We start from the raw sequence: 57,671 nt of genomic DNA on the forward strand, positions 1-57,671 counted from the left end.
TAATTAAACCATTGATCACCAATGCAGGAATATCGAGAATCATTTTTAAACCTCCAATTTCCGGAGCATTTATCCATGCGTTTAAGAGTTCTTTATTCGTCGACTGTGGCGTGCTGAAAAATGCTTTTTTTGCTTCGGTATAACTGCAGCTGAGATATTCGGGGATGTGAACGTCTAATCTTCCCAAAAAACTGGTGAAATAATCTGACCACGAGAATGCAACATAAATATTTCCGAAAGAATATTCCATAATTAATGCCCAACCGATAATCCAGGCTATCAGTTCACCGAAACTTGCGTAAGCGTAAGTATATGCAGATCCGGCAGTAGGAATTCGGCTTGCAAATTCAGCGTAACAGAGTGCTGTAAAACCGCAGGCAAAGCCACAGATGAGATACAGTAAAATTACTCCAGGTCCTCCGCGGAAAATAGCTTCACCCAAACTGCTGAAGCTTCCGGCGCCGATGATGGCTGCAATTCCAAAAAAAACAATGTCCCAAACTCCTAAAACACGGAGCAACGAAGTTGAAGTATCGGTTTCTGAATAGATCTTTCTCCTGAAAAGTTGACTCATTAATAGTTTATTTGAATTGAAAAAAACAAATGTAATTAAATCTTTCAAAATATTACGTTTTTCTTAACATTTCTTAAGAGAAAGTTAATTAATTTTAAAAAATAATCCACAAACTAACAATATGTTAAAACCCTTGGCGGAACAATATCTTTTTGATATTTTCGTTGGTAATTTGTGGATAAAAATTATCCCTGATTTTGAAAACCTAAACGCTTAATATTCAATACGGATCATTCAAAAATTTTGCAATTAATGAGATCAAAAAAAATACTTTTAGCCGCTGCTGTCATCTATTTCGGGGTTACCGACGCACAGCAGTCCCAATATTTCAGCCAAAAAGAAAACTATAGATTCGGTCTGGCCGAAAATCTGTATCAAACCAAAATATACAACGCTTCACAATACGAATACGCAAGACAGTACTTCTACAACCAAAATCTTTCAAGATCAAAAAAGGAAGCTGCACAGTTTTTCGACAATGTGATTGGTGTAATTCTTCAAAAGAATCATGCTGAAGAAGGCCTGACCGCTTTCATTAAGGAATATCCAAAATCTGCCTATTTTGCACAGGCAAATCTTCCTTTGGCGGATTATTATTTAGCCAAAAAAGATTTCAAAAAAGCTTTACAGACTTTAAAAAAGGTAAATCAATATCAGCTGACGAAAGAGGAGAATACGCAGTACATTATGAAACTGGGTTATGCCAAATTCATGCTTGGTGACGCCAAAGGTGCCATCGATGCACTTGAAGAAGCGTACAAAACTTCTGACGGAACACAAAAAGGCGATATCGCTTACATGCTCGGACATTTAAATTATGCCGGCAGAAATAATGATAAAGCTTTTCAGTATTTTGATTCCATTAAAAATGAAGAAAAATATTCCAAACTCGTGAGACCTTATTATGTGCAGATGTACTTTAATGAAAAGGACTACGACAAGGCAATCACGGAAGGAAATGCACTTCTGAACGAAGATATTTCTGAATCTTACAAAGCTGAAGTTCACAAAATCATCGGGGAAAGTTATTTTATGAAAAATGACTATAATTCTGCATATCCTCACCTGAAAGATTATCTTGCCGTACAGCTGAATCCTTCAGAAAATGATTTGTATGAAATGGGATTTGTTGCCGCCAAGCTGAAGAAGCATGACGAAGCGGTTTCTTATTATAATCAATTGGTCAATTCAAATTCGGCATTGGCTCAGAATGCATACTATCAGTTAGGAAACGCTTATCTGGAAGTTGGGAAAAAGCAGGAAGCTCTTTCAGCATTCAGATCTTCTTATCAGATGAATTATGATAAAGGAGTGAAAAAACTGGCGCAGGAGCAATATGCAAAATTAAGCTACGACATCGGAAATCCTTTTGAGAACGCTTCTCAGGTGATTCAGAATTACATGACTGAAAACAAAGCGGAAGCAGACAACACCGAAATGAAATCACTTTTGGTGAAATCATACCTTTATTCGGGGAATTACCGTGAAACTTTGAATGCAATCGACAGACTTCAGAATTCCACACCGGAAATCGATAAAATTGATCAGGAGGTTTCTTATCTTTTGGGAACGGAAGAATTTAACAAAGGTAATTTTGATGAAGCTGAACGTTTTCTTTTAAGAAGTCTGGAATTTAATATCAATAAAGAATTCAACAGCCGCGCGCTTTACTGGCTCGGACAAACGTACTATCAGAAAGGAAATTATCCTTCAGCAATTGTACGTTACGAAAAACTTTTAACCGAAACTTTCCCTGAAAAACAGCAGTTGCCTTACGATTTGGGATATGCTTATTTTAAATCTAAAAAGTTTGATCAGGCTCAGAAATATTTTAAACAGTATTTAGCTAATCCTAAAACGGAATATAAAAGCGATGCACAGCTTCGTTTAGCAGATATCGATTATGCAAATAACGATTTGGATGCAGCAATTGCCGTGTACGACCAGAATCAGGATGCGACAGACTACACTTTGTTCCAGAAGGCGATGGCTTTAGGTTTTAAAGGAGATAATAATTCTAAAATTACCAACTTAAAATCTTTGATTTCAAAATATCCGGATTCAGAATATACAGATGATGCTCAGTATGAAATCGGTGTTGCTTACGCAAGTCAGGATGATTTTGCCAACTCTTCAGATTTCTTTTCGAAAGTAATTAAATCTTCGTCTGACCGTGATCTGGTGGCGAATGCTTCTATTTACAAAGCTCAGAATTTGATTGACCAAAATCAGAATGAAAAAGCATTGGCTGAATTTACATCATTGGGTCAGCAGTATAAAAATACGCAGTATGCAGATAAAATAGTGCAGGCTGCAAAACCAATCTTTACGAAAAACGGCGATGTTTCAGGATATGTGACTTTTGCCAGAAATCTTGGAGTAAATGTTGATGCTTCCGAAATCGATGAGATCAATCTTTCAACAGGAAAGCAATTCTTTGCTAAAAAAGATTACAAAAATGCAATCTCTTATTACGAGAAATATTTAACTCAAAATCCAACCGGAGAAGGTCTTTATCAGGCAAAATATGAGTTGGGTGAAAGTTATTATCAAACCAAAAATTCTACTAAAGCTTTGTTGGTTCTTCAGGAAGTTGGAAATGTAGCCAACGACTATCAGGATGATGCTCAGACAAGATTAGCACAAATTTATATAGCACAAGGAAACTCTTCGGAAGCGAAAAAATATCTTGAAAGTCTTGTGAATTCTTCAGACATCAACATCAGAAACTACGCAAATGTAGAAATGATGAAGATCTATGCTGAAGAAAAGAATTTCTCACAGGCTGAAAAGTTGGCTGACGCTGTAATTTCAAACAATAAAAACTCAGCTGCTGTAATTGAAACTGCAAAAGTGATCAAGGCGAGAAGTCTGATGAACGCTGGTAAAGACAAAGATGCACAATCTGCATTTGCCGCTCTGGAAAAATCTTCGAATACAGAAGTTGCCGCAGAATCGCTTTATGCAAAAGCATTTTATCAGAATAAAGCCAAGTCTTTCAAAACTTCAAACGAAACCATTTTTAAACTGGCCAACAATTATGCATCAGAAGAATACTGGGGTGCAAAAGCATTGGTTCTAATGGCGAAAAATTATGTGGGACTGAAAGACAACTATCAGGCGAGTTATACTTGTGATCAGATCATATCAAACTACGCAGATTTCCCTGAAATTGTAGCGGAAGCGAAAGAGGTTAAAAAAACGATTAAAAGGTAAGATGTACGATGTACAAAGTAAAATGTACAAAGCAGAAAACATGATACATCACATTATACATTAATACAATTTTTAAAAAAATGAACAAGCAAATTCAAATACTATCTATATTATTTCTGGGAATTTCGTCAGTTGCCTTCTCGCAAATCAAGGAAGAAAAACTGATTCTTAATAAAAAAAGAGAACCGGAAGTAAAAAAAATCGAGAAAAAGAAAACTTCAGTGGAAACCGTAAAAAATTATCCTCCTGAAGAAAAATCTGCCAATCCGGTGAAATATACAATTACCGACGTTCCTGTTGTAAGTGATTTTAAAACTTCAACTATTCAAGGGGAAGATGTAGCTCCGAAATTCGATGAAACAGCTCAGGACAATTACATTCAGTTCGGAATGGGGAACTATGGGAAAATCTTAGGTGATGCCCATGTTTCAAAAGTTCTTGAGAATAAACTTGAAGTCGGGGCAGATGCACATTGGCTTTCCACACAGGGGCTGAAAAAGGATTACGCGTGGGATTCGAAGCAGAGTGCTGCAACCATCGGAGCTTTCATGAATTCCTATGGCGAAAAAGGGAAATTTAATCTGAATGCAGAATATGGTTTGGATCATTTTAATTATTATGGAATCTACGCGCTACAGCCTGAAGCGGGTGTTAATTTAGATCAGAAAGTCAATCAGTTTAAGGTAAACGGTTACTACGATTTTTATTCCAACGAAATTCTGAATGATGTAAGAGTAAAATCTTCATTTTTAACTGATCATTTTGATGCAAAAGAAAATCAGGTTTCTGCTTTGGCAAATCTTTCCAAGCACGCTGTAGAACTGGGAGATTCCGGTTTTACGCTGAATGCTGATTTAGGTTTAGGTTTGGATGCCGTGAAAACAGAATTCACGATAAGGGATGCCAATACATCCAATTTTGTGAATGCTCATCTAACTCCGACAGTAAGCTTCAGAAAAGGAGATTCTTATTTAAGCATCGGTTCATCTTTCGCATTCTTAAATTCTAAAAACAATAATCTGATTTTAGCGGAACAGTTAAAATCAAACAAAACCTATTGGTTTCCACAGGCTGAATTCCAATACGCAGCTGCCAATGAATTCAAATTTTATGGTGGAGTAGACGGTGGTTTAAAACTCAATACCTACGGCGAACTTTTGCAGGACAATCCGTTTTTGGTTTCTGACCAGTATTTGAGACCAACCGAAACAAAATACCATTTCTACGCAGGTTTGCGAGGAGACATTGACGAAACTTTCAAATACGACGTTTCTGCAGGTTTCGGAAAAATGAACAACATTATGTTTTTCAGAGCCAACTCATTATTTGACAATGCATTTACATTAAATCGTTCCGCCTACAATTTTGCGAATACATTCTCAACCGTTTATGACGATGGAAATGTAAGCGACATCAAAGGAAGTTTACAGTATTTCCCCCTTGAAAATTTAGTGATTGACGGTGAACTAAGATTCCAGAAGTATGATTTGAACAATTATAAAAATATTTATAACGTTCCGTTACTGGCTGCATCTTTCGGAGCAAAATACACAATGTTGGAGAAAAAACTTCTTTTAGGCTTCAAAGGAATCTTCGCAAGTGACAGAACCACAAATTCTTACACTTTAACCGGAGTTCCGGATCCTTTGGTGGCAGGTTCTACCGTTTACCAGTCTGCAGAAAATACCGATGACAAAGTTGGTGGTTATGCAGATTTAAACTTATCCGCAGAGTACAAATTTCACAAAAATTTTAGTATTTTCGCAGTCGGAAACAATCTTCTCGGTGCCAAATACCAGACGTTTCAAGGCTACAAAGTCTTAGGAGCACAGGTTTTGGGAGGCGTGAAGATTTCGTTCTAAATAATTATTGATAAATGATAATTGATGAATGATTTTTACATCAATTATAACTCATCAATTATGATTTATAAAAAATGGCTTCGTAGTTCAACTGGATAGAATATCGGATTTCGGCTCCGAGGGTTGGGGGTTCGAACCCCTCCGAAGTCACAGTAAGCAAACTCTTTATTAATGGGAGTTTGCTTATTTTTTTAAAAATCATTACTAATGGAAACTGCCTAAAGACTTTCGGTTAAAGGATTCCAAAAATGTTTAACAGAATAAAAAAATATTTGCTTGTAACTCTGGTTTTGATAATTTGAATTATAACAATTGATATTTTTTTATTTAATAATAATTTAACCTGCGTAACATTCACTTTCAGTTTTATTAATATTCATCGCTTTTAATTAAAGATAGCGTAACGCAAAGCCATCGGGAAACAGATAGTTTTGCAGTTGAAAAATGATAATTTAATAAAACAGTGAAAAGAAAATTACTTACGATCGCAGCCTTGGCTTTGATGACTACATCGATGGTACAAGCACAGACGACAATCTTCGGATTGCAGAGTTCATGGAAGTTTAATGATGCTGATGTTGCCCTTCCTGCAACATGGAAAAGCACAACGTATGACGTTTCTGCATGGGCTTCAGGAAACGGACCATTAGGTTACGGAGATCCGGTTACAACATCGTTTGTTTCGGGAGTTGATACTGCATATCTTATTAAAGATTTTACTGTAAATCGTGCTGATCTTACAAACAATATGGAATTTGGCGTTAGAAGAGACGACGGAATCGTGGTTTATCTAAACGGCGAAGAAGTAATAAGAGACAATATGCCTGCGGGAGTAATCGGTCACGGAACTTTTTCAAGTACAACTATTGACGGTGCTGCAGAAACGGCAATCAATGTATTTACCATTCCTAAAAATAAGTTTGTACAGGGAAACAACAGAATTTCTATAGAATTGCACAACAGAAGTGCGGGAAGTTCAGATTTGACAATAGATGCTTATCTAAAAACAATTGTTCCACCTCAACCATTGGGTTCTGTATTAATTCAGGGTTCATCCTGGAGTTATAAAGACGACAATCAGCCTCAGGCAGGGCAGTGGAAAGATGCCAACTATAATATTTCAGCCTGGGCAACAGGAAACGGACCGTTAGGTTACGGAGATCCAGTGACTACAACAATCAATTCAGGTTTGGCAACTGCTTATTTTGCTAAAGATTTCACAGCCAATTTAGCTGACCTTTCTTCTAATATGGAATTGGGTGTGATGAGAGACGACGGAATCGTGGTTTATCTTAACGGTGAAGAAGTTGTAAGAGATAATATGCCTGCAGGTGTGATTACTCACGATACTTTCTCAAGTACGATCATCGATGGAGCTGCAGAAAGCACTTACAACACATTTGTAATTCCGAAAAACAAATTTGTACAGGGAACCAATAGAATCGCTATCGAAGTTCACAACAGAGATATGAACAGTTCAGATTTGAGAATGGATGCCTATATCAAAAATTCAAACATAGTTTCGCCTCCTGCAACCTGTAGCAATGGAGCACATATCAGCTGTTTTACCTCAATTGTTCCGACAACTCAGACTCCAAAATTGATTATTCCTGCTGAGCACAAATATCAGTTGATTCTAAAAGAAGGCGATTCTTATACAGAAGGTGGAGGTTTGGTGGGAGGTCAAAACGACTTTACCGCCTATGTCGCTAAAAATAACAGCAGTGTAGACGGATATTTATCTGTAAACCATGAAACCAATCCTGGAGGAGTGACGATGGCAGAAGTCAACTACAATGCTTCAACAAAACTTTGGCAACTGTCAAAATCAAGGGCGGTAAGTTTTTCAGATACAAGTCTGGTGCAGACCATCAGAAACTGTTCGGGAGGCATTACGCCATGGGGAACTGTCGTTACAGCAGAAGAATCTGTAACTTCAGCTGATACCAATGCTGATGGTTACAAAGATTACGGTTGGTTGGTAGAGATCAATCCTGCAACAGCTCAGGTAATGTCTCACAATACCAACGGCACAAAAGATAAACTGTGGCAGATGGGAATCATGAACCACGAAAATGTAGTGGTAAATGACGCCGGAACCATAGCTTATTACGGTGAAGATGGCGGGACTAATATGGTGTACAAATATGTGATGGATACCCCAAATAATCTTGCTTCAGGAAATCTTTATGTATTGAAACTAACCAGCGGACTAAGCGGAGGAAACCCTGTTGCAACCACGGGAGAATGGATTCAGATTCCAAATAAAACACAAGCTAACCAAAACAATACGACTGCTCTGGCTCAGTCTCTTGGCGGAACTGCTTTCAATGGAGTAGAAGATGTAGAAATCAGTCCGCTTGACGGTAAAATTTACTTTACTGCGAAAGGTTTGGATAAAGTGTACAGAATGACAGACAACGGAATGACGCTTTCAAACGTTGAAACTTTCGTGGGAGGTTCATCTACAGTTTATTCTTTCAACACGGCTCAGGGAATCAAAACTGAAGCGTGGGGTGACGGAAATGACAACCTTACTTTTGACGAACTGGGAAATCTTTGGGTTCTTCAGGATGGTGGTAAAAACTACATTTGGGTAATCGGTCCGGATCACACTCAGGCAAACCCGAACGTGAGATTGTTTGCTTCTATGCCGGCAGGATCAGAGCCTACAGGTCTTACATTTACACCAGATAAGAAATTCGGTTTCTTCAGTATTCAGCATCCCAACTCAACGATCAGTACAGATATTGATGCAACAGGAAATACCATTGATTACAAAGGAAAATCTGCTACTGTGGTCGTTGCGCTTTCACAATTCTTAGGAACTACTGGAACTTTGGCAACTACAGAGGTTGTAAAAGAAACTGAAGTGACAGTGGCTCCAAACCCTACATCAGGAATTGTAAAAATCAATTCTCCGAGAGCATTGAAGAATCTTGAAATCACTGCGTACAGCATCGACGGAAAGGTTGTGTTTAAGAAGAATTACAAAGGTTCTACAAGCCAGTTGGATTTAGATTTAACTAATGAACTTAATGTTTCAAGAGTTTTAATATTAAATATTGAAGCGGAAGGATTCCAGAAGACTGCGAAGATTCTTAAAAAATAATTTTAATATTTTACATCAGGCTGCCGGAAGTTTTTCCGGTGGCCTTTTTTATTATGAAGAAATTTTTAGTTGTAATTTCCCTTGTTTTTTTATCTGAATTAAAAGCACAGATTGATCCTGTAAAATATCCGACCTACACAGATATTGAAGCCGCGCTGCAAACCAAAGAAACCGTGTATAGCATCAGTTTCAGGGAAAAAGGACTTTTCAATCTTCCGCCTCAGATTTCCAGATTGAACTCAATATTTTTTCTGAATTTAATGGCGAATAATTTCGAAAAAATTGATAAGGTTCTTTTTACTTTAAAGGAAATGGAAATTTTATATTTAAATGAAAATAACATCAAATATATTCCGGATGAAATTGCAGAATTAAAGAAACTGAAGACATTCTCAATGAATCTGAATCAGCTGACATCTATAAATCCTGAATTTTCTAAACTTCAGAATCTAAAGGCCGTACATCTTGAAGCCAATAATTTAAATATTTTCCCACCGGCACTGACCAAAATTTCGGGTTTGGAAGAGATTAATCTTCACAGCAACCAGATCAGCAATGTTTCTGATGTTGATAAGATAAAAAGTTTACAGTTTTTAAATCTTTCATCCAATCAAATCAACGATTTGAACGATTCTGAATTTCCCAAGAAATTAAAATACCTCGAACTTCAGAAAAATACCATTACGGCAATTCCTGAATCTGTTTTAAATTTAAAAAACTTAGAATTTTTAAACATCGGAGAAAATAAGATCACTAAAATTTCCCCGAAAATAAAGAACATGAAAAAACTGTCGGGTTTAAATCTCGCCAATAACCATCTGGAATCACTTCCACAGGAAATTACCCAGTTGAAAAACTTAAAAACTTTGATTCTCAACGGAAATCCATTGAAAAAAGATGAGGTAGAACACCTCAGAAAAAAAATGCCGGAAACCCAGATCTATTTCTAGATTATCCGCCAACCCTCTTGGTCTTGAAGCCCATTTCTTTAAGGATATCCATTATTTTATCACGGTTATCGCCCTGTATGATAATCGTTCCATCCTTTTCAGAACCACCGATTCCTAAGGTGGTTTTTATTTTTTTGGAGATTTTTTTCAAATCTTCCTCACTTCCTTCCCAGCCTTCAACTACAGTTACGGGTTTTCCGTTTCTGCCTTTTTTTTCAAATTTACAAACCAGAGGTTCTTTTTGTTTAAAAGCTTCCTGCGGCATTTCAAAATCCTGCTCTTCGTGCTCAGGGAAAAGGTTTTTTAGTTGGTCTCTTAAATCCATGGGGCAAAATTAAAAAATTCTCTTCAAAAAAGAATGTAGAATGTTTATTCTAATTCGAAAGCTTATTTTCTATATAGAATTTTGTCTTCTAATATAACAATATTCCCACTTGTATTAAAGAGGAAATCATTATAAACTCTTAATTCTTTTTGATCTTTAACAAGTTTATCAGAAGTTTTGCTGTCGAACCAATTGTTCAAAAAAACATCAATGTTCGTGATTTGTGAATCAGATTCTGAGTTACTCATAGTGTTTTTTAATGAATCAATTTTCTCTTTATCATAAAGCATTTCAGCTTGAATAAAACTATCAGAAGGTCCTGCAAGGATACCTTTAGAATTATCAATGTAAATGTGTTGAAATTTAACGTTTTGTGGTTTGAATTTAGAAACATCTAATATGTTTTGTAAATCAGATGGATTTTCTGATACAATCTTAATTTTATTCGATTTTTCATGATAATTACATGATAAAAGAAATGATGCTGAACTCAGAACAATGTATTTTTTAATTTTTATCATATCTTAAAATTAGTAATTACTAAATATAATAATATTACAATTAAAAATGTTTTTAATCTTGAGTTTTAACAGCTTTTAATCAAAATTTAAGCACCACAAATTCGGATTTTCATTTATAAATGGATAAATTTGTTTTGTTAAAATTTTCAAAGAATGTCAAAAAAAGCAATATTAGCAATCCTTGACGGATGGGGAATCGGTCTGAAACCTGAAGTTTCGGCTATCGAACAGGCCAACACACCGTTTATGGACAGCTGTTTCCAGAAATTTCCACATACAACCCTTGAAGCAAGCGGTCTTGCCGTAGGTCTTCCTGTAGGACAGATGGGAAATTCTGAAGTAGGTCACATGAATCTGGGTGCCGGAAGAGTAGTTTATCAGAATCTTGTAAAACTCAACATGGCAGTTGAAGAGGGAACCCTTGGTCACGAAAAAGTAATTGTTGACGCTTTTGATTATGCTAAAAGAGAAAATAAAGCAGTTCATTTCATCGGTTTGGTTTCAAACGGTGGTGTGCATTCGCATATTAATCACTTAAAAGGACTTTTGACGGCAGCCAAAAATTTTGGTTTGAATGAAAACGTTTATGTTCACGCATTTACAGACGGCCGCGACTGTGATCCACATTCAGGATTAGGTTTTATTCAGGAACTTCAGCAGCACATGTCTGAAACTACAGGAGAATTGGCAACGGTCACCGGAAGATACTTTGCGATGGACAGAGACAGAAGATGGGAGCGTGTGAGGCTGGCTTACGATGCGATGTGTTCAGGTATTGGATTTAGAACGACTGATGCTCTGTCTGCGATTCAGGATTCATATAACGATAATATTACAGATGAATTTATCAAACCCATCATTCTTACCAAAGAAACGCAGGTTGGAAATATTGTTCCGATGGCGAAGATGGTGGATGGCGATGTGGTGATCTGCTTCAACTTCCGTACAGACAGAGGTCGTGAAATCACAGAAGTGCTTTGTCAGCAGGATATGCCGGATTATCAGATGAGAAAACTGGATTTGTATTATGTGACATTGACCAATTACGACAAAACATATCAGAATGTAAAAGTTGTTTTTGACGAAAATGTTCTGACAGAAACAATGGGCGAAATTTTGGAAAGAAACGGCAAAACGCAAATCAGAATCGCTGAAACTGAAAAATATCCGCACGTTACTTTTTTCTTTTCCGGCGGCAGAGAAGAAGAATTCCATGGAGAAAGAAGATTGCTTTGTCCGAGCCCGAAAGACGTTCCGACTTACGATTTAAAACCTGAAATGTCAGCTTACGATATTACCAATGTTATTTTGCCTGAATTGAAGAGACAGTCCGCAGATTTTATCTGTTTAAATTTCGCCAATACTGATATGGTGGGGCACACGGGAGATTTTGATGCTGCTGTTAAAGCAGCTGAAACGGTGGATAAATGTATCGAACAGGTGGCTACAACTGCTTACGAAAATGATTATGCAGTTTTCATTTTGGCAGACCACGGAAATTCTGACGTAATGAGAAACCCTGACGGATCGCCAAATACACAACATTCAACCAACTTAGTTCCATTAATTGTGATGGATAAAGACCATGAATGGAATCTTACAGCGGGGAAACTTGGAGACATTGCACCAACTATTTTAAAAGTCATGGGTGTGGAAATTCCAGCAATAATGACAGGAAATATTCTTGCAAATTAAAAATAAACTCAGCAATATAAAGGTAAAAAGACCGTTATCAGAATAGCGGTCTTGCATGATAATCATCATAACGTTGTCGTTATTATGTTACAAATAATAAATTATGTTATATCTTTGCAACTCATATAAATCAATTTAGAATGTATCAAAGCTTGGTAAGGAAAGAAGTAATGGGAATTTTGGAAAAAGAAGTTGGTTCTTTCCTTGATAAATTTTTAACCCCAATTGAAAAAATTTGGCAGCCGTCAGACTACCTTCCGGATCCGTCAAGCGCTGATTTTAAATATGATTTAGAAGAAATTCAGACCTTCGCACAGGAGATGCCTTACGATTTATTTGTAACGCTTATCGGCGACTGTATCACGGAAGAAGCATTGCCTTCTTACGAATCTTGGTTAATGAGTGTTGACGGAATTGATCAGGAAAAAAGCGGGCCGAGCTGGGCAAGCTGGATCAGATCATGGACGGCTGAAGAAAACAGACACGGCGATTTACTTGGAAAATATCTGTACTTATGCGGAAGAGTAAACATGAGACAGATGGAAATCACAACCCAATACTTAATCAGTGATGGTTTTGATATCGGAACAAGCATGGATCCTTACAGAAACTTTGTGTACACAAGTTTTCAGGAAACTGCGACCAACGTTTCGCACAGAAGGGTAGGAACTTTGGCAAAACAGACCGGAAACGGAAAGTTAGCTAAAATGTGTGGTGTAATTGCTGCAGATGAAGCAAGACACGCAAAAGCTTACAAGCATTTTGTTGCAAAAATATTAGAATTGGATCCTTCGGAAATGATTTTGGCATTTGAAGACATGATGCGTAAGAAAATCGTGATGCCGGCTCACATGATGAGACAGTCTGGTCAGGCAGCGGGTGAACTTTGGGGACATTTCTCAGATGCGGCACAAAGATGTATGGTGTATACAGGTCAGGATTATATCAATATTATGAAAGATCTTTTGGATGAATGGAAAATTGAACACATCACAGGTCTTACAGAAAAGGCAGAAAAAGCTCAGGAGTATTTAATGAAACTTCCGTCAAGACTTCAGAAGATTACGGATAGAATTTCAACTCCGGATCTACAGTTTGAATTTAACTGGGTGAAAAAATAGACAATAGTTTAACAATTTTTATAAACAGAGAGTGCCGCAGCGATGTAGCACTCTTTTATTTTATTTAGTATCTTTGCCGAGCTAAATCATACATAAAAGATGAATAATAAAAAAATAGCAGTAGATTTTGACGGAACAGTAGTGGAAGATGCCTATCCATCGGTAGGTAAAGCAAAAATTTTTGCTTTTGAAACCTTAAAAAAACTTCAATCTGAAGGTTACAGACTGATTCTCTGGACATACCGACATGGTCAGGCTTTGGAAGACGCCATCGAATTCTGCAGAAAAAACGGCGTTGAATTTTACGCCGTGAACTCAAGTTTTGAAGGTGAAGTTTTTGATTCTGCCACACAATCCAGAAAAATTGATGCCGACTGGTTTATAGACGACCGAAACATCGGTGGTTTCCCAGGTTGGGGAGAAATCTACAACATCATCACAGAAAGAATAGAATTCCGCGTGGAAGGAGGCGAAGTTTTAGCATATTCGAAACTGAAAAGAGAAAAAAAGAAAGGCTTGTTTTGGTAAAGAAACAAGATAAAAGTAAAAAGACACAAAACTGAAATCCTTATCAGTTAGCAGATGAGAGATAACGATTTACTTGACAGAACTTTTAATTTCGGAGTTAATTGTATAAAATTTTTAAGGAATTTGCCTAATTATCCGGAGTACAAAGTTATCAGATCTCAGATATGTAAATCTGCGACTTCACTTGGAGCAAATTATGAAGAGTCTCAGGCTGGTTCGTCTTTGAAGGATTTTCGAAACAAAATCAGAATATCATTGAGAGAAACAAGAGAAACAAACTACTGGTTGAGAATTATAAAATCTTTAAATGATTTTGAGTCTTCTGAACTTGATGCTCTTTTAAAAGAAAGTTTTGAATTAAAGAATATTTTTGGAAGTATTCTCAATAAAACAAAAGATAAAAAAGATAATAATAATTAAAATTGAACATAGAGCTGGATAGTTTGTTTCTTTTTCCTTGTCTCTTGGTTCTTAATAAAGAATGATTCATTTAAAAAATATAGACGAGCTTCGTCTGATGAAAGAAAGCGCAAGACTGGTTTCCAGAACTTTGGGAATGATTGCTAAAGAAATCAAACCGGGAATTACTACGCTTCATTTAGATAAATTGGCTCACGATTTCATCAAAGATCACGGTGCTGAGCCTGCGTTTTTAGGATACGGAGGTTTCCCTTATTCACTTTGTATCTCGCCTAATGATCAGGTGGTACACGGTTTTCCAAGCAAGGAAGAAATCAAAGAGGGCGATGTACTTTCTGTAGATTGTGGTGCTATTCTTAATGGTTTTGTAGGTGATCATGCTTACACTTTCGAAATTGGAGAAGTTTCTTCTGAAACTAAAAAACTACTGAAAGTTGCCAAAGAATCTTTGTATAAAGGAATTGAGCAATGTGTAAGAGGAAAAAGAATCGGTGATATTTCCTTTGCCATTCAGAAACACTGTGAAAATCAAGGTTACGGAGTGGTAAAAGAATTGGTGGGTCACGGAGTCGGAAGGAAGATGCACGAAGATCCACAGGTTCCCAATTACGGAAGACAGGGAAGTGGTAAAGTCATTAAAGATGGTTTAACAATCGCTATTGAGCCGATGATTAACCTGGGAACTGAAAAAGTGAAATTCCACAGCGATGGATGGACGGTGACGACCCTTGACAACAAACCTTCTGCGCATTTTGAGCACGATGTAGCTGTGATTAATGGCAAACCTGTACTTTTATCGACTTTCGATTATATTTATGAAGCGTTGGGAATTGTAAGTGATGAGGAGAAAGCTTTTCAATTGGATTTTTAATTTTCTTTTAAACTTTCTACCAATATTCTGCTGCTCAGCAGCTTTCTACAAACATAAACAGTGAAAAAACTAACCAAGCTTTTACTCAATAAAATCCCTCGTCCAATGCTTATTCAGATGAGCGTTTGGGCTCGCCCGCTGATTTATCAGTTCTTTAAAGGCGACAAATTTTTTGATCCTATCGATGGGAAATCTTACCGGAAATTTCTTCCTTACGGATATGGAACGCAGCGTGAAAATGCTTTGTCTCCGGGAACTTTAAGTTTGGAAAGACACCGCCAAATGTTTCTCTATCTTCAGAATGAAACCGAATTTTTCACAAGACACTATAAAGTTCTTCACATCGCTCCCGAACAGGAATTCTTGAGAAAATTTAAAAAGATGAAAAATCTGGATTATATTTCTGCTGACCTTTTTTCGCCAATCGTGGATGTGAAAGCTGATATTCTTGATCTTCCTTTTGCGGATGAAAGTTTTGATATTATTTTCTGCAATCACGTTTTGGAACACATTCAGGATGATGCCAAGGCGATGAGCGAATTGTACCGTGTGATGAGACCAGGAGGTTGGGGAATTTTGCAGGTTCCTATGAAGAATTCTCTTGAGAAAACTTACGAAGATTTTACGATAACAGATCCAAAGGAAAGACAGAAACATTTCGGGCAATACGATCACGTCCGATGGTACGGAATGGATTATTTTGACCGCTTAAAAAAGGCAGGTTTCGAAGTGGAAGCTAATTTTTATTCTCAGGAATTTTCCGATGATGAAATAAAAAAATACGGATTGCGGAAAAATGAAATTTTACCGATTGTATTAAAAAAATAAACAAAAACGGCTTTAGATTCTGAGGCCGTTTTTATCTTAAGTACAAATCTGGTAATTGTTGTTATTGTTTCATTAAGACTTACACAGTTATTTACACTTCGTATAATTCGGCTAAATTCGGGTCATTAGTGACTGACAGCCTTCAATCCAATCACAGAGCCAATTAATGTACAGATAAAAAATATTCTCCAGAAAGTTGCGGGATCTTTGAAAACCAAAATTCCAACCAAAGCAGTTCCCACAGCCCCGATTCCGGTCCACACGGCATAAGCTGTTCCAATGGGAAGAGTTTCTGTAGCTTTGATCAAAAGAAGCATCGAGATCGTAAGGCAAGCTAAAAATCCTCCAAACCACCAGTACATTTCGTTGCCTGAAGTTTCCTTTACTTTCCCGAGACATGAAGCAAACGCAACCTCAAATAATCCAGCAATGATTAAAATAATCCAGTTCATTTTTAAACAAATTTATCCCGCAAAATTGAGGTTTTAAAATCATTAAAAATTTTACAATTGTTAAAAAATGTGATCATTAGTAATAAATTTCATTTTGATAATTACAAAAGAACTCACGCAGATTTTGCTGATTAAATGGATTTTTTTTATCTGCATAATTTGCAAAATCTGCGTGATAATAATTTAAGATGCTATTTTATCTCCGCCCGAATCCTGCTCAGACTCACCTGCGACATTCCCAAATAAGAAGCAATATGACCAAGCTGAACTCTTTGTAGCAAATATGGTTTTCCTTTCAACAAATCTTTATACCGCTCCAAAGCTGTTTTGTATTGCCTTGAAATAATCAGTTCTTCGGTTTTTATAAGTTCGCGTTCTGCAAATTTTCTTCCCCAGTTGGCAATGTGAATGTCTTCATTAAATAAAGCTTTTAATTTTGAAGTTTCAAGCTGATACAGTTCGCAATCTTCAAGCAATTCAATGCTTTCGTAACCAGGCTTTCCCTCCACATAACTTTTCATGGAAACCACAGGTTCGCCTTCAGTTCCAAACCAAAATGTAATATCATTATTTTCTGATGAAGCGTAAGCACGGGCAATTCCCTTTTTTAAAAAATAAATGTAGGGAACAACTTTACCGGCTTTCATTAAACAGAAACCTTTAGTATAACTTACTTCCGTAATATTCTGTATCAAATTTTCTTTTGAATTTTCAGGAAGCGGGTAGATTTTATCAATTATATTTTCTATGGTCATTGGGTTCGGGTTACGCGTTACGTGGTTCGGGATGCGAGATTCGGGTTTGGAGTTTTATTATGCGTTTCCCATCGGGGTTTCGATATGTATTCTAATTCAGTATTTTTTTTCATCTTAAAATGTAAATCTGAAAATCATCCCGCACTTGACAACGCGCATTTTTATCTCGTACCTCGAATTCCGCACCCCGCAACTCTCCCCAAAATTAATCATTTTTAAACATCTAAAATGAATATTCACCCAAAGACCAATTTTGTTTTTACTAACTTTGCAAATCGTAATAAAATGCGAATTAAATTTTTTATATGCACAAAGCAGGATTTGTAAATATTGTTGGAAAGCCAAATGCCGGAAAATCTACCCTTTTGAATCAACTGATGGGAGAGAAGCTGGCAATTGTAACGCAAAAGGCTCAGACAACCAGACACAGAATTTTTGGAATTTATAATGAAGAAGACCTACAGATTGTATTTTCTGATACTCCCGGAGTCTTGGATCCAAAATACGGTTTGCAGGAAAAAATGATGGATTTTGTGAAAGATTCTCTGCAGGATGCAGACGTTTTTCTTTTCATAGTTGACGTTACCGATAAATCTGAACAGTCAGAATTTTTAATTGATAAACTAAATAAAATCCCTGTTCCGGTTCTGTTATTATTGAATAAAATCGACCAGACCAATCAGGAAGGTTTGGAAAAGATAGCGACCGAATGGCACGAGAGAATTCCTAAAGCTGAAATTCTTCCTATTTCTGCACTGAATGCTTTCAATATTGACGTTATTTTACCAAAATTAAAATCAATGTTGCCCGAAAGTCCGGCGTACTACGACAAAGATATGTACACCGACAAGCCTGAGCGTTTCTTCGTCAATGAAGCCATCAGAGAGAAAATTCTTTTGAATTATGATAAAGAAATTCCATATTCTGTGGAAGTTGTTACAGAAATGTTCAAGGAAAAAGAGGGAATTATCTTCATCGATTCTATCATTTACGTTGAAAGAGACACTCAGAAGGGAATTATTATCGGTCACAAAGGCGAGGCGATAAAAAAAGTTGGAACTGAAGCCAGAATTGATTTGGAAAAGTTCTTCTCAAAAAAAATTCACTTAAATCTTTTTGTAAAAGTGAAAAAAGACTGGCGGAAAAACGACAGAGATTTGAAGAATTTTGGTTACAGATAGACTAAAAAGTCTACAACGGTCGTTGTAATAGAACAATATTTGCTATCTTTAAACTAAATATTCAGTTGATGAGCTATCAGAATTTAAAAACTAATCCACTTATTTTGGATATTGTGCTTGTCGTCGTGAGATTATTCATAGGATTTGCAATGATCTCGCACGGTTTTCCGAAACTTCAGACATTGATTGACGGAGGTGATATCAAGTTCTACGATTTTTTAGGATTAGGTCCGAAAATCTCACTTGGATTAACTGTTTTTGCTGAATTTGTCTGTTCAATATTTATCATCCTCGGATTGTTCACAAGAATTGCTGCTGGTTTTCTGATTTTCACAATGGCAGTTGCAGCTTTTGCAGTACATGGCTCAGATCCTTTCGATAAAAGGGAAATGAGTTTACTTTATCTCTCAATCTACGCAATAAGTATCACGCTTGGTGCCGGAAGATTTTCAGTCGACGGCATGATTGAAAAACGCAGACGGGCTTCAGACTGGTAAAAGATTTTCAAATACATAAAAAATCCCGAAACTATACAATTTCGGGATTTCTTATTTTATATAATCTGATTTTCCAACATTTAAAATTCAAAAAGAATTTCAAATCTCAAACCTCAAATCTCAAATCATTAAGCCAGTTTCTGAGAATCTGCAACAAACTGAGCTAAACCGCTGTCTGTTAATGGATGCTTCAATAAACTCAAGATTGGAGGAAGAGGAGAAGTGATCACATCTGCACCAATTTTAGCACAGTCAATGATGTGCATTGAGTGACGGATAGAAGCTGCCAAGATTTCAGTTTTGTACCCGTAATTATCAAAAATCAATCTGATTTCCTGTATCAAATGCAAACCGTCTGTTGTAATATCATCCAGTCTTCCCAAAAACGGAGAAACGTAAGTTGCACCAGCTTTTGCAGCCAAAAGAGCCTGTCCTGGAGAGAAAATTAATGTACAGTTGGTTTTGATCCCTTTATCTGAAAAATATTTCAAAGCTTTAATACCATCTTTAATCATAGGGATTTTTACCACGATATTCGGGTGGATTGCTGCCAGTTCGTCTCCTTCTTTAATCATTTCTTCGTAAGTTGTAGAAAGAACTTCCGCAGAAATATCTCCGTCAACGATTTCGCAGATAGCCTTATAGTGATTTTTGATGTCTTCAGCACCACGGATTCCCTCTTTTGCCATCAAAGACGGATTGGTTGTTACACCATCCAGAATTCCAAGGTCTTTTGCTTCTTTAATTTGCTCTAAATTGGCAGTGTCAATAAAAAATTTCATTTCGTTTAAATTGATTTATATTCCACAAAGATAAACATTCCATGGAAATGAATTTTCTAATGCTTTATGAATTCTTTGTTTTAATTATCTTTGTTAATTATCAAAAATATTTTACATCACTTTTGCGGTAATCTATATTTTATTTAAATTAAAAAAATGAACATTATACTTGCGTCAACTTCCACACTTTTCGGCGGAGAATATTTAGAATATTTAAAAGAAGAATTAATTGAATTGTATAAAGGAATAGACGAGATTATCTTTATTCCTTTCGCCAGACCCGGCGGTATTTCACATAATGATTACACTGAAAAAGCAAGATCCTTCTTTGAAACCATCAACATAAAAGTGAAAGGCTTACATGAATTTGAAGATAAAAAAGGAGCTTTAAACAACGCAAAAGGCTATTTCACAGGAGGTGGAAACACTTTTCTTTTGGTTAAAACCTTATATGAAGAAAATCTGATGTCCGTTATAAAGCAAAACATCGAAAGCGGAAAAGCCTACTTAGGTTGCAGCGCGGGAAGCAATATTGGCGGACAGAATATGAAAACCACCAACGATATGCCGATTGTTTATCCAGCGAGTTTTGATTGCATGGGATTGGTTCCGTTTAATATTAATCCACATTATTTAGATCCAAATCCTGAATTAAAACATAACGGAGAAACCAGAGAAACAAGAATTAAAGAATTTTTAACGCAAAATGACATTAAAGTTGTCGGACTTCGGGAAGGAAACTGGATTAGAAGAATTGGCGATAAAATTACAGTTGAAGGAAGTGAACTTACCAGGATTTTTGAAAAGGGAAAAGAGCCGTATGAAATAGAAGCAGGGACCAGTTTGTAATACAGTTTTAAAAAAACACAATATCAAAACTGTCACGCTGATTGAAACCGAAGCATTATCCAGTATAATTAAATATCATTAAATGAAATCTACCATTGCTGTTTTTACCATTGCCACACAAATGTTTTTTGCTCAAAACATAACGCAAAAGCTCGATGACGCCACAAAAAATCTGATGAATTCCTCAACAGCAGTCTCATCAAACCTCTCATTTTATGTGGCTGATGAAAACGGAAATATGGTTTATGAATATCAGGGAAGCAAAGGTCTCTCTACCGCTTCAACGCAGAAAATCTTTACGGCTGCGGCAGCTTTGGAAACTTTAGGGAAAAACTATACCTACAAAACAACATCTTCCTATTCAGGAACAGTTTCAGGAGGAAATTTAAATGGAAGTCTTTTCATCACTTCCAACGGAGATCCCACCTTAGGCAGCTGGAGATATGAAGGGTATAAACCTGAGAATTTTAAACAAAAACTTTTGGATGCCATTAAAAAATCAGGTATTACAAAAATTTCAGGCGATGTAATTATTGATGATTCTTATTTTGACCACCAGACAATTCCCGGAGGCTGGCCATGGGACGATTTGGGGAATTATTACGGAGCCGGAGTCTGGGGAGTGAACTGGCGTGAAAATCAGTTCGACATCAATATTAATGGAACGGATTTTAAGAACTTTTCTTATCCTTTAGCGAATGTAAAATGGCTGAATGAACTCAAGGCGACTGGAAGTTCAGATCAAAGTTTAATTTTTACTGCTCCACATTCTGATGTTGCTTTAATCAACGGAAGTTTGCCAGCTGGAAAGGTAACAATGGTCTCAGGTTCTGTTCCCAATCCGCCTTTGCAGTTGGGCGTGGAAATTGAAAAGTGGCTGAAAGATTCAGGAATTACAATTTTAGGCAAAGTACTTACGAATACTCAGTTGGAAATTGACGGGAAGAAAACTATGGAAGCTCCTAAAACTAATATAATTCTCACTTACGAATCGCCGACTTTAGATAAGATCATTTACTGGTTTTTAAGAAAATCCGTGAATTTATATGGGGAAAATTTAATTAAAACCTTAGGCAAAGAGAAAAAAGGCAACTCAAGTTTTAAAAGCGGAATTTCTTATCTGAAAGAATTCTGGAAATCCAAAGGAATTAATCCCAATATGATTAATTTTGCTGATGGAAGCGGGCTTTCACCTCAAAATTATGTATCTGCAAAAGCCGAAGTTCAGGCTTTAATTTACGCCAAAAAACAACCTTGGTTTGAAACCTATTACGATGGATTTCCCACTCAGGATAACGGCATGAAAATGAAAAGCGGAACCATGCGCGACACAAAATCCTACGCAGGTTTTCACACTTCGAAAGACGGTAAAAAATATGTTTATGCCATTATCATCAATAATTATCAGGGAAGCGAAAGTGCTGAACTACAGAAAATCCTGAATGTTTTAAAATAAGGAAATGAAAAACCGCCCTTTTTTAGCCAGGATCAGCAACTGGATTGTCTTTACCATACTCACCGTGATCGTTGTGGCGCTTATCGTTTCATCTAATATTCTCATCAATAATCTCAGAAATAAGGAGGCGGAACGAATTAAGGTATTTGCCACTGCAATCAAAATAATGCAGGGAAACAAGCAGACAAGCTCTGAAACCCAGGAACTGGTGTTTGCAATTTTAACCGAAAACGATCAGATTCCTACGATTTTAACTGACGAAAATAAAAATCCCTTTATTTTTGAAGGAAGTTCAAGAAATATTCCGCAGGAAATTTTAGACAATCCCGAAGAGTTGAAAAAGCTTATTATCAAAATGGAAAGCAACTACGCACCTTTCGAAATTGAAATTGCCGAAGGTGACAAGCAGCTGGTTTTTTATGATAACTCAAAGTTGCTCAGTGATTTGCGGTATTATCCTTACTTTTTAGGACTATTTATTATCGCTTATCTTGCATTTATTTTCTGGTTTCTCAGAACTATTAAAAAAACCGATGAAGGCTATCTTTGGGCAGGTTTGGCAAAAGAAACGGCACACCAGATAGGAACGCCGCTTTCATCGATGATTGGCTGGATGGAAATTATGAAGCTTGAAACGCCCGACTCTGATGGCGTAAAGGAAATCGAAAAAGATATCGAAAGACTGAGAACCATCTCCGAAAGATTCTCTAAAATAGGATCAGTTCCCGAGTTGAATGACATGAATCTGAATGCAACCATCAAGGAAAATTTTGATTATCTAAAGACCAGAATTTCCAGGAAAGTAGATTTTAGTCTCAATCTTCCGAATTATCCTATTTTGGTGCCTCACAATAAAATTCTGATCAGTTGGGTGATTGAAAATCTTGTTAAAAACGCGGTTGATGCCATGAAAGGCGAGGGACAACTTCAGATATGGATGATTGGTAAAAACAAAAATATTCTCATTGAAGTGAAAGACAATGGAAGCGGAATGACGCACAATCAGGCAAGAAATGCTTTCAAGCCCGGTTATTCCACAAAAAAAAGAGGTTGGGGTTTAGGATTAAGTCTGGCAAAAAGGGTAGTGCAGGAATATCACAATGGCGATATTAAAATTTCTCAGACAGAAATCGGGAAAGGAACGACTTTCAGAATTTCAATCAGAAAATGATATTTTAGTTCATCAATTTATATCCAAAAGGAAAATACAAAAAGGAAAAAAAATCACTATTTTTGAAGCATGATTACAGCAAAAAATATTCGTAAATCATACGGAAGTTTAGAAGTTTTAAAAGGGGTAGACCTTCACATCAAAACGGGTGAAGTGGTCTCAATTGTTGGGGAATCCGGTGCGGGAAAGTCTACACTTTTACAGATTCTGGGCACTTTAGACAGTCCTACAATTCCGAAAGACAGCAGTACCGAAATCACGATTGCGGGAGAATCTTTTATTAATATGACCGATAAGCAGATTTCAAAATTCAGAAATCAGAATATTGGTTTTGTATTTCAGTTTCATCAGCTTTTACCGGAATTTACAGCTCTTGAAAACGTTTTAATTCCTACAAAAATCGCCGGAGCAAATGAAAAAGAAGCGATAGAAAAGGCAGAATCTATTTTCCATGATTTAAAGATAGAGCACCGTCTGGATCATAAGCCGGGCCAGCTTTCGGGTGGTGAAGCTCAGCGTGTAGCGGTTGCACGAGCATTAATTAATTCTCCAAAAATTATTTTTGCAGACGAACCAACTGGAAATTTAGATTCAAAAAATGCAGATGATTTACACAGATTGTTTTTTGATTTGAGAGATAAATACAACCAAACTTTTGTGATCGTGACTCACAATCCAAATCTTGCAGAAATTACAGACCGAAAACTCGTGATGGTAGACGGTTTAATTGTAGAATAAAATATGCTTAGAAATTTTCTTTTCTTTCTGATTTTGTTTTTGGCAAGCTGTGAAGGCAATTCACAGACTTCCGCTGTGCAGATTCCAAAAGAGAAAATTACAGAGCTGAAAAGTTTTATTAAAGACAGAAATTATAATCAGGATTTGGCTGTTTTTATTAATTTTAAAATTAAATCGGGTAAATACAGGTATTTTGTTTATGACCTCAAGAAAGATAAAATTCTGCAGTCGGCTATAGTTTCGCATGGTTCAGGCTCAAACAGCAGAGTGTATGGAGAGCTGAAATTCAGCAATACAGAAAATTCATATCAGTCATCTTTGGGGAAATATGAAATTAAAGAATCTTATTCCGGAAAATTCGGTAAGTCATACCGTTTGGATGGTTTAGATAAAACCAACAGCAATGCGAGGAGCCGCGCTATCGTTATTCACTCTTTAGATTGCGTTCCGGATGTAGAATCTGAAGATCCGGCTTGCCTGAGTTTGGGTTGCCCAATGCTGTCACCAAAAGCACTTAAGCAAACGGCAAAGTACATCGACGGTGCCGCAAATACGATAATTTTGTATGCTTTTTATTAAGTTAAATTCACCAGATGTCTATTAAATTTTTAGCAGAAGACGACCGACCGAGAGAGAAATTTTTACTGAAAGGTAAGAATTTACTTTCCGATTCTGAACTTTTGGCCATCATTATGGGCAGCGGCAGCAGAGACGAAACCGCCGTTGAATTGGCGAGAAAAATACTGGCATCAGTGGATAACAGCTGGCATCAGTTGAGTTTACTGACGATTAAAGATTTAACCAAATTTAAAGGCGTGGGTGAAGTAAAAGCCATTTCAATCGCAACAGCACTGGAAATCGGGCGAAGAAGAGCTGCACAGGAAATTCCTGACAAACCACAAATTACTAGCAGCAAAGCGGCTTATGATGTCCTGAAAATTCATTTATCCGATTTAAGAACCGAAGAATTTTGGGCATTATTTTTAAATCAAAACAATAAAGTTGTACATCTCAGTCAACTTACTCAAGGTGGAATTAACCAGTCTTTGGTCGATCTGAGGATTTTATTTAAAATAGCGATGGATCATTTTGCGACGGGAATTATCGTTTCGCACAATCATCCATCAGGAAATTTAAAACCTAGTCAGGAAGATATCAGTATTACAAAAAAGATTAAGGATGCGGGAAATCTGTTGAATATTCAGCTTTTAGACCATCTCATCATTACTCAAAATTCATATTTAAGTTTGGCAGACGAAGGATTATTATGATCAGAAGACTGAAATACCACGAAATTGATTTCGAGAAATATTCTCAATGTCTCAATACTTCAGAACAGAAAAACTGGTATGCTCAAAAGCATATTTTAGATCACCTTTCAGGGAACTGGCAGATTTTGATTCTTGATGACTATAAAGCTGTGATGCCAATTCATTTCCACAGGAAATTTGGAGTTAACTTTGTGCATATGCCGTTATTCTGTCAGCAGTTAGGTGTTTTTTCAGAGACAGATGATGCGGAAATTAATGAGGATTTTTTAAAGTTTTTCAGAAAAAAATTCAGAATTTTTCTTTATAATTTTAACGACAAAAATAATTTTCTTACACCCTTAGAGAAAAGAAAAAATTACAAAATTTCTGTAAGTGAATATTCTTTTCTGAGAAGAAAAAAATATTTTAAGGGACGTAAATCCACTGTGAAAACAGCTCAATATCTCAGCTGCAGGGAGTTTTTTTTGAGTAGTGACATTGAAGATTTTATTTCTCGAAATTTTAAAGGACTAGCAGAAAATGACGATTATGAAAAATTACGAGACTACATCAGATATCTGGCTCAGATGAAATCTATCAGAATCTTCGGTGCGCTACACGGTGAGGAACTAACCAATCTAGCTGTGCTTATCGAGGGCGATGCGGAGGTTTCCCTGCTCGCATTAATCAACAGCGAAAAATATACTTTCCATAACGGATCTTCATTTTTAATTGACCAGATCGTACAAAGATTTACCACAGAGAAAAAGATCAATTTCATGGGTGGTAATATTAGGGGAATTGAAGTCTTTTTTAAAAGTTTTGGAGCAGATCTTCTGGAATACTCTACCTTAGAAAACACTTTCCTGATGAGATTTATCTGATGTTTTTCGGTACCTCAAATAATATTTTATTCATATCTTTATACTCTACAAAGACTTTTTTTTATGCTTAAAAAAATCAGAAATTATAAATTATCTTATATAATCTATAATTTGTTTAACAGAAAGAAACTCAGGCATAATCTTCCACTTTATAAAAAGTATGGGATCAAAAAAAGATACTTTTCCAGCATCTCCAGCCGTGATTTTAAAGATGTTCCCACAAGCTCACGCAAATTTGATATAAAGCGGCTTAAAGATACCCGTTTTTACCAAAATCTAAGTGATGAAAATCAATTAAGTGCTCAAAAATTTGACGACAACGGCTTTCTCGTTCTGCGAAACTATTTAAAATCCGAAACTGCCGACCAGATCAATACTGAAATTGATAAACTTGTGAAAGCAGGAACTGTGAAATTCCGTTATGGTGGGAAACTTATGTTCGTAATTCACCATTCAGAGGTAATCAAAAACATCGGTAATAATGAAGATTTACTTGAATTTTTATCCGTTCTGATGGATGGAGAAGCAAAATTATTTCAAAGTATAAATTTCATCAACGGCAGCCAGCAGAAGACACATTCAGACAGTATTCACATGACCACTTATCCATTGGGTGGGTTACTCGGTGTTTGGATTGCCTTAGAGGACGTCGATGAGACTAATGGCGCCTTACATTACATTCCGGGAAGTCATAAACTTCCGTATTTTCTAAACTCTGATTATGATAACGAAGGGACTGCATTTAAAATCGGAGAAAAAAGTTATACTGCTTACGAAGAATTTTTGGAGAATAAGGTTAAGGAATTGGGTTTAAAGAAAGAGATTTTTAAAGCTAAAAAAGGTGATCTTCTTGTCTGGCATGCAAATATTCTACACGGTGGTGAGCCTCATACTGATCATTCCCGAACCAGAAAAAGTTTAGTATACCATTATTTTGATAATCAAAGTATTTGCTATCACGAAGTTTCACAAAGGCCTGCACTGTTTGAACTTTAAAAAATGATAAAATACTGTGCTTTCCTCCGTGGCGTGAACGTAAAAGGAACCAATATGAAAATGGCTGATGTATGCAAAGTCTTTGCGGATGCGGGGATGACTAATGTAAGTTCAGTTTTGGCTTCGGGAAATATTATTTTTTCGTCTGATAAAACGGAATCTGATCTAAAACCAATTCTGGAAAAAGCGATGTCTGATTATTTCAACTATGAAGCATTTCTTTTCGTAAAAGACCGGAACGATGTTGAGAATTTTTGGAACAGCAATCCATTTCAGAAAAATGAGGATTTTCACATTTATGCATTTGTCTGTAATGAAAATTTTGAAAGTACTTTAATGTCAGAATTTCAAAATTCGTCAAAAGCTGAAAATGAAGAAGCAAAAATCGAAAATGGATTTTTTTACTGGCAGGTTCCGAAAGGAAATACTTTAGATTCGACTTTCGGGAAGATTTTAGGTAAAAAAAGTATGAAAGATCAGTTTACCAGCAGAAGTTTAAATACTTTTGAGAAAGTCATCAAAAAAATGACTTAATTTTTATGTATTTTTACTGAACTTTTGTAATTAAATAAAAATGATTCAGTACTTAGAAAATATACACCACAAAGATTCCAAAAACTTTTTCTTAATCGCCGGTCCATGCATTATTGAGGGCGAAGATATGGCACTCAGAATTGCCGAAAAAGTTTTGGAATTAACCAACAAATACGAAATTCCTTATATTTTTAAAGGAAGCTTCAAAAAAGCAAACAGAAGCAGAGTAGATTCTTTTACAACAATTGGCGAAGAAAAATCTCTGGAAATTCTGAAAAAAGTTGGTGAAACTTTCAATATTCCTACGACAACAGATATTCACGAAAACGAACATGCAGCTTTGGCAGCACAATATGTTGATGTTTTGCAGATTCCTGCGTTTTTAGTTCGCCAGACCGATCTTTTGGTTGCAGCAGCCGAAACAGGAAAATGTGTTTCTCTTAAAAAAGGACAGTTTCTTTCACCGGAATCGATGAAATTCGCTGTGGAAAAAATTACAGATTCCAACAACGAAAAAGTGGCGATTATTGAGAGAGGAAATTCTTTCGGATACACAGATTTAATCGTAGATTACAGAGGGATTCCTACAATGAGAAACTATGCTCCTGTTATTTTGGATGTTACGCATTCTCTACAACAACCCAACCAAAGTTCAGGAGTAACTGGAGGAAGACCAGAATTAATTGAGACCGTTGCCAAAGCAGGAATTGCAGTAGGTGCAGACGGAATTTTCATTGAAACCCACCCAACTCCGGAAACTGCTTTATCAGACGGAGCCAATATGTTGAGATTGGATCTTCTGGAAGATTTACTTCAAAAACTGACGAGAGTAAGAGAAGCGATTTTGTAGATCGGCTGGATGATGGAAGCTGGAAGCTGGATGTTCGCTGGTTTCTACAAAAACTTTTACGATAAATTCTGATTTTTTTATGTTTAAAAAACTTTTTTTCCTGTTTTTCTTTTCAATATTTTTTTGGTCTTCGGCTCAGAAAACAGATTCTCTGCAGCTGGATTTTCCTGCAAAATATAAACTGAAACTGGCAAATTCCAAGGAAAATATGCAGATGAAAGTGCTGGAATACATTCCTGAAAACGAAAACTGGGAAAATTACAGCGTCATCATTACTAAATTGACAATGAAAAATACAGCATCACTTCCCCTACAGACCTTGTTTGATTACCATAAAAAAATGGCTGAAGAAAAAGTCAACAATCTTACGATTACTGAGATTTCGAAAAATAATGAAGGCGGTAAAGAGTTTAAACTTTTTACTATGGAAGCTGATGCATACAAAGATCAGCCTGGTACAGAATCTCAGGTTTATTATTTCGTAAAAGGCGACAATGACATCATTTTGTGTATAGCAGCTGTAAAGCAGAAAAAACTTCCTGCCGAATTTATTGATGAATGGTCAAAAATATTCCTTAAAAGTCAGTTTATAAAATAAAATTTAATAATTTCACGTTCCGAAATCTTAAAGCATTTCTATTGAAAAAACTAGTTCTACCACTCGGTCTTATTCTTCCCGTACTTGCGTTTTCGCAGGTAAAAAAGAAAGATACTGCAAAAATCACCAATATTGAAGAAGTTGTTTTCCAGAGAAAAGATAAGGGAAAAACAAATGACCTCACTTCAGTAAGGATTTCCGCTAGAGACGCTCAGAACGTTGCCAGTATTTCGGGTGGAATTGAAGGATTAATTAAAACATTACCTTCCGTAAATTCAAATACCGAACTTTCCTCACAATACATGGTACGTGGCGGAAACTATGATGAAAACCTTATTTACATCAACGATATTGAGATTTACAGGCCTTTTTTGATTAGAAATTCTCAACAGGAAGGTTTAAGTATCATAAATCCTGATATGGTTTCAACGGTCAATTTTTCGGCAGGAGGTTTTGAACCGAGATATGGTGATAAAATGTCTTCAGCATTAAATATTTACTACCGTGAACCCGAAAAATATGAGGTTTCCGGTGAAGCAAGTTTAATCGGAGGAAGACTGACAGCTGGTTTAGCTTCAAAAAATAAAAAACTGACTGCTTTATTTTCCGGACGATACAGAAATACCAATCTGGTTCTGAATACTTTGAATGAGGATACAGATTTCAATCCGAAATATTACGATTTTCAGTCTTACATCAATTATCATTTCAATGATAAATTATCGCTTTCTTTCATAGGATTTTATTCCAAAAACGATTATGAAATGATTCCTAAAGAAAGGGAAGTCAACTTTGGATCCGTAAATCAGCCCATCAATCTGAACGTTTTTTATAACGGTAGAGAAAACGACGCTTACAAAAACATGATGGGAACGGTTTCTTTAAACTACAAACCATCAGAAAAGTGGAGATTTACATTGGATAGTTTTGCTTATCAGAACCGTGAACGGGAATATTATACAATCGCATCCAGCTATATTCTACAGACTTTCGATCCGATTACAGGAGCTCCTGTGACGTCCTACGATGTGGGTGGTCAGATTGAGCACGCGAGAAATGATCTGTTTGTAAGAACTTACGGTACTCAATTGAGAACCAAATTTTCCCCAAATGTCAACACAGATATTGAGTTTGGTTTTAAATTCGAAAAAGAAAACCTTCAGGATTTAACCAATGAATGGAAGCTTGTTGATTCTTCAGGTTACAGTGTTCCGACAATGCCTTTTGATCCCAGATTTCCGGATGCTTCAGATTTAGATTTATTTTACAGTATTTCGGGGAAAAATCACATTCAACCTACAAGACTTTCGGCGTATGGACAGTATTCTCAGAAGTTTTACTGGGGGTCCAGCAGAGTTTTTGTAAATGCTGGTGCAAGGGTAGCGCACTGGAGTTTTAATAATGAAACTATTTTCTCACCAAGAGCACAGTTTGCGATAAAACCCGAATGGAATGCTGATATGCTTTTCACTTTATCGGGAGGAATTTATTATCAGGCTCCGTATTACAAAGAGATAAAGGATTTAGACGGAAATTTTAATTCAAATATAAAATCTCAGAGATCCATTCAGGCTATTCTTAAAAATGATTATGAGTTTACTTTTGAAGACAGACCATTTAAGCTCACCACTGAATTGTACTATAAAAAAATGGATAATCTGATTCCGTATTACATGGATAATGTGAGAATACGATATTCAGGTAAAAACAATGCAACGGGCTACGCTTATGGTATTGATACAAGGCTTTTCGGAGAATTTGTTCCGGGAATCGATAGCTGGTTATCGGCAAGTTATGCAAGAGTTTTCGAAAATATTGACGGAAGAGGCGACATCCCAAGACCGACCGACCAACGTTTAAGATTTGCAATGTTCTATCAGGATTATATGCCGAAATTCCCTTCAATGAGAGTAAATTTAACCCTTACTTATGCAATGGGATTGCCTAATGGAGCACCGGTTTTTACCGATCCTTATCAGTATCAGAAGACTTTACCTTCCTATAAAAGGGTAGATTTAGGTTTATCTAAAGTCTTCATCGACAGAAAAGATAAAAAGAAAACATACGGATTCTGGGGTAATTTTGAAGAATTGATCTTAGGAGTGCAGGTTTTCAATGCCTTTAATATCAACAATACCGTTTCCAACCAATGGATTACAGATTCCAATACAAGTTTGATGTATCCGGTTCCGGTGAGACTTACGGGAAGATTTTTCAACGTAAAACTTGAATTTAAAATTAAATAATTAAAATGAAAACGAAATTTTTAGTTCTTGGATTGGCATTTTGCTCTGCCTTGTTTTTTGGGCAAACTAAGAAAAATGCACAGGTTTCGAAGCTTTATCAGAATTATATTGCAATTAAAAACGGTTTAGCTTCAGATGACGCTTCTAAAGCGGCTGCTTCAGCATCGGAATTTTTGAAAACTTTATCAGGCATCAATTCTGAAGTTATTGCTGAAGGCAATCTCACTTTGATGAGAAATAATGCCAAAGTGATTTCCGAATCAGATCACATTAAAGTTCAGCGTACAAAATTTAAAAATATTTCAAACCAGATGATTGCAGTTGCCAAACAGTTTAAGGTGGCTGAAAAACCGGTTTACGTTCAGTATTGCCCAATGGTGCAGGCCGGATGGCTGAGCAGTGAGAGCAAAATCATCAATCCCTACTACGGAAGTTCGATGCTGAACTGCGGAAAAGTGCAGCAGGAAATAAAGTAGAGAAGTACTTTCAAGATCATAAAAGGTCTGCGTCACAAGCTGTGATGCAGACTTTTTTTCTTTATAAGAGATTGTACCGCAAACTTTCTGCTGCAGCTTGAGAACGCACTCAACTTATATGTTAGGACACTTGCTGTTATGCTGAATTATAAATCAAAACATCCTCAGAAATTCAATTCTCTGAGGATGTGTTTTCAATGTAAATATGATATGAATGATGAAATTATGTTTAAAATTTAACAAAGTCTGTGCCAGCAAGCTTTTACTGATATCTTTTATGTTCCTTTTGTTTGCCAAACCTTTTGGTAATCGGTTTGAAAAACGCTTTATATTTTTCTGCATCAAACAGCTGCGAGTCGGTAAGCGCTTTATAAGTCATCCAGACTCCAAACGGAAATAAAATTATATTCGGAAGCCAGGCAGCGAGATACGGATTGATTTTTCCGCCCCATGCAGCATTCTCGAATCCGACATTGATCACATAAAATATAATAAAGATTACGATGGCGATAATTACCGGAAGTCCCATTCCTCCTTTTCTGATAATAGATCCCAAACTAGCACCAATCATAAAGAAAATGATGCAGGTAAAAGAATAGGTGAGGATTCTCTGCTGGTAAATAATGACTTTGTTGAAATATTTCACACTCGGATTCAGCTCATTGTTTTTACCATCAAGACTGCTTTTCAGATTGTCTAAACGGTTGTAACTGTTAAATATCAGATCAAGTTTCTTATCTGCTTTGATGGTATCAAATTTATACTGTGCCTTTACAGGAGCTTTCACTTTATTTTTATCCATATAACTTACCACCGAATTGGTCTGAGAAATTAGTTCAGAACTCATGTTTGCAGCAAGTCTGTTATTGTCTTTTTTTGCTGTTGCGATTGTGGAATTTACCTCAGTATAACTTTGAAAACGGTAATCGTCTGTAATCTGTTCTTTTTCAATTGCTTTGTTAATGAGCTCTGCGATATCAAAATGCACTGTTAAAGTATCAAATTTAATCGCCTGATCAGGTTGTTTCACACGCACATTTTCACCTTTTCCGGCATAGCTGTCTTCAAAAATGTAACCGTTAAATAAAAGTAATTTTAAGTAAGCACGGTTGGATGCGGGAACAAATTCCCCTTTCTGAGCAACGATAGACTGTTGATTGTCGAATGTATTTGCCTTTTTATGAATAAAAACGCCCTCCAGTTTTTCTGCATTCTCGCCTTCCACTTTATCAAATTTCACCATATATCCTGGGATTTGATCAATAAACTGTCCGGGTGTAAAATTCAGTGCCGGCTTTGCCTGAGCGATATTAAAAAGCATGTTTTTTGCCTTCCGCTGAAAATCCGGAACCACGTTATTGGAGAAGAAAAAAAGCATTATTGCAAGAAAAGTTGCTACTCCGAATAGTGGCAGCATCACTCTTGTTAAAGAGATTCCTGCTGCTTTCATGGCTGCCAGCTCGTACCTTTCCCCAAATTCCCCAAAAGACATGATGCTCGCCAGAAGTATGGTGAGTGGCAAAACCATTGTGATAACATTTACGCCAAGGTAAAACAAAAGTTTCAGAATTTGAAACGTGCTTAGACCTTTACCCATAAACTGTCCCAGCTGAATCCAGACAATATTGACAATAAAGATGAAGAACAGTACACTGAATATAAAAAAGAAAGGCCCGAAAAAGGTCTTAATGATATATCGGTCTAAAATTTTAAACATGCAGCAAATTTATAAAAAAACAGTTTATTACTGTTGATAAATTATCAATTCTCATATTTTTCGGCGGGGATATTCTGAAGGTGATGGAGTGAAGTTTTTCATGATAGACCAATTTATTTTTGTGAACTTACAATGCCTGTGAAATTTGCAGGCATTTTTGTTGTAAAATCATCAAATAGGTTTATAAATACAAAAACACCCGCAGAGAGCGGGTGCTGTATTTTATAGTTCTGTAACCAGATAATTTTTGTACTTATTTTTATCATACGAAAACATCTGTGGATCCAGCTGCTGGTTTTCTTTGTATTCCTGAATGGCAATCACTGCAATATCTTTGTTGTTGCCGTATTGCTCAAGTTTCAGCATTTGTTTTCTGGCAGAATCGATGTAAAGATAAACATGCTTCAGTCCGTTTGACTTTACTGGGGTAAGTTTGATGAAATCTGCACTCACACCGTTAACTGTTTTTTTGCCGCTGTAAGTTACATTGTAATCTTTTCTGTAGCTTGAAAGATAATTAATCGGAGAAAACATTTGGCTGCCAGCATTTGGTTTTGCGACAGTGACTTCCATATCTTCAGTGTTGATGTTGTAGATCTTGCTTCCGTCGAAAATCTGCTCTGTCTCCATGATTTTCAGCTTATATTTATCTCCGGCGGAGTAGTAGATTCCCGTTTCTGTTTTGCTGACTTTTCCGTTCATTCCACTGCCAAAGGAAAATTTAAAATAAGAATTTTTCTTGGCGTTGTAATTTGCGGTTACATCATCCAGTATTTTTTTCGATTTTGCATCGATTGTCTGAGCCTGAGCCAGTCCTGCATTGATGATAATTAAACCTGCTGCAGTTATTTTCAATAATAGATTTTTCATTTTTTAATTTCTGTTCTGTACTTTAGACGATATTTTAAGTCTGAAGTTAAAAGTTTGGTATTAATAACGATCAAAACTGTAGATTTTTGGTTCTAATGAATTTTTTTAACTTTAAACAAAATCAAGTGAAAGTCAGCTTAATCATTATTTTCAGATAAAATCTTAACCAAACTTACGAACTCAAAACCTTAATGTTCAATTTTTAAAATAACACCTTTTCTAATTTTTTAATTTCGCAGATCTTCCAAAAACTGTTCCAAAGAATGGAGATCGCTTATTAGTACTTCCCTTGCCTTAGCCCCGTTGAAGCCTCCTACCAAACCGCTTGCCTCCAGCTGATCCATTATTCTTCCGGCTCTGTTGTATCCTAATTTAAGCTGTCTCTGAAGCATTGATGTAGAACCCTGCTGTGTTGAAACAATAATCCTTGCGGCTTCTTCAAACAATACATCTTTCTCGTTAGGATCAAATGCTGCGACACTGCTTGAACCATCTTCTGAAACAAATTCCGGCAACATAAATGCAGAAGCGTAACCTTTCTGTTCGCCAATAAATTCTGCGAGTTTTTCAACCTCAGGAGTGTCAACGAAGGCACATTGAAGTCTTAAAATTTCATTTCCGTTAAAATAAAGCATATCTCCCTTACCGATCAGCTGATCTGCACCGGTAGAATCCAAAATCGTACGTGAATCTACACTTGAAATCACTCTGAAGGCTGCTCTCGCAGGGAAGTTGGCTTTGATCATACCCGTAATTACGTTCACAGAAGGTCTTTGTGTTGCAACAATCAGGTGAATTCCCACGGCTCTTGCCAGCTGTGCCAATCTCGCAATCGGAAGTTCAACTTCTTTACCGGCGGTCATAATCAAATCTGCAAACTCATCCACTACCAAAACGATGTAAGGCAAATAACGGTGACCGTTTTCCGGATTTAATTTTCTTTCGCTGAATTTTTTATTGTACTCCTTTAAATTTTTACAGAAAGCATTTTTCAACAAATCATAACGCTGATCCATTTCAATACAGAGTGAATTTAATGTATTGATTACTTTATTGGTATCTGTAATGATTGCATCATCCGAATCAGGAAGTTTGGCTAAATAATGTCTTTCAATTTTGGAATAAAGAGAAAGTTCCACTTTTTTAGGATCCACCATCACAAATTTCAGTTCGCTTGGATGTTTTTTGTAGAGTAGGGAAGTCAAAATCGCGTTGATACCAACCGATTTTCCCTGTCCGGTTGCTCCCGCCATCAAAAGGTGAGGCATTTTAGACAAATCCGCCATGAAGACCTCATTGGAAATCGTTTTACCGAAAACCACCGGCAAATCCATATCGGTATTTTGGAATTTCTGAGAAGCAATCACCGATCTCATCGAAACCATCGTAGGATTTTTTCTCGGAACTTCAATTCCGATGGTTCCTTTTCCGGGCATTGGTGCAATAATTCTGATTCCTAAAGCGGAAAGATTCAAAGCAATATCATCCTGTAATTTTTTAATAGAAGCCACTCTGATCCCTGCTTCGGGAACGATTTCATATAAAGTTACGGTTGGCCCGATGGTCGCTTTAATCTCAGCAATTCCGACATTAAAGTTTTTCAGAAGTCCAACAATTTTGTTTTTATTCTCTTCTAATTCGTCCTTATTGATAGAAATCTCTTCGTTGCCGTAATCCTTCAACAAGTCGATCGGAGGCATTTGAAATTTAGCCAAATCCAGTCTGTGATCATATAAACCATGCTTGTCAACCAAATCCTGAGACTGTTTATCTGCATCATCCACAATGTCGATTACAGGAGCAACTTCTACTTTAAATGAAATATCGTCAACAGAAGTTGTTGGATTTACTTTTAAATCGAAAGCATCCTGAGGAGTCGTTTTCGGAAGTGAAACAGGTGCATCCACTGGAAGATTTACAGGAGTTGAAAAGTCTATTTTGACTTCTTTTTCTTCGTTAAAGGAAGTTTGATTAGGTGTAATAATTGGATCGAGTTTTGGCTCTTCAATTGTAATTTCGGGAATGATCTCTGTTTTTTTCGGTGTAGGAACAACTTCCTGAACTGTAATTTTTTGTTCCGGCCTGATCTCTTCTTCCACAGCCAGTTCCTGATCTGCTTCAAAATCTTCGTCAGAATTTGGCATCATAGCCTTAACTCTTCCAATCGTATTTTCATTTAGAGTATCCAGTTTGTTTTTAATTGAACTTGGTCTTAGGTTAAATTCGAGAATGAAATACAGTAAAATGCTGACAGCCAAAACCACCCAAAGTCCCACAGATCCTATCATTGAAACCATCGTATCCATAATCTGATACCCATAAACACCGCAAAGAACGCTTTGACCTTTGGTTACTGCCCCGAAAAAGATAGGAAGCCAGCATATAAAAAAAAGTGAATGCCCAAACGTCATCCAGGGTTTAAAAATCTTTTTTTTCAGGATCATTGTACCGAAAACCACAAATAGAAATGCTACAATAAATGCTGCAATTCCGATGCTTTCGTAAATGAAAATTTTGCCCAGCCACTGACCCATTTTTCCGAAAATATTCGAAGATTTTATGGTTTTATCAAGCAGCGCTCCGGCTTGGCTTTGATCTGATTTCCAGTTGATTAAATAAGAAATAAACGATATTGTAAGAATACCTGCAAAAACAATAAATAGCAGACCGAAAAAGATTCTCGGTTTAGATAATATTTTAGATTGCTCCTGCGCAACGGGCTGTGTTTTTTGTGTTTTCTTTTCCATAGCTTCAATGTGGGCAAATTTAATGTTTTTTTAGTTTAAAGTTTTGCTTTTCGGTAAGTCAATTTTGTAGATTTTTATCTGAATTTTTAATGCCAGCCCATTTATTTTTACTGATAATGAGGATTTAAATTATTTATTAAGAATGATTCCAAACAAGCTTCAGGTGGGGCTTGACTGACAAAAAACAGCTTTTTTTCTCTGCCTTTCGTCTAATCATCCTTATTTTTGCATGTCAAGTAAAAAATAAAATGAAGAAGTTAACAGACATACTGATTTCTACCCGAACGATGGCAGTACTTTTACTCGTATATGCCTTCTCCATGGCCTACGCCACCTTTCTGGAAAACGATTACGGAACGCCTGCTGCCAAAGCTTTGATCTATGAAGCAAAATGGTTTGAGCTGATCATGGTTTTGCTGATCCTCAATTTTTGTGGAAACATTGCCCGTTACCGTCTTTGGAAAAGAGAAAAATGGCCGGTTCTGGTTTTTCACTTGTCGTTTATTTTAATATTTATTGGTGGTGCGATTACCAGATACATCAGTTTTGAAGGACAAATGAGCATCCGTGAAGGTGAAACTACCAATGAAATTGTCACTGATAAACATTTCTTTAAAATTCAAATTGAGGAAAAAGGTGATATTCTGACGTATCAGGATATACCTTACTTAATGTCTCCGCTTCACAAAGATTTTGAGGCCAATTATGAGTTTCACGATAAGAAAATTAGGGTTGTTGCGAAAGATTATATCCAGAGAAAAAAGGACAGTTTAGTTCCCAATAATAATGGTGTTGAATATCTTCATCTGGTTTCTACAGCGAGTACAGGCAGACAGAATATTTATATTAAACAGGGTGAAACCAAATCTGTTAACGGAACTTTGGTTTCCTTTGGAAAAGCGATTGAAGGAGCTGTAGAATTTGCCTTAAATGGCGGACAGCTGATGATAAAAACCCCCTCTGATGCAACTTACATGACAATGGCAACTCAGGCAACGGGTTCTACAGTGAAAGATCAGTTTCAACCCTTAGTACTAAGAAGTTTGTATACGATTAATGACTTAAAACTGGTTGTACCCAACGGTTTAAGAAAAGGAAATCTGATTGCAGTGGAAGGCGACAGAAAAAAAGACCAGAACGTTCCGGATCAGCTTACGGTTGAAATTCAGGGGCCAAAAACCAAGCAAATTGTTGACTTATCCGTTGAAAGAGGAAATCCGAATGCTTACAAGCAAGTGACGATGGATGGTCTGAATATTATGATGGGCTTCGGACCGAAAATTTATACCACGCCATTCAATATTAAACTTGACGATTTCGTGATGGAAACTTATCCTGGAAGCTCGTCTCCGAGTGCCTACGAAAGTCATGTGAAAATTATTGATGAAGGTAAAGAGACGCCTTATAAAATCTACATGAACAATGTCTTAAACTATAAAGGTTACCGATTTTTCCAGGCAAGCTATACGCCAGACAGAATGGGAACCTTACTTTCTGTAAACCACGATTTCTGGGGAACTTTAATTTCTTATATCGGTTATGCATTTTTATTCGGAGGAATGTTTGTGATGTTCTTCTGGAAAGGAACTCACTTCTGGAAGCTCAATAAAATGCTGAAAGACATCAGCAAAAAGAAGGCGACGATGCTTCTTCTGATTCTTTTAAGCTTAGGCTTGAATGCTCAAAAAATAGAAATGCACGGCAAGGATGACGGAAGCGGAGAGCATGTGCACTCGGCAGATGACGGGCATACGCACGAAGTTGCCCCGGAAAGGTCTCAACAGCAGAACTCTCTGGCAAGTCCATTAACTAAAATGAGAAATATTTCTCCCGACGAGATTATTTCAAAAAACAAAATCAGCAGAGAACACGCAGACAAGTTTGGGTATCTTTTGGTGCAAAATTATGAAGGTAGAATTGTTCCGATCAATACGCAGGCTTTAGATGTTTTAAGAAAATTATACAAAAAAGATAAGTTTAAAGGCACTGACGGTAATTATCTTACAGCTGAACAGTGGTTTATTTCAATTAATACAGATACACCAAGCTGGACGATGGTCCCTTTAATTAAAATTGATTCTAAAGGCGGAAAAGAGCTGTTGAAAAAAACAAAAGCTGACGAAGACGGTTATACCTCGCTGATGAATCTGTTCCCGGCAGATGCCAACGGAAATTTAACTTATATTCTTGATGAAGATTTTAATACTGCGTTCAGGAAAAAACCTGCCGAGCAGTCTGAATATGACAAACAGGTTATCAAAATAAACGAAAAAGTACAGATCTTCAACAGTTTCTTCAGTGGGCAGTTTATGAGAATTGTTCCTGTGAAAAATGATTCCAATCACACATGGAATTCCTGGTTAGACCAAAAAATGGAACCGGATCCTGAATCTCAGAAGGTGATGGGACCTTACTTTGCAGAAGTACTTCAGGCGCAGAAATCTGGTAACTGGAGCAGGGCAGACGGTGAGCTTAAAAAACTTTCAGATTACCAGCAGAAATGGGGAAAGGCAGTTGTTCCCTCTGAATCTAAAGTGAATCTTGAGGTTTTTATGAACAAGGTTAATATCAATTTTGCGTTATTGATTTTCTACACGTTCGTTGGAGGATTTTTAATAATTCTGGGGTTTGTAGAACTTTTCAAGCCGAGGAAGATGTTAAGTATTGCCATCAGAGCGATTATTTATATTGGAATCGTTGGATACTTCTTACACTTTTTAGGTTTGGTGGGAAGATGGTATATTTCCGGTCACGCACCTTGGAGTAACGGTTATGAAGCGATTGTCTTCATCTCATGGATTGGAATTTCTGCAGGTCTTGCCTTTTATTTCGGTTTCGGAAAAAGCAGCGGTGATCAGACAGGGGATAAGGCACTTTCTGAAAAAAAGAGTTTTTTCAGTTCTAAAAATAATTCAAATGCATTAATCCCTGCGGCAGGATTTATGGTAGCTGTAATTATGATGGGATTTGCTCACGGTGGTTCTGCACTTGATCAGCAGATTACACCTTTGGTTCCTGTTTTGAAATCATACTGGCTGATTGTACACGTTGCGATCATCGTTTCGAGTTATGGTTTCTTTGCACTGTCTATGATTATTGCTGTAATTTCGTTGGTGTTTTACATCATTGCAGACAAAAAATTATTTAAATTTCATAATGATACAACATTAAAAGAACTGGCTATTGTTTCTGAAATGTCTTTAACGATCGGTCTTTTTACTTTAACAGTTGGAAACTTTCTTGGAGGAATCTGGGCGAATGAATCGTGGGGAAGATACTGGAGCTGGGATCCAAAAGAAACCTGGGCATTTATCTCAATTATGGTGTATGCATTCGTTTTACACATGAGATTAGTTCCGGGATTGAGAAGCAGATGGGCGGTTCACGTAGCAACAATGTTTGCATTCTGTTCAATGGTGATGACTTATTTTGGAGTAAATTATTACCTGAGCGGACTTCACTCTTATGCAGCAGGAGATCCGGTTCCTATTCCGATCTGGGTTTATCTCGGTTTGGCTACGATGCTTACGTTAGCTATTGTTTCATACATAAAATTTAAGGCACTGACCAAAAAATAGAAAGTTTGAAAATGTGTTTTAATGAATCCGTCTCACAACTGAGGCGGTTTTTTTTGGTAATTATTGCAGGATTTCGTATATTTATATCTGATAATCAGACAGTTGTTTATGAATTTTAAGCATTACAATCAAAATCAGTTGGTTTTGTTTCCTTATAGTTTTGAGGATTTGATTCCCGAAAATCATCCTGTTCGGATCGTTAATGATATTTTGGAGAAGGTAAACATTGACCCGCTCCTGAAAGCTTACAGTAAAGAAGGAAATCCCAGTTATCACCCTGTGATGATGCTCAAGGTGATGGTTTTTGCGTATATGAACAATATTTATTCATCGCGGAAAATCGAAAAAGCGCTTCGTGAAAACATCAACTTCATGTGGCTCTCCAACATGAGCATCGTGGATCACAATACCGTGAACCGTTTTCGAACCCATAAACTTGAAGCCGCCTTCAAAAATATTTTCTCCCAGGTGGTTTTGCTTTTGGCAGAAGAAGGTTTGGTGAGCCTGAAACAGGTGTTTGTAGACGGAACCAAAATTGAAGCACAGGCGGGTCGCTACACTTTTGTCTGGGCAAATTCCATCAAAACCAACAAAGAAAAAATGCTTCGTCAACTGGAAGAGCTCTGGAAATACGCTCAAAGTGTGGCAAAGGAAGAAGATAAAGACCCTGAACCGCCGGAGTTCAAAGAGATCAGCAAAGAAAAAATCCGGCAAACGGCAGAAAATATCAATGCCAAATTAAAAGGCAGCGGGGGTAAAACCGATTCCGACAAAAAAGCCAAAGCCAAACTGAATTACATTAAAAACAATTTTGAGAAAAACCTCGATAAATACGAAGCTCAGGAAGCTATTTTAGCAGAGCGGAATTCCTACAGCAAGACCGATGAAGATGCTACTTTCATGAGAATGAAGGACGATCACATGATGAATGGACAGCTCAAACCGGCTTATAATGCACAGATTTCCACAGAGAATCAAATCATCGTCAATTATACCATCCATCAGCAAACCAATGATATCAATACTTTGGAGCGTCATTTGGAAAATTTTGAGAAATTGTTTGGTAAAAAAAGAATGGAAGAGTTGGAAGAACTCACTGCCGATGCGGGGTACGGAAGCGAGCAGAACTACGAATTATTGGAACAGAACAATATTACACCATTTGTAAAATACAATACTTTCGACAAAGAGCAGAATGCCCATTATCAGGCGAAACACAAGACTTTCAGCAAAGAAAATCTGCATTACAACGGGGAAGGCGATTTTTATATCTGTCCGATGGGACAAAAGATGGAAAAAACGCACGAAAGCACGCGCAAAACCAAGACCGGTTATCCTCAAAAGCTCTCCCATTATCAGGCTAAAAACTGCTATGGATGCCCAATTAGAGGCGTTTGCCACAGTTCCAAAGAAAACCGAAGCATCGAACGGAACCATCATTTGGAAGATTACAAAGAGAAAATACGAAAGCTTTTAAACAGTGAAAAAGGCATTAAAAAAAGAAAACAACGCTCGGTTGAAGTAGAACCTGTGTTTGCACATCTCAAACATTGCAATAATTTTAAGCGGTTTACCCTCAAAGGTCTGAAAAAAGTAGAATTGGAGTTCGGTTTACACGCTTTAGCACACAATCTAAGAAAGAAAGTTGCCTAAAGAGGACAACTTTTTCTATTTTCCAAAATAATATACATTTTACTGAAATAAAAAATCCGCCTCAAATTTTGTTGTGAGACGGATTCTTTTTATTGATATAAATCAGCTGATTTATTTTTATTTAGTCTAAATAGTTTTTATATTTGCTCAGTCAAGACTTAAGGTGAATGATGATTCTAATTTTAACTGTTCATTTCCAAACTTTTCATATCCATATTAATTTTTCATTTTTCAGGAACCGGTAATTTATTTTATCGGTTTTTTTTTCAATTAATCTAAAATGTTTGATTTATTAAACTTAAATTTACTTTTGCAAAAAAACATAAATGAAAAAATTGACCACAGCATTTTGCCTATTGCTTTCGCTCACAGTATTTTCACAGAAATTATACACAAAAATCAAAGACTCAAAGGTTGATAAGGAAAGGCTTATTATTGCGACAAATTTTGTTAACCTTTATCTTTCCAAATGTGAAGCGCAGGATTATACTCAATTTGAAAAATTTGTTCTTAGTAAAAATTTAGAAAATAAACTTTTTGAAGATCGGGGAAAATCTTGCAAAAATCTTCTCAACAAAAACGGAAAAATTCAGATTAGATCCTTTAATTCGGCGTACAGTCACAACTACTTTAAAAATGCAGATCCTGTAGAAATGTTTGTCTTCGATATCAGTACCGAAAAGCAAAGTGAATTAAAATACATCAGCGTCTGGGTTTATCTTGATCAAAACGTCATTGGCGGAATCTGGTTTTCAAAAGAAATATCTGTGAATCCAAATAAAGAGAAGGATAAAAAAGAATCCGCTCTTAGAAGCGGATCCAATAGATAAATACATCTCATTTTTTAGTTAGACAACAACAAAAAAGCACAGCCGACGATGCTGTGCTTAAATTTTTATATCAAATTTAATTGCAATTTCTGAAAATGGAAAAGCAAGAAAAGTTTTCATTTCATTTTTATTACATAGTAAATTTAGGAATAATTTTAATACGCAATATAAATCTAATGTTAAAATTCACAGGTTATCCACATTTTTTTGTGGATAACTTCAAAGGTTACAAAAACGATTCGTCATCGTTTCGCTACAAATTTCTACAACTTCTCCGCCACATACTTCGCAGTATGCGACTTCTTATTTTTTGCCAAATCTTCCGGCGTTCCTGTGAAAACCACTTCGCCACCGTGCTTTCCGGCATCTGGGCCAATGTCTACGATAAAATCCGCACATTTGATAATGTCAGGCTGATGTTCAATAACAATCACAGAATGTCCCAAATCAATCAAAGCCTGTAGCGACTTCAGTAATTTTTGAATATCGTGGAAATGTAGTCCGGTAGACGGTTCATCAAAAATGAATAGCGTTTTGTCAGTTGTTACACCTTTTACGAGGAAAGACGCAAGTTTCACCCGCTGTGCTTCGCCACCGGAAAGGGTTGAAGAGCTCTGCCCAAGCTGTAGATAGCCCAAACCAACTTCCTGAAGCGGCGTAAGTTTCGTAACAATCTTATCTTCTTTATTTTCTTTAAAAAATTCGAGAGACTCGTCAACGGTCATGTGAAGGATGTCTGAAATATTTTTTTCATCAAATTTCACTTCCAGAATTTCATTTTTGAAACGTGTTCCTTTGCAGGTTTCACATTCCAGCTCGATATCAGCCATAAACTGCATCGAAACGTTGATTACGCCTTCGCCTTTACATTCATCACACCTTCCGCCATCCACGTTGAAAGAGAAATGCTTTGGCTTGTAACCCATCATTTTAGACATTTTCTGCTTGGCAAAAAGATCCCTGATGTCGTCATAAGCCTTCAGATAAGTTACAGGATTTGATCTTGAAGATTTCCCAATCGGATTTTGGTCGATCAGTTCAATATTTTTGATCATTTTCAAAGGAAATTCTACCGAATCGTAATCTCCTTTTTTACCGCCCATTCCGAGCTGAATCTGTACTTCGGTGGTCAGAATTTCTTTCATTAAAGTAGATTTTCCACTACCCGAAACCCCCGTGATCACCACAAGATTTTCAAGTGGAATATCGACATTAATATTCTTCAGATTATTCTGTCTGGCACCTTTGATATGAATAAATTCTTTCGCTTTTCTTCTCTTTTTCGGAACTGCAATTTCAAGTCTTCCTGTAAGATATTTTGAAGTTAAAGTATCGGCATCTTTCAGTTCTTTATAATCTCCCGCAAAAACCAATTCACCTCCTAAATATCCTGCTTCAGGACCGATATCAATGATATAATCTGCCGCTTTCATTACATCTTCATCATGTTCTACAACGATTACTGTATTTCCGAGGTCACGAAGATTTTTCAGAACGCCAATCAGATTTTCTGTATCTCTGGAGTGAAGCCCGATGGACGGTTCGTCTAAAATATAAATCGATCCCACCAAAGAACTTCCTAAACTTGTCGCCAGATTAATTCTCTGACTTTCCCCTCCGGAAAGGGTGTTGGATGTTCTGTTTAAAGTTAAATAACCCAGACCAACCTTCAGTAAAAATTCAATTCTGGTGGTAATTTCGTACAAAAGTCTTTTGGCAATTTCTTTATCGTGATCAGACAGTTTTAAGCCTGCAATTAAAGGAAAAAGTTCATCCAAAGGAAGCTCTATCATCGACTGGATATTGTGCCCGTCAATTTTTACCCAAGTCGTTTCCTCACGCAGACGCAAACCTTCACAGGTAGGGCAAAGTGTTTTGCCGCGGTATCTTGAAAGCATCACTCTGTATTGAATTTTGTACAGATTTTCTTCCAACATTTTAAAGAAATTGTTCAGAGAAGGGAAAGTACTTTTTCCATCACCTTTCCACAGGAAGTTTTTCTGCTCCTTGGTTAACTGATGGTAAGGCTTATGAATAGGGAAGTCGCCGGCTTTCTTAATGAAATCTTTCTTCCATTCGCTCATTGATTCACCTTTCCACGACGCCACGGCATCTTCAAAAAGCGACAAAGCTTTGTTGGGAATCACCAAATCTTCATCAATTCCAATTACTTTTCCGTAACCTTCGCAGGTCGGGCAAGCTCCAAAAGGATTATTGAAACTGAAAAAATGAACATTCGGCTCAATAAATTCAATTCCGTCAAGCTCAAATTTATTTGAAAACTCTTTTACCGTCCCGGACTCAATATTTTTTAAAGAACAGTATCCCCGTCCTTCATAAAAAGCCATTTGGATGGAATCTGCCAGTCGCTGAAGAAAACTCTCATCTTCTTCATAAGAAAAACGGTCAATCACGAGGTTAATAACCATATCTTTTTCGGGAGTAAATCCGAAACTTTCCAAATCTTCAATTCCGGCGACATTTCCGTTGATTTCAAGTCTTGTGAAACCAGCCAGTTTTAAAACATTTAAAGTTTCTTTAAAATTTTCTGAATCAAAATCCAGAGGTGCCGTCAGTAAAAACGCTGTGTCTTTTTTGGCATCTTTAATATAATCAATCACATCAGAAACAGAATCTTTCTTCACTTCTTCGCCCGAAACCGGAGAAAATGTTCTGCCGACTCTTGCAAAAAGAAGCTTCATGTAATCATAAATCTCGGTAGAAGTTCCCACCGTAGACCTCGGATTCGACGAAATTACCTTCTGCTGAATAGCGATGGAAGGTGCGAGACCTTTTATATCATCAATTTTAGGTTTTTCGAGTTTACCTAAAAACTGTCTTGCGTAGGAACTTAAACTTTCCACATACCTGCGCTGTCCTTCAGCATAAATCGTGTCGAAAGCCAGTGAAGATTTTCCGCTTCCCGAAACGCCTGTAATCACGATGAGCTTATTTTTAGGGATAAGAACATCAATGTGCTTCAGATTATTAAGGTGTGCGTTTTTTACGAAAAGTTGTTTTTTTATATCGATATCGGGAGTTGTAGCCATAGTAAAATTGTGACCGACAAAAATACGAAATTCTGAGTTGTAAACTTAAAAGTTTTTGATAATATACTTAATTCCATGAATTGTCATTTACTCAAAATTCCATCATTAAAATGAGAAAAAAATTGTATATTTTGATTATTATTTAATGATGCTTGAAAAATTAAATTGTTGAACGAAGTACGCACATTTATTGATAGTAAGGAATTTACAATAACAGGTTTTATCCAAAAATGATCAAAAAACATGTTAAAAAAACTCACATTTTTCTGTCTGCTCTGGTTTCAAATATTTCAGTCGCAGGACAAATACAATAATGCAGAGCTAAAGATTGATTATCAGATGATCATTTCAGATCATCAGGGCAATAATAATGGAGATGACATGCGACATGTATATGATTTCACCCTTTTATGTAATTCACTAAAATCAATTTATGCAAATAGTGGATTGCAAAATTATTATGAATTTATCCGAAAAAGCAGAGGAAACAGGCATATACCAGGTTTAGATAAAAGTATGTATCCAAAATCAAAAAGCAGCGTATATAAAAATGGCGAAAGTGTGGTTGTAACTTTGCCGGTTGGGAATCAACTATACACGTTTACTGAGCCTAAACTGAAATGGGAAACAATTTCAAATGAGAAGAAGGAAATTTTAGGAAATCAGTGTTTAAAAGCAAAGGCAATTACAGATACAGGCAAATTATATTATGCGTGGTATTGTCCCACAATTCCGATACCTGAAGGACCATTTCGTTTTAAAGGACTTTCGGGATTAATTTTAGAAGTGCACAACGAAGACAAAAGTCTTATCATCAAGGCAACTAAAATTGAAAAATCAAAAGATATTATTGAGTCTATTGCCTACGTTAATACAGTAAATTTAAAGGAAAAAGCTGATTTTATTAAGAAAAGATCAGAATATATTGACAATCCTAATGCCGATCAGTTTTCGTCACCGTACAAAGCCTACACCCTTGACGGCAAGGAAATAAAAGTGGATAAAAGAAAATCGCTAAAAATAAATGAAAGTATTCTTTTAGATTAAATTAATTTTCAGGAATAATAATGATCCCTTTTTTTGCAGAAAGTGGATTTTTTGCATTTCAAAATAAATCTGTAGCAGTACCAACTAATACAATTTTTAATTTTATTTTAAACAATTTCACAAAATATATTATGACAAGTATCATTTTTTGGTCTGATTGAAGTCTGCTAATTTTGAACGCTTCAAACTAAACTATACAAACTATGATCAGAAAACTGATTACAATCTCTGCTGTCTCTGCATTTTTTTCGGTTTCAGCACAGGAAAAACATTCAGATATTGATTCTGTGCAGATTCAGGGAAAATTTATTGCAACGCCCTACAAATCTGCCAATCAGAATATTTCAGTAATAACAAAAGCAGATATTCTGGCTTCGCCTGCAAAAAGTATCGACGAAGTTCTTCAGCTGGTGCCGGGAATGGATATCAGAAGAAGAGGTGCCAACGGTGTGCAGAGTGACGTGAGTTTCAGAGGCGGATCTTTTGAGCAGATGCTTATTCTCATCAACGGAATAAGGATGAATGATTCTCAAACGGGACACAATTCTTTGAATATTCCTGTTGATTTGGATGATGTGGAACGAATTGAAGTCATAAAAGGTCCTGCAGCAAGACGTTTCGGACAGAATGCCTACGCCGGAGCTATTAATATCATTACAAAATCAGAACCTGGAAAGCGCGTGAAAATAAGTGCGGAAGCCGGAGATTATGAAACCTACGGAATGGGACTGAATGCCAATTTCGGAAACGAAAAATTCTCAAACTTACTTCAAGTGAATAGTAATTCTTCTCAGGGTTACCGTTACAATACAGATTACGAAATCCGCAACGCTTATTATCAAAATCAGCTTAAAATAAAAAACGGAAGTTTGAGACTTCAGGCCGGAATTTCTGAGAAGAAATTTGGAGCCAACGGGTTTTATTCCTCTCCTTTAGCTACAGAACAATATGAAGAATTGCAGGCTTCTATCGTGAGTTTAGCACATCAGCAGAGTTTTGGAAAGTTTAGATTAAATTCAAATGTATACTGGCGGAGAGGGCAGGACATGTATGTTTTCAACAGAGCCAAGCCTGAGATTTACCGAAATATGCACATCGGAAACAATGTGGGTGGAGAAGTGAATGCAAGTTACAACTCAAATCTGGGAACTACTGGTTTGGGTGTTGAGCTGAGAAAGGAATATCTGGCAAGTAATAATCTGGGACATCGTGAAAGATTTGTAACACAGGTTTTCTTCGAACATCATTTTTCTTTCTTTAATAAAAAATTAAACATCAGTCCGGGTGCTTCCTGGGCAAATTATTCGACAGACGGAAACTTCTTTTATCCGGGAATTGATGTAGGCTATACCTTTCTTGAAAACAGCAAAGTGTACGGGAATATTGCCAGAGTTCACAGAGTTCCGACGTTTACAGATTTGTATTATTTAAGCAAAACCGAACAGGGAAATATGAATCTGTTGCCTGAAAATGCCGTGTATGCAGAAATCGGTTACCAGTATCAGACCAAAAATATTTTAGCTAAAGCCAGCGGATTTCTGAGGGATGGAAACAATACCATCGACTGGACAAAAATAAGTCTTACAGATCCCGTTTGGTACGCAAAAAATGTGGGAGACAGCAATATAAAAGGGGTTGAGCTTGAGTTCGATCACAAAGTAACAGACTGGCTGAGATACACTGTTGGCTATACGTTCCTTGAAAATAAACTTACAAATCCGGAATCTGTTTTCGCAAGATACAATCTCGATAATCTGAAGCATCAGTTTGTGGGAAAACTGCAGAACCGTTTCCTGAAATATTTCACCAACGAACTGGTTTACCGATACAATGAAAGACTGAATTTTGGGAGCTACCAGCTTTTGGATGAGAAAATAAGTTTTACGAAAAATGACCTTTCCGTTTATATTTTAGTTAACAATGTTACCAATACAAAGTATTCTGAAGTTTTTTATTCAAATGATTTGAACATTCCTATGCCCCAGAGGTGGTTTCATCTTGGTTTCACCTATCAGCTTAATTTTAGATAATTGTTAATAATAATTTAATATGAATTAAATGTTAATTAATCTAATTTTGCAAAAATTTTTTTAGATGAAATTCTTTGTCGGTCTGGGTTTGATTTTAGGATTAGGTTTTGCAAATGCACAGGAACATATTTCCAGTTTTAATGCAATTACGCTGACTTATAAATTTCATCCGAAATTTTTCCTGTATGCAGAAACTCAGATGCGTGGAATTGAGGAGTATGATTACCCCGATTATTATGAGATAAAAGGAGGTTTAGGTTACAATTTAACCAAAACCCATAAGCCTTTTGTCGGTTTGGGAAGATATGCTACTTACAAAAACCATACGATCAGCCGTGAAGAATTCAGGGTTTGGCTTCAGGACGTGATTGATTTCAAAAAAGGATCTTTTAAATTTGAAAACCGTTTCCGTGCCGAGAAAAGCTGGTTTTACGATCCCATCAAAGATATCAGATCCGAAAGAATGAGATACCGTTACCGACTTAACATCACGCTTCCTCTTAATTCAAAATCAGTAAAGCCGGGAACTGTATTTGCCAATGTTTATGATGAAATTTTTGTCGTAAGTCCCAACAAACCTACTTTCGCAAGAAACAGAGTGTATGGCGGTGTTGGTTATCAGATCGACGAAAACTTCGGAATGCTCGGCGGTTACCTGTGGCAGAGAGAATTTGAAGCGGCGGGAAACAAAAACGTGCATTTCGTTTATTTCGCCCTAAACATCAATATTGATGACACAGACAATAACAACAAAACCTATCATTTTCCGGGAGCAGATTAATTCAGAGCCTGTTCAAAAATTATTGAGAAACAAATTCTTATAAACCTTTTTTCTTTTCCCCAACCCTAAAGGGAGGAAAAAAGCTACGAAAATTTCATCAAAATTACACTCTAGGATTGGGGAAATTAATTTTGATGAAATTTAAATAGCTCTTAATTTAACAAAAATGAAATATAAGCAAAAAAGCTAATAATCACCAATTATAAGTCTTTTTGCTTATATTTAAAAAGTTTGAACTCCAAATTTCAAATCTCAAATCAACAATTCGAATCTCAAATTTCAAACCTCAAATTTCAAATCAAAACACATAAGCAAAAAAACTTATAATCAGCAGTTATTAGCTTTTTAGCTTATATTTTTTATTTATAAGTAATAATGCTTATATTTGCAAAATGATAGCGGTCATCACTGGTGATATTATTAATTCTCAACATGCAGACACAGAAGTTTGGATTACCAGACTGAAAAATCTCCTTGCGAAATGGGGAAAAAGTCCACACACATGGGAAATTTACAGAGGTGATGAGTTCCAGCTTAAATGCAGTATCGATGACGTTTTTTGGCGTTTCTTAGCCATTAAATCCCTTATAAAAAGTCAGGAAAATTTAGATGTAAGAATGGCGATTGGCATTGGTGAAGAAAATTTCTCATCAGAAAAAATCACCGAGTCCAACGGAACGGCTTATGTGAATTCCGGAAGACTGCTTAACGACCTGAAATCTGACGGCCACACCGTATCCATCAAAACTTCAAACGATTCTTTAGACAGAGACCTTAACATTCTGTTGAAATGGTCATCTAAAGACTTTGACAGCTGGACGATGGCGACATCAGAAATCATTCACGAAATGATTATGAATCAGGATAATACACAGGAAGATCTTGCCAAGAAATTTACCATTTCGCAATCTTCTATCAGCCAGAGACTGAAACGCGCCAACTACGAGCTTATCGTGGAAACCAACCAGTATTTTAAAAAGAAAATTTCAGAATTGTAAGATGATTTTTATTCAACTCATATTGGCACATTTACTCGGAGATTTTCTTCTTCAGCCAAACTCATGGGTTGCAGATAAAGAAAACCGCAAACTGAAAAGTCCATTTCTCTACCTTCACGTTCTGATTCACACCGTTTTAAGTTTTATTTTCCTTTGGAATATCGAGCTTTGGTGGGTTGCTGTTTTGGTAGGAGTTACGCATTTAATTATTGATGCCTGCAAACTCAGTTTTCAGAATATTCAGACCAAAAAAAGATGGTTTTTCATCGATCAGTTGCTTCATGTAGCAGTTATCGGCGGAGTTTCTTTTTATTTTAATGAATTTGATTTTGATTTTCTGAAAGATGAAGATTTTCTAAAAGTTTTAATGGGCGCTTTATTTTTAACATCGCCTGCTTCAATTTTCATTAAATTATTATTGTCATCATGGACGCCAGTGAACGAACAGGCGGGAAGTCTTCAAACCGAATCATTATCCAACGCCGGAAAATACATCGGAATTTTAGAACGTCTTATGGTCTTCACATTTATTATGGTAAACCATTGGGAAGGCGTAGGTTTTATGGTCGCAGCAAAATCTGTTTTCAGATTCAGTGATCTGGCACAGGCAAAGCAGCGAAAACTCACAGAATATGTATTAATAGGTACATTGCTGAGTTTTGGACTGGCCGTTTTAACAGGAATTTTAATTAAGTAAGTAAAGAATAATATAAATCTAATAATAACCGAAAACCTTTGATTCAAGGTTTTCTAAAAGTAAAAAAAAGTAAAAATTATGAGTCAAAAGCTAGAAATGTTGTATGAAGGGAAAGCAAAACAAGTATTTGCAACCGAAAATCCTGAAGAAGTTGTAGTACGTTTCAAAGACGATGCAACAGCATTTAACGCTCAAAAAAGAGGATCTGTAGATTTGAAAGGCGAAATGAACAACGCTATCACAACCCTTATTTTTGAATATTTGAATGAAAAAGGAATTAAAACTCATTTCATCAAACAGATAGACGAGAGAGAGCAGCTCGTAAAAAAAGTTTCAATTATTCCTTTGGAAATGGTGGTAAGAAACTATTCTGCAGGAAGCATGGCTCAGAGATTAGGTGTGGAAGAAGGAATTAAATCTCCCGTAACCATCTTCGATATTTGCTACAAAAAAGACGAATTGGGAGATCCGCTTATCAACGATCACCACGCTGTTTTCCTAGGTGCAGCCACTTACGAAGAGCTTGACGAAATGTATGAATTAACTTCAGACATCAACGAAATTCTAATCGAGCTTTTCGATAAAATGAATATCATTTTGGTTGATTTCAAAATCGAATTAGGAAAAACTTCAACCGGCGAAATTATTCTTGCTGACGAAATTTCTCCTGATACCTGCAGACTTTGGGACAAAGACACGATGAAGAAACTGGATAAAGACAGATTCAGAAGAGATCTTGGGGAAGTTACAGAAGCTTACGTGGAGATCTACAACAGACTGAAAGTCGTACTTGGTAAGTAATTAGCTGGAAGGTGGAAGCCGGAAGCTGGAGTCTGATGATTGACTTCCCACTTCCATCACCCCGCTTCCAACCTCAAAAAAATTAGAAAAAATAGAAATGAAAAGTTTAGACATTCATAAAAGTGAATATTTAAAACAGTTTGAGACTCAAACCTACGGAAGAAATCTTTTCAGAACGCAGGAAGAAGAAAGAATGGACGCTCCGAATGAGGAGTGCGGTATCTTCGGAATGTATTCTGATAACGATCTCGACACGTTTTCTCTTTCTCAGTTCGGGCTTTTTGCGCTTCAGCACAGAGGTCAGGAAGCTTGTGGTATTTCTGTTCTTAAAGATGGGAAAATCACCAATATGAAAGATGAAGGTTTGGTTTTGGATGTTTATAAAGAAATCCAGGAACCGGAAACTTTTATGGGAAACTCTGCAATCGGTCACACAAGATATACGACTGCGGGAGACAAAAAGAAATATAATTTTCAGCCATTTTTTGCTAAAAACGAATATGACCAGATTATACTTTCTATCGCTCACAACGGTAATTTAACCAATGCGAAAAAGCTGAAAACAGAACTGGAAGCTGAGGGCGTAGTCTTCAGGGCAACTTCAGATTCTGAGGTTATTTTAAGACTGATTCAGAAAAATCTTGATTTGGGACTTCGTGGAGCAATCAAAGCGACGATGGAAAAGATTGAGGGAGCTTATTCAGTTGTAGGAATGACGAGAAATAAATTCTTCGCGTTCAGAGATTTCAACGGAATCAGACCTTTGGTTTTAGGAGCTACGAGCGAAAATTCTTATGTTGTAGCTTCAGAATCTGTTGCATTAGACGCTGTTGGAGCTCAGTATGTGAGAGATATTTTGCCTGGTGAAATTGTTTACACAAGCGAAAACGACCCTGGAAAACTTCATTCTTATATGGCTGATGAAGCAAAGGGAAAGCAAAGAATCTGTTCTTTTGAATATATTTATTTTGCAAGACCCGATTCTTCGCTTGAAAACATTAATGTTTACGAAATCAGAGAAAAATCCGGTGAGAAAATCTGGGAACAGGCTCCTGTGGAGGCTGACATCGTAATCGGTGTTCCTGATTCGGGAGTTCCTGCGGCGATTGGCTTTTCCAAGGCTTCGGGGATACCTTTCCGTCCGGTTTTAATTAAAAACAGATACATTGGAAGAAGTTTCATTGTTCCGACTCAGGAAATGCGAGAAAGAATTGTGAATTTAAAACTGAACCCGATTATTTCTGAAATCAAGGGCAAAAGAGTAGTGATCATCGATGATTCTATCGTTCGTGGAACTACTTCAAAACGTTTGGTTAAAATTTTGAAAGAAGCGGGTGTAAAGGAAATTCACTTCAGAAGTGTTTCGCCGCCGATTATTGCACCTTGTTATTTAGGAATTGACACGCCATCAAAAGATGATTTGATTTCTGCAAATATGTCTACAGAACAATTAAGAGATTATTTGGGGGTGGATTCTCTGGAATTTTTAAGTACAGATAATTTAAAGGAAATTTTAGGTTCTTCCAACCATTGCTTCGGATGTTTTACAGAAGAATATCCTGTAGCAAAAGGAGAGGAGATCGAATTATTCAGTTAATTTTTTATCTCTAAGTAAAATCAAAAGGTCAGGTTTCGTAATGAAAACCTGACCTTTCTTTATTGAAATTAAGACTGTTTCTGATTAGAATTTGAATGCCAAACCAACCTGGAAGTTGTTGTTTCTGATTGCATCAGAACCGCTAGGTCTGTCTTTAGCAACGTCTGTTACGCCCGCAACATATCTTGCTGTAAGTCCGATATTGTCTGTGAAATAATATCCCAAACCGATCCCAACACCGAAGTTGAAAGTATTCAGATTATCCTTGTCGATATCATCTGTATAGCTTGCGTTGGTTGTAGAAGTGTTTGATCCAGAAGTTACTGTGGTAGTTCTATCCCCTTTATTTTTAGCACTTAACATAAATCCGAATTCCGGACCTGCCTCAATGTAAAAATTTGGTACAAAGTTGTACTGGAACATTACCGGTACTGTTAAATAATCAAGATTTGTAGAGTAAGATTCAACATTTCTGGTAGTTACGCCAGCAATTGTATACTCATTTACATCTTCAATTTTAGAACCTAACTGGTTGTACAAAAGTTCTGGCTGAATGCTGAAAGATTCTGCTACAGGAATGTTTGCAAATACACCCGCATTAAAACCGATTTTAGATTTCTGATCCTCAAGACCTGCATCTTTAGATAATGAAGCAACGTTCATACCTGCTTTCAAACCAAATCTCACCGGAGACATTGATGAATTTGAACTTGGTGTAGTCTGTGCAAATGCCAACGTCGTCGACAAAACTGCAATTCCTAAGATTAACTTTTTCATAATTTTAAATTTTTAATATTCTACTAATTTCTTATTTTAAATTTTCTGTCTTTTCTATTAAGACGTGTGGATTCTTTCAAATACTTTGCCAAATCTCAAACTTTCTCTGATGCCAAATAACAAAGCCACTCTTTCACAAGAATGGCTTAATATGTAAATTAAACTAAATCAATTACTTAGCTTATTGTAATTTGATATGCTTCGAATAATAGTTTATGATTTAAATCATGTTTAGAGAAGATGTTAAGATTAAAAGCCGCTCATTTTTTTGTAGAAATCAATCGCTTTTTGGATATTTTCAGTGCTGCATTCATGATCAAACACACACGAACCGATTCCGGAAAGCAGAGAAAAATTGATTTTAGCATCGTTATTTTTCTTGTCATTTAAAAGCAGGTTAAAAATATCTTCTTCTTTAAAATCAGTGATATCAATGTAACAGAAGTATTTAGCGATGTTTTCTATAATCAATTCTGAATCATCTGCAGAAATCAAACCTTCCAGATAAGAAAGATGCGTTTCGCAAATCATTCCCAACGCTACCGCTTCTCCGTGAAGAATCGGATTTTCGTTTTGCAGACACAAACTTTCAAAAGCGTGACCAATCGTGTGACCAAAATTTAAAGTCTTTCTCACATTTTTCTCCTGAAAATCGGCATTTACGACTTCCTGTTTAATTTCCATCGACTGATGGATAAATGGTTCTATCCCAACAGCATCAATTTCATTCAATTGAATCAAATCTTCCCAGTGTTTTCTGTCGGCAATCAAACCGTGTTTCAGCATTTCGGCAAATCCGCTTTTAAGTTCTTTCGCTGGAAGTGTCTCTAAAAATTTAGGATAAACATAAATCTGCTCAGAAAAAGAAAATGTTCCCACCATATTTTTATAATGCATCAGATCTATTCCGGTCTTTCCTCCAATCGACGCATCGCACATGGAAAGGAGAGTAGTAGGAATATTGATGAATTGTATTCCTCTCTTATAGGTAGAAGCTACAAAACCTCCCATGTCGGTAATAACACCTCCGCCAAGGTTGATGATTAAAGCTTTTCTGTCGGCCTTCATTTCGGTAAGAATCTCCCAAAGCTGATTGGCAGTCTGGATGTTTTTCATTTCTTCGCCCGCTTCAATTTCAAGAATTTCAAAGGAAGTCTCGGTTTCCAGATTTCCTAAAAATAAAGGAAGACAATATTCGTGGGTATTTTCATCCACCAGAATAAAAATTTTACTGAAAGACTTTTCTGTAAGAAACTGATTGAGATCTGTGAAATTTTCGTCTGATAAAGTAATCATAAAATGATTTTTTTTGAATTTAAATCTATACTGCGCTACAAAGTTATGATTCTTAATTTTTAACTCGTAACTAAATTACTATCTTTGCAAAAATATTTAGAATGAGCAGAGACAACAATAATTCGGGGAGACCTAAAAAACCTAGATCTTCAACAAGAAATTCAGACAGTCCTCATGCTTCAAAATCAGGAAATTCAGGTTCAGGATCTTTCAAAAAATCTTTCCCGAAAGCAGGCGAAAGAAATTCTGATTCCAGAAAAAGTTCAGGTACAAGCTATCAGGACAGAATGGATAAGAAATTCGGAAAAACTGAACAGAAAGATTTTATTACCAATCCAGGTGAAGAAAAAAAACCTTTCAAAAAATATGCACCGAGCAGAGGTGGCAGCAGACCCAAAAGTTTTGACGCCAGAGATAAGTATGAGAGAGGCAGCCTGAAATACGGAAGAAGACCGGGAGCAGAAGGCAATGAAGATAAAAACAAATCATTTGTTCAGAAAAGAAGACTGAGCAAAATTGATAAAGATATTCACAAAGATACGATCCGTCTGAATAAATTCATCGCCAACTCTGGAATTTGCAGCAGAAGAGAAGCTGATGAGTTGATTACTCAAGGTCTGGTGGAAGTAAACGGGAAAGTAGTGACAGAAATGGGTTATCAGGTTCAGAAATCTGATAAAGTGATTTTTGACGGACAGAATATCACTCCTGAAAAGCCTGTTTACGTACTTTTAAACAAGCCTAAAGGATATATTTCTACAACAAAAGATGATAAGGCAAGAAAAACCGTAATGGATTTGGTGGCAAACGCTTCTCCTTACAGAGTTTTCCCTGTTGGAAGATTAGACCGTTCGACGACCGGAGTTATTCTTTTGACAAACGACGGTCACATGACAAAAAAACTGACGCATCCATCTTTTGATGCGAAGAAGATTTATCATGTTACTTTAGATAAAAAACTTACGAACGAAGATTTGAAGCTTATTGCAGAAGGAATCCGATTGGATGAAGGGGTTGCAGAGGTTGATCAGATTTCATTTATCGAAGGTAAACCAAGAAATGAAGTGGGAATCGAGATTCACATTGGCTGGAACCGTGTAATCAGAAGGATTTTCCAGAGATTGGGATACGAAGTGGAAGCTTTAGACAGAGTGATGTTTGCAGGTTTAACCAAGAAAAACATTAAGAGAGGTCACTGGAGAATTCTTACAGAACTGGAAGTGAATAATCTGAAAATGCTTTAATAAAATTTAAAGTAAAAAATATAAACTGTTTCTTTTTGAGACAGTTTTTTTTGTTTAAAAAATTGCCTGATCATAACTCAAAATTTAATTTGTAAAGTTTTGAAAATGAAAAATTAAAAATAAATAGCTCAGTCATTAATTTGGGGATTTTAAGTAACTTAATATCGATTTTTTATTAAGAAAAATGTAGATATTAGAGACAATTCATTCTTATTTAATA

48 protein-coding genes and 1 tRNA gene (1 of these 49 running past the window's edge) are annotated in these 57,671 nt (G+C 36.5%); 37 read left to right on the top strand and 12 right to left on the bottom strand.

The genetic code is table 11. The features are described 5' to 3' along the window. Nucleotides 1-574, bottom strand: partial view of an APC family permease gene (locus tag NG809_RS00790; RefSeq protein ID WP_262147193.1) — the 5' portion only. The gene continues 1,103 nt to the left of window position 1, outside the view; only the first 574 of its 1,677 coding nucleotides appear in the window; its start codon is at nucleotides 572-574; its stop codon lies beyond the left edge, outside the window. A 252-nt stretch (nucleotides 575-826) separates the two neighbouring features. Between NG809_RS00790 and NG809_RS00795 the strand changes: the two genes are divergently transcribed. The 5 genes from NG809_RS00795 to NG809_RS00815 all read left to right on the top strand — a co-directional run bounded on the left by NG809_RS00795 (nucleotide 827) and on the right by NG809_RS00815 (nucleotide 9,714). Next, nucleotides 827-3,790: a tetratricopeptide repeat protein gene (locus NG809_RS00795; RefSeq protein ID WP_262147195.1), complete on the top strand. Its 2,964-nt coding sequence runs from the start codon at nucleotides 827-829 to the stop codon at nucleotides 3,788-3,790. An 80-nt stretch (nucleotides 3,791-3,870) separates the two neighbouring features. After that, nucleotides 3,871-5,652 (top strand): TonB-dependent receptor, encoded by a 1,782-nt coding sequence (locus NG809_RS00800; RefSeq protein WP_262147196.1) that lies wholly within the window; start codon nucleotides 3,871-3,873, stop codon nucleotides 5,650-5,652. A 76-nt stretch (nucleotides 5,653-5,728) separates the two neighbouring features. Continuing rightward, nucleotides 5,729-5,802 (top strand) — tRNA-Arg (locus NG809_RS00805). 313 nt (nucleotides 5,803-6,115) lie between these two features. After that, nucleotides 6,116-8,764, top strand: a complete 2,649-nt coding sequence (locus tag NG809_RS00810) for an alkaline phosphatase PhoX (protein ID WP_262147197.1) — start codon at nucleotides 6,116-6,118, stop codon at nucleotides 8,762-8,764. A gap of 53 nt (nucleotides 8,765-8,817) precedes the next feature. After that, nucleotides 8,818-9,714 (top strand): leucine-rich repeat domain-containing protein, encoded by an 897-nt coding sequence (locus NG809_RS00815; RefSeq protein WP_262147199.1) that lies wholly within the window; start codon nucleotides 8,818-8,820, stop codon nucleotides 9,712-9,714. A gap of 1 nt (nucleotide 9,715) precedes the next feature. Here the strand turns inward: NG809_RS00815 and NG809_RS00820 are convergent, their stop codons facing one another. Together NG809_RS00820 and NG809_RS00825 are read right to left on the bottom strand one after the other, a co-directional pair. After that, nucleotides 9,716-10,039 (bottom strand): translation initiation factor, encoded by a 324-nt coding sequence (locus tag NG809_RS00820; RefSeq protein ID WP_262147200.1) that lies wholly within the window; start codon nucleotides 10,037-10,039, stop codon nucleotides 9,716-9,718. Nucleotides 10,040-10,101: 62 nt separating this feature from the next. Beyond that, the gene (locus NG809_RS00825; RefSeq protein ID WP_262147201.1) at nucleotides 10,102-10,560 is read right to left on the bottom strand and encodes a hypothetical protein; all 459 of its coding nucleotides are present in this window, start codon (nucleotides 10,558-10,560) and stop codon (nucleotides 10,102-10,104) included. Between the two features lie 153 nt (nucleotides 10,561-10,713). Here NG809_RS00825 and gpmI point away from each other — a divergent pair, with 153 nt between their 5' ends. The 6 genes from gpmI (at nucleotide 10,714) to NG809_RS00855 (ending at nucleotide 16,023) form a co-directional block, all read left to right on the top strand. After that, nucleotides 10,714-12,255 (top strand): 2,3-bisphosphoglycerate-independent phosphoglycerate mutase, encoded by a 1,542-nt coding sequence (gene gpmI / locus NG809_RS00830; protein ID WP_262147202.1) that lies wholly within the window; start codon nucleotides 10,714-10,716, stop codon nucleotides 12,253-12,255. A gap of 140 nt (nucleotides 12,256-12,395) precedes the next feature. Then, complete coding sequence (locus tag NG809_RS00835) at nucleotides 12,396-13,376, top strand: acyl-ACP desaturase (protein ID WP_056030155.1); 981 nt, start codon at nucleotides 12,396-12,398, stop codon at nucleotides 13,374-13,376. A 99-nt stretch (nucleotides 13,377-13,475) separates the two neighbouring features. Beyond that, nucleotides 13,476-13,904: a BT0820 family HAD-type phosphatase gene (locus tag NG809_RS00840; RefSeq protein ID WP_262147206.1), complete on the top strand. Its 429-nt coding sequence runs from the start codon at nucleotides 13,476-13,478 to the stop codon at nucleotides 13,902-13,904. Between the two features lie 54 nt (nucleotides 13,905-13,958). Further along, nucleotides 13,959-14,324 (top strand): four helix bundle protein, encoded by a 366-nt coding sequence (locus tag NG809_RS00845; protein ID WP_262147208.1) that lies wholly within the window; start codon nucleotides 13,959-13,961, stop codon nucleotides 14,322-14,324. A 61-nt stretch (nucleotides 14,325-14,385) separates the two neighbouring features. Further along, nucleotides 14,386-15,195: a type I methionyl aminopeptidase gene (gene map / locus NG809_RS00850; protein ID WP_262147210.1), complete on the top strand. Its 810-nt coding sequence runs from the start codon at nucleotides 14,386-14,388 to the stop codon at nucleotides 15,193-15,195. A gap of 60 nt (nucleotides 15,196-15,255) precedes the next feature. Further along, on the top strand, nucleotides 15,256-16,023 hold the full coding sequence (locus NG809_RS00855) for a class I SAM-dependent methyltransferase (protein WP_262147212.1): 768 nt from the start codon (nucleotides 15,256-15,258) through the stop codon (nucleotides 16,021-16,023). A 125-nt stretch (nucleotides 16,024-16,148) separates the two neighbouring features. Here NG809_RS00855 and NG809_RS00860 read toward each other — a convergent pair whose 3' ends face one another. Together NG809_RS00860 and NG809_RS00865 are read right to left on the bottom strand one after the other, a co-directional pair. Beyond that, entirely contained in the window at nucleotides 16,149-16,475 is a 327-nt protein-coding gene (locus NG809_RS00860) for a DMT family transporter (protein ID WP_056030142.1), read from the bottom strand. Nucleotides 16,476-16,666: 191 nt separating this feature from the next. Then, on the bottom strand, nucleotides 16,667-17,230 hold the full coding sequence (locus NG809_RS00865; RefSeq protein WP_262147214.1) for a Crp/Fnr family transcriptional regulator: 564 nt from the start codon (nucleotides 17,228-17,230) through the stop codon (nucleotides 16,667-16,669). A gap of 305 nt (nucleotides 17,231-17,535) precedes the next feature. Here NG809_RS00865 and era point away from each other — a divergent pair, with 305 nt between their 5' ends. Both era and NG809_RS00875 read left to right on the top strand, forming a co-directional pair. Continuing rightward, the gene (gene era, locus NG809_RS00870) at nucleotides 17,536-18,411 is read left to right on the top strand and encodes a GTPase Era (protein WP_262147215.1); all 876 of its coding nucleotides are present in this window, start codon (nucleotides 17,536-17,538) and stop codon (nucleotides 18,409-18,411) included. Between the two features lie 68 nt (nucleotides 18,412-18,479). After that, the gene (locus tag NG809_RS00875; protein WP_262147217.1) at nucleotides 18,480-18,908 is read left to right on the top strand and encodes a DoxX family protein; all 429 of its coding nucleotides are present in this window, start codon (nucleotides 18,480-18,482) and stop codon (nucleotides 18,906-18,908) included. Nucleotides 18,909-19,036: 128 nt separating this feature from the next. On the opposite strand, the gene fsa is transcribed toward NG809_RS00875, so the two are convergent. Then, on the bottom strand, nucleotides 19,037-19,690 hold the full coding sequence (gene fsa, locus NG809_RS00880) for a fructose-6-phosphate aldolase (RefSeq protein WP_262147219.1): 654 nt from the start codon (nucleotides 19,688-19,690) through the stop codon (nucleotides 19,037-19,039). Between the two features lie 156 nt (nucleotides 19,691-19,846). Here fsa and pepE point away from each other — a divergent pair, with 156 nt between their 5' ends. The 13 genes from pepE to NG809_RS00945 all read left to right on the top strand — a co-directional run bounded on the left by pepE (nucleotide 19,847) and on the right by NG809_RS00945 (nucleotide 31,738). After that, on the top strand, nucleotides 19,847-20,539 hold the full coding sequence (pepE, locus tag NG809_RS00885) for a dipeptidase PepE (protein ID WP_262147221.1): 693 nt from the start codon (nucleotides 19,847-19,849) through the stop codon (nucleotides 20,537-20,539). An 82-nt stretch (nucleotides 20,540-20,621) separates the two neighbouring features. Beyond that, nucleotides 20,622-21,995, top strand: a complete 1,374-nt coding sequence (gene dacB, locus NG809_RS00890; RefSeq protein ID WP_262147223.1) for a D-alanyl-D-alanine carboxypeptidase/D-alanyl-D-alanine endopeptidase — start codon at nucleotides 20,622-20,624, stop codon at nucleotides 21,993-21,995. A gap of 4 nt (nucleotides 21,996-21,999) precedes the next feature. Then, nucleotides 22,000-23,166, top strand: a complete 1,167-nt coding sequence (locus tag NG809_RS00895; RefSeq protein WP_262147225.1) for a sensor histidine kinase — start codon at nucleotides 22,000-22,002, stop codon at nucleotides 23,164-23,166. 69 nt (nucleotides 23,167-23,235) lie between these two features. Continuing rightward, nucleotides 23,236-23,904 carry an ABC transporter ATP-binding protein gene (locus NG809_RS00900; RefSeq protein WP_262147227.1) on the top strand — a complete coding sequence of 223 codons (669 nt, stop codon included), beginning with the start codon at nucleotides 23,236-23,238 and terminating at the stop codon, nucleotides 23,902-23,904. A gap of 3 nt (nucleotides 23,905-23,907) precedes the next feature. Beyond that, nucleotides 23,908-24,483 carry a murein L,D-transpeptidase catalytic domain family protein gene (locus NG809_RS00905; protein ID WP_262147229.1) on the top strand — a complete coding sequence of 192 codons (576 nt, stop codon included), beginning with the start codon at nucleotides 23,908-23,910 and terminating at the stop codon, nucleotides 24,481-24,483. Between the two features lie 14 nt (nucleotides 24,484-24,497). Beyond that, nucleotides 24,498-25,175, top strand: a complete 678-nt coding sequence (gene radC, locus NG809_RS00910) for a RadC family protein (protein ID WP_262147231.1) — start codon at nucleotides 24,498-24,500, stop codon at nucleotides 25,173-25,175. Next, entirely contained in the window at nucleotides 25,172-26,038 is an 867-nt protein-coding gene (locus tag NG809_RS00915) for a hypothetical protein (RefSeq protein WP_262147233.1), read from the top strand. Before radC ends, NG809_RS00915 begins: the two co-directional genes overlap by 4 nt. Nucleotides 26,039-26,101: 63 nt before the next feature. Further along, on the top strand, nucleotides 26,102-27,034 hold the full coding sequence (locus tag NG809_RS00920) for a phytanoyl-CoA dioxygenase family protein (RefSeq protein ID WP_262147235.1): 933 nt from the start codon (nucleotides 26,102-26,104) through the stop codon (nucleotides 27,032-27,034). A gap of 3 nt (nucleotides 27,035-27,037) precedes the next feature. Next, on the top strand, nucleotides 27,038-27,568 hold the full coding sequence (locus tag NG809_RS00925; RefSeq protein ID WP_262147237.1) for a DUF1697 domain-containing protein: 531 nt from the start codon (nucleotides 27,038-27,040) through the stop codon (nucleotides 27,566-27,568). A gap of 40 nt (nucleotides 27,569-27,608) precedes the next feature. After that, complete coding sequence (gene kdsA, locus NG809_RS00930; RefSeq protein WP_262147239.1) at nucleotides 27,609-28,418, top strand: 3-deoxy-8-phosphooctulonate synthase; 810 nt, start codon at nucleotides 27,609-27,611, stop codon at nucleotides 28,416-28,418. A gap of 79 nt (nucleotides 28,419-28,497) precedes the next feature. Next, nucleotides 28,498-29,016: a hypothetical protein gene (locus NG809_RS00935; protein ID WP_262147241.1), complete on the top strand. Its 519-nt coding sequence runs from the start codon at nucleotides 28,498-28,500 to the stop codon at nucleotides 29,014-29,016. Between the two features lie 41 nt (nucleotides 29,017-29,057). Beyond that, the gene (locus tag NG809_RS00940; RefSeq protein ID WP_262147243.1) at nucleotides 29,058-31,262 is read left to right on the top strand and encodes a TonB-dependent receptor plug domain-containing protein; all 2,205 of its coding nucleotides are present in this window, start codon (nucleotides 29,058-29,060) and stop codon (nucleotides 31,260-31,262) included. A 5-nt stretch (nucleotides 31,263-31,267) separates the two neighbouring features. Continuing rightward, complete coding sequence (locus NG809_RS00945) at nucleotides 31,268-31,738, top strand: DUF3347 domain-containing protein (RefSeq protein ID WP_262147245.1); 471 nt, start codon at nucleotides 31,268-31,270, stop codon at nucleotides 31,736-31,738. Nucleotides 31,739-32,000: 262 nt separating this feature from the next. Here the strand turns inward: NG809_RS00945 and NG809_RS00950 are convergent, their stop codons facing one another. The 3 genes from NG809_RS00950 to NG809_RS00960 form a co-directional block, all read right to left on the bottom strand. Then, nucleotides 32,001-33,455 carry an LptF/LptG family permease gene (locus NG809_RS00950; protein WP_262147248.1) on the bottom strand — a complete coding sequence of 485 codons (1,455 nt, stop codon included), beginning with the start codon at nucleotides 33,453-33,455 and terminating at the stop codon, nucleotides 32,001-32,003. 222 nt (nucleotides 33,456-33,677) lie between these two features. Continuing rightward, complete coding sequence (locus tag NG809_RS00955; RefSeq protein ID WP_262147249.1) at nucleotides 33,678-34,325, bottom strand: LolA family protein; 648 nt, start codon at nucleotides 34,323-34,325, stop codon at nucleotides 33,678-33,680. A gap of 227 nt (nucleotides 34,326-34,552) precedes the next feature. Further along, entirely contained in the window at nucleotides 34,553-37,072 is a 2,520-nt protein-coding gene (locus NG809_RS00960) for an FtsK/SpoIIIE family DNA translocase (protein WP_262147252.1), read from the bottom strand. A gap of 248 nt (nucleotides 37,073-37,320) precedes the next feature. Between NG809_RS00960 and ccsA the strand changes: the two genes are divergently transcribed. The 3 genes from ccsA to NG809_RS00975 all read left to right on the top strand — a co-directional run bounded on the left by ccsA (nucleotide 37,321) and on the right by NG809_RS00975 (nucleotide 43,133). Further along, the gene (gene ccsA, locus NG809_RS00965) at nucleotides 37,321-40,650 is read left to right on the top strand and encodes a cytochrome c biogenesis protein CcsA (RefSeq protein WP_262147254.1); all 3,330 of its coding nucleotides are present in this window, start codon (nucleotides 37,321-37,323) and stop codon (nucleotides 40,648-40,650) included. 108 nt (nucleotides 40,651-40,758) lie between these two features. Then, a complete protein-coding gene (locus NG809_RS00970) occupies nucleotides 40,759-42,303 on the top strand; it encodes an IS1182 family transposase (protein WP_262147257.1) in 1,545 nt (514 codons plus the stop codon). A 326-nt stretch (nucleotides 42,304-42,629) separates the two neighbouring features. Next, nucleotides 42,630-43,133 (top strand): hypothetical protein, encoded by a 504-nt coding sequence (locus NG809_RS00975; protein ID WP_262147259.1) that lies wholly within the window; start codon nucleotides 42,630-42,632, stop codon nucleotides 43,131-43,133. Nucleotides 43,134-43,396: 263 nt separating this feature from the next. Here the strand turns inward: NG809_RS00975 and uvrA are convergent, their stop codons facing one another. Further along, nucleotides 43,397-46,183 carry an excinuclease ABC subunit UvrA gene (uvrA, locus tag NG809_RS00980; protein WP_262147261.1) on the bottom strand — a complete coding sequence of 929 codons (2,787 nt, stop codon included), beginning with the start codon at nucleotides 46,181-46,183 and terminating at the stop codon, nucleotides 43,397-43,399. Nucleotides 46,184-46,426: 243 nt separating this feature from the next. Here uvrA and NG809_RS00985 point away from each other — a divergent pair, with 243 nt between their 5' ends. From NG809_RS00985 to purF, 7 genes are all read left to right on the top strand, one after another. Continuing rightward, entirely contained in the window at nucleotides 46,427-47,230 is an 804-nt protein-coding gene (locus NG809_RS00985) for a GLPGLI family protein (RefSeq protein WP_262147264.1), read from the top strand. A 203-nt stretch (nucleotides 47,231-47,433) separates the two neighbouring features. Beyond that, nucleotides 47,434-49,260, top strand: a complete 1,827-nt coding sequence (locus NG809_RS00990; protein WP_262147266.1) for a TonB-dependent receptor plug domain-containing protein — start codon at nucleotides 47,434-47,436, stop codon at nucleotides 49,258-49,260. Nucleotides 49,261-49,324: 64 nt separating this feature from the next. Next, a complete protein-coding gene (locus NG809_RS00995) occupies nucleotides 49,325-50,041 on the top strand; it encodes a DUF2490 domain-containing protein (RefSeq protein ID WP_262147268.1) in 717 nt (238 codons plus the stop codon). Nucleotides 50,042-50,433: 392 nt separating this feature from the next. Beyond that, entirely contained in the window at nucleotides 50,434-51,039 is a 606-nt protein-coding gene (locus NG809_RS01000) for a SatD family protein (RefSeq protein WP_262147270.1), read from the top strand. Between the two features lies 1 nt (nucleotide 51,040). Continuing rightward, entirely contained in the window at nucleotides 51,041-51,736 is a 696-nt protein-coding gene (locus NG809_RS01005) for a DUF3307 domain-containing protein (protein ID WP_262147272.1), read from the top strand. 78 nt (nucleotides 51,737-51,814) lie between these two features. Then, complete coding sequence (gene purC / locus NG809_RS01010) at nucleotides 51,815-52,537, top strand: phosphoribosylaminoimidazolesuccinocarboxamide synthase (RefSeq protein WP_262147273.1); 723 nt, start codon at nucleotides 51,815-51,817, stop codon at nucleotides 52,535-52,537. Nucleotides 52,538-52,634: 97 nt separating this feature from the next. Continuing rightward, nucleotides 52,635-54,134 (top strand): amidophosphoribosyltransferase, encoded by a 1,500-nt coding sequence (purF, locus tag NG809_RS01015; protein ID WP_262147274.1) that lies wholly within the window; start codon nucleotides 52,635-52,637, stop codon nucleotides 54,132-54,134. Nucleotides 54,135-54,218: 84 nt separating this feature from the next. On the opposite strand, the gene NG809_RS01020 is transcribed toward purF, so the two are convergent. Together NG809_RS01020 and aroB are read right to left on the bottom strand one after the other, a co-directional pair. Next, complete coding sequence (locus NG809_RS01020) at nucleotides 54,219-54,911, bottom strand: porin family protein (protein ID WP_262147275.1); 693 nt, start codon at nucleotides 54,909-54,911, stop codon at nucleotides 54,219-54,221. Between the two features lie 249 nt (nucleotides 54,912-55,160). Then, nucleotides 55,161-56,207, bottom strand: a complete 1,047-nt coding sequence (aroB, locus tag NG809_RS01025) for a 3-dehydroquinate synthase (RefSeq protein ID WP_262147276.1) — start codon at nucleotides 56,205-56,207, stop codon at nucleotides 55,161-55,163. Between the two features lie 101 nt (nucleotides 56,208-56,308). On the opposite strand from aroB, the gene NG809_RS01030 reads away from it, so the two are divergent. Beyond that, the gene (locus tag NG809_RS01030) at nucleotides 56,309-57,451 is read left to right on the top strand and encodes a pseudouridine synthase (RefSeq protein WP_262147277.1); all 1,143 of its coding nucleotides are present in this window, start codon (nucleotides 56,309-56,311) and stop codon (nucleotides 57,449-57,451) included. The last annotated feature ends 220 nt before the right edge of the window (nucleotides 57,452-57,671 follow it).

It is taken from the genome of Chryseobacterium foetidum, from assembly GCF_025457425.1.
Taxonomy (GTDB): Bacteria; Bacteroidota; Bacteroidia; order Flavobacteriales; family Weeksellaceae; genus Chryseobacterium; species Chryseobacterium foetidum.

What these genes read in the sequence shown, in the direction of transcription:
- NG809_RS00795 (WP_262147195.1), top strand. Translation starts at nt 827, where the DNA reads ATGAGATCAAAAAAAATACTTTTAGCCGCTGCTGTCATCTATTTCGGG.
- NG809_RS00800 (WP_262147196.1), top strand. Translation starts at nt 3,871, where the DNA reads ATGAACAAGCAAATTCAAATACTATCTATATTATTTCTGGGAATTTCG.
- NG809_RS00815 (WP_262147199.1), top strand. Translation starts at nt 8,818, where the DNA reads ATGAAGAAATTTTTAGTTGTAATTTCCCTTGTTTTTTTATCTGAATTA.
- NG809_RS00820 (WP_262147200.1), bottom strand. Translation starts at nt 10,039, where the DNA reads ATGGATTTAAGAGACCAACTAAAAAACCTTTTCCCTGAGCACGAAGAG.
- NG809_RS00825 (WP_262147201.1), bottom strand. Translation starts at nt 10,560, where the DNA reads ATGATAAAAATTAAAAAATACATTGTTCTGAGTTCAGCATCATTTCTT.
- gpmI (WP_262147202.1), top strand. Translation starts at nt 10,714, where the DNA reads ATGTCAAAAAAAGCAATATTAGCAATCCTTGACGGATGGGGAATCGGT.
- NG809_RS00835 (WP_056030155.1), top strand. Translation starts at nt 12,396, where the DNA reads ATGTATCAAAGCTTGGTAAGGAAAGAAGTAATGGGAATTTTGGAAAAA.
- NG809_RS00840 (WP_262147206.1), top strand. Translation starts at nt 13,476, where the DNA reads ATGAATAATAAAAAAATAGCAGTAGATTTTGACGGAACAGTAGTGGAA.
- NG809_RS00845 (WP_262147208.1), top strand. Translation starts at nt 13,959, where the DNA reads ATGAGAGATAACGATTTACTTGACAGAACTTTTAATTTCGGAGTTAAT.
- map (WP_262147210.1), top strand. Translation starts at nt 14,386, where the DNA reads ATGATTCATTTAAAAAATATAGACGAGCTTCGTCTGATGAAAGAAAGC.
- NG809_RS00860 (WP_056030142.1), bottom strand. Translation starts at nt 16,475, where the DNA reads ATGAACTGGATTATTTTAATCATTGCTGGATTATTTGAGGTTGCGTTT.
- NG809_RS00865 (WP_262147214.1), bottom strand. Translation starts at nt 17,230, where the DNA reads ATGACCATAGAAAATATAATTGATAAAATCTACCCGCTTCCTGAAAAT.
- era (WP_262147215.1), top strand. Translation starts at nt 17,536, where the DNA reads ATGCACAAAGCAGGATTTGTAAATATTGTTGGAAAGCCAAATGCCGGA.
- NG809_RS00875 (WP_262147217.1), top strand. Translation starts at nt 18,480, where the DNA reads ATGAGCTATCAGAATTTAAAAACTAATCCACTTATTTTGGATATTGTG.
- fsa (WP_262147219.1), bottom strand. Translation starts at nt 19,690, where the DNA reads ATGAAATTTTTTATTGACACTGCCAATTTAGAGCAAATTAAAGAAGCA.
- pepE (WP_262147221.1), top strand. Translation starts at nt 19,847, where the DNA reads ATGAACATTATACTTGCGTCAACTTCCACACTTTTCGGCGGAGAATAT.
- dacB (WP_262147223.1), top strand. Translation starts at nt 20,622, where the DNA reads ATGAAATCTACCATTGCTGTTTTTACCATTGCCACACAAATGTTTTTT.
- NG809_RS00895 (WP_262147225.1), top strand. Translation starts at nt 22,000, where the DNA reads ATGAAAAACCGCCCTTTTTTAGCCAGGATCAGCAACTGGATTGTCTTT.
- NG809_RS00900 (WP_262147227.1), top strand. Translation starts at nt 23,236, where the DNA reads ATGATTACAGCAAAAAATATTCGTAAATCATACGGAAGTTTAGAAGTT.
- NG809_RS00905 (WP_262147229.1), top strand. Translation starts at nt 23,908, where the DNA reads ATGCTTAGAAATTTTCTTTTCTTTCTGATTTTGTTTTTGGCAAGCTGT.
- radC (WP_262147231.1), top strand. Translation starts at nt 24,498, where the DNA reads ATGTCTATTAAATTTTTAGCAGAAGACGACCGACCGAGAGAGAAATTT.
- NG809_RS00915 (WP_262147233.1), top strand. Translation starts at nt 25,172, where the DNA reads ATGATCAGAAGACTGAAATACCACGAAATTGATTTCGAGAAATATTCT.
- NG809_RS00920 (WP_262147235.1), top strand. Translation starts at nt 26,102, where the DNA reads ATGCTTAAAAAAATCAGAAATTATAAATTATCTTATATAATCTATAAT.
- NG809_RS00925 (WP_262147237.1), top strand. Translation starts at nt 27,038, where the DNA reads ATGATAAAATACTGTGCTTTCCTCCGTGGCGTGAACGTAAAAGGAACC.
- kdsA (WP_262147239.1), top strand. Translation starts at nt 27,609, where the DNA reads ATGATTCAGTACTTAGAAAATATACACCACAAAGATTCCAAAAACTTT.
- NG809_RS00935 (WP_262147241.1), top strand. Translation starts at nt 28,498, where the DNA reads ATGTTTAAAAAACTTTTTTTCCTGTTTTTCTTTTCAATATTTTTTTGG.
- NG809_RS00945 (WP_262147245.1), top strand. Translation starts at nt 31,268, where the DNA reads ATGAAAACGAAATTTTTAGTTCTTGGATTGGCATTTTGCTCTGCCTTG.
- NG809_RS00950 (WP_262147248.1), bottom strand. Translation starts at nt 33,455, where the DNA reads ATGTTTAAAATTTTAGACCGATATATCATTAAGACCTTTTTCGGGCCT.
- NG809_RS00955 (WP_262147249.1), bottom strand. Translation starts at nt 34,325, where the DNA reads ATGAAAAATCTATTATTGAAAATAACTGCAGCAGGTTTAATTATCATC.
- NG809_RS00960 (WP_262147252.1), bottom strand. Translation starts at nt 37,072, where the DNA reads ATGGAAAAGAAAACACAAAAAACACAGCCCGTTGCGCAGGAGCAATCT.
- ccsA (WP_262147254.1), top strand. Translation starts at nt 37,321, where the DNA reads ATGAAGAAGTTAACAGACATACTGATTTCTACCCGAACGATGGCAGTA.
- NG809_RS00970 (WP_262147257.1), top strand. Translation starts at nt 40,759, where the DNA reads ATGAATTTTAAGCATTACAATCAAAATCAGTTGGTTTTGTTTCCTTAT.
- NG809_RS00975 (WP_262147259.1), top strand. Translation starts at nt 42,630, where the DNA reads ATGAAAAAATTGACCACAGCATTTTGCCTATTGCTTTCGCTCACAGTA.
- uvrA (WP_262147261.1), bottom strand. Translation starts at nt 46,183, where the DNA reads ATGGCTACAACTCCCGATATCGATATAAAAAAACAACTTTTCGTAAAA.
- NG809_RS00985 (WP_262147264.1), top strand. Translation starts at nt 46,427, where the DNA reads ATGTTAAAAAAACTCACATTTTTCTGTCTGCTCTGGTTTCAAATATTT.
- NG809_RS00990 (WP_262147266.1), top strand. Translation starts at nt 47,434, where the DNA reads ATGATCAGAAAACTGATTACAATCTCTGCTGTCTCTGCATTTTTTTCG.
- NG809_RS00995 (WP_262147268.1), top strand. Translation starts at nt 49,325, where the DNA reads ATGAAATTCTTTGTCGGTCTGGGTTTGATTTTAGGATTAGGTTTTGCA.
- NG809_RS01000 (WP_262147270.1), top strand. Translation starts at nt 50,434, where the DNA reads ATGATAGCGGTCATCACTGGTGATATTATTAATTCTCAACATGCAGAC.
- NG809_RS01005 (WP_262147272.1), top strand. Translation starts at nt 51,041, where the DNA reads ATGATTTTTATTCAACTCATATTGGCACATTTACTCGGAGATTTTCTT.
- purC (WP_262147273.1), top strand. Translation starts at nt 51,815, where the DNA reads ATGAGTCAAAAGCTAGAAATGTTGTATGAAGGGAAAGCAAAACAAGTA.
- purF (WP_262147274.1), top strand. Translation starts at nt 52,635, where the DNA reads ATGAAAAGTTTAGACATTCATAAAAGTGAATATTTAAAACAGTTTGAG.
- NG809_RS01020 (WP_262147275.1), bottom strand. Translation starts at nt 54,911, where the DNA reads ATGAAAAAGTTAATCTTAGGAATTGCAGTTTTGTCGACGACGTTGGCA.
- aroB (WP_262147276.1), bottom strand. Translation starts at nt 56,207, where the DNA reads ATGATTACTTTATCAGACGAAAATTTCACAGATCTCAATCAGTTTCTT.
- NG809_RS01030 (WP_262147277.1), top strand. Translation starts at nt 56,309, where the DNA reads ATGAGCAGAGACAACAATAATTCGGGGAGACCTAAAAAACCTAGATCT.